This window comes from Tissierella carlieri, assembly GCF_018917285.1.
Taxonomy (GTDB): Bacteria; Bacillota; Clostridia; order Tissierellales; family Tissierellaceae; genus Tissierella; species Tissierella carlieri.
This window is the reverse complement of sequence record NZ_JAHLOH010000048.1, coordinates 57,672-111,480: the sequence shown is the minus strand read 5'-3', so window position 1 is coordinate 111,480 and position 53,809 is coordinate 57,672. Positions and strand designations below refer to the sequence as shown.

Annotated in this window: 65 protein-coding genes and 1 pseudogene; 2 read left to right on the top strand and 64 right to left on the bottom strand. The window is 29.6% G+C overall.

What is annotated here, in order from left to right; all coding sequences use genetic code 11:
• Positions 1-279: 279 nt before the first annotated feature.
• The 5 genes from KQI38_RS17665 to KQI38_RS17645 all read right to left on the bottom strand — a co-directional run bounded on the left by KQI38_RS17665 (position 280) and on the right by KQI38_RS17645 (position 3,960).
• Complete coding sequence (locus tag KQI38_RS17665) at positions 280-786, bottom strand: D-glycero-alpha-D-manno-heptose-1,7-bisphosphate 7-phosphatase (protein WP_216561725.1); 507 nt, start codon at positions 784-786, stop codon at positions 280-282.
• Positions 787-928: 142 nt separating this feature from the next.
• Positions 929-1,399, bottom strand: a complete 471-nt coding sequence (locus KQI38_RS17660) for a GNAT family N-acetyltransferase (RefSeq protein ID WP_216561723.1) — start codon at positions 1,397-1,399, stop codon at positions 929-931.
• 117 nt (positions 1,400-1,516) lie between these two features.
• Positions 1,517-2,557 (bottom strand): serine hydrolase domain-containing protein, encoded by a 1,041-nt coding sequence (locus KQI38_RS17655; RefSeq protein WP_216561721.1) that lies wholly within the window; start codon positions 2,555-2,557, stop codon positions 1,517-1,519.
• A 26-nt stretch (positions 2,558-2,583) separates the two neighbouring features.
• On the bottom strand, positions 2,584-3,126 hold the full coding sequence (locus KQI38_RS17650; RefSeq protein ID WP_216561719.1) for a GNAT family N-acetyltransferase: 543 nt from the start codon (positions 3,124-3,126) through the stop codon (positions 2,584-2,586).
• Between the two features lie 210 nt (positions 3,127-3,336).
• The gene (locus KQI38_RS17645) at positions 3,337-3,960 is read right to left on the bottom strand and encodes a CPBP family intramembrane glutamic endopeptidase (RefSeq protein ID WP_216561717.1); all 624 of its coding nucleotides are present in this window, start codon (positions 3,958-3,960) and stop codon (positions 3,337-3,339) included.
• Positions 3,961-4,235: 275 nt separating this feature from the next.
• Between KQI38_RS17645 and KQI38_RS17640 the strand changes: the two genes are divergently transcribed.
• Positions 4,236-5,876 (top strand): alkaline phosphatase, encoded by a 1,641-nt coding sequence (locus KQI38_RS17640; RefSeq protein WP_216561715.1) that lies wholly within the window; start codon positions 4,236-4,238, stop codon positions 5,874-5,876.
• A gap of 240 nt (positions 5,877-6,116) precedes the next feature.
• Here the strand turns inward: KQI38_RS17640 and KQI38_RS17635 are convergent, their stop codons facing one another.
• The 16 genes from KQI38_RS17635 to KQI38_RS17560 form a co-directional block, all read right to left on the bottom strand.
• Positions 6,117-6,902 carry a class I SAM-dependent methyltransferase gene (locus tag KQI38_RS17635; RefSeq protein ID WP_216561713.1) on the bottom strand — a complete coding sequence of 262 codons (786 nt, stop codon included), beginning with the start codon at positions 6,900-6,902 and terminating at the stop codon, positions 6,117-6,119.
• A 29-nt stretch (positions 6,903-6,931) separates the two neighbouring features.
• Positions 6,932-7,807 carry a hypothetical protein gene (locus KQI38_RS17630; RefSeq protein ID WP_216561711.1) on the bottom strand — a complete coding sequence of 292 codons (876 nt, stop codon included), beginning with the start codon at positions 7,805-7,807 and terminating at the stop codon, positions 6,932-6,934.
• A gap of 110 nt (positions 7,808-7,917) precedes the next feature.
• Positions 7,918-8,628 (bottom strand): flavodoxin family protein, encoded by a 711-nt coding sequence (locus tag KQI38_RS17625; protein ID WP_216561709.1) that lies wholly within the window; start codon positions 8,626-8,628, stop codon positions 7,918-7,920.
• 106 nt (positions 8,629-8,734) lie between these two features.
• Complete coding sequence (locus KQI38_RS17620; RefSeq protein WP_216561707.1) at positions 8,735-9,157, bottom strand: NUDIX hydrolase; 423 nt, start codon at positions 9,155-9,157, stop codon at positions 8,735-8,737.
• 75 nt (positions 9,158-9,232) lie between these two features.
• Positions 9,233-9,703: a GNAT family N-acetyltransferase gene (locus KQI38_RS17615; protein ID WP_216561705.1), complete on the bottom strand. Its 471-nt coding sequence runs from the start codon at positions 9,701-9,703 to the stop codon at positions 9,233-9,235.
• Positions 9,703-10,191 (bottom strand): AAA family ATPase, encoded by a 489-nt coding sequence (locus KQI38_RS17610; RefSeq protein ID WP_216561704.1) that lies wholly within the window; start codon positions 10,189-10,191, stop codon positions 9,703-9,705. Before KQI38_RS17610 ends, KQI38_RS17615 begins: the two co-directional genes overlap by 1 nt.
• 54 nt (positions 10,192-10,245) lie before the next feature.
• Positions 10,246-10,722 (bottom strand): ASCH domain-containing protein, encoded by a 477-nt coding sequence (locus KQI38_RS17605; protein WP_246565909.1) that lies wholly within the window; start codon positions 10,720-10,722, stop codon positions 10,246-10,248.
• 71 nt (positions 10,723-10,793) lie between these two features.
• On the bottom strand, positions 10,794-11,273 hold the full coding sequence (locus KQI38_RS17600) for a tetratricopeptide repeat protein (RefSeq protein ID WP_216561702.1): 480 nt from the start codon (positions 11,271-11,273) through the stop codon (positions 10,794-10,796).
• Between the two features lie 69 nt (positions 11,274-11,342).
• On the bottom strand, positions 11,343-11,630 hold the full coding sequence (locus KQI38_RS17595; RefSeq protein ID WP_216561700.1) for a sodium ion-translocating decarboxylase subunit beta: 288 nt from the start codon (positions 11,628-11,630) through the stop codon (positions 11,343-11,345).
• Positions 11,631-11,704: 74 nt separating this feature from the next.
• Positions 11,705-12,247 (bottom strand): GNAT family N-acetyltransferase, encoded by a 543-nt coding sequence (locus KQI38_RS17590; RefSeq protein WP_216561698.1) that lies wholly within the window; start codon positions 12,245-12,247, stop codon positions 11,705-11,707.
• An 87-nt stretch (positions 12,248-12,334) separates the two neighbouring features.
• Positions 12,335-12,499 (bottom strand): hypothetical protein, encoded by a 165-nt coding sequence (locus tag KQI38_RS17585; RefSeq protein ID WP_216561696.1) that lies wholly within the window; start codon positions 12,497-12,499, stop codon positions 12,335-12,337.
• Positions 12,496-12,678 (bottom strand): class I SAM-dependent methyltransferase, encoded by a 183-nt coding sequence (locus KQI38_RS17580; protein WP_216561694.1) that lies wholly within the window; start codon positions 12,676-12,678, stop codon positions 12,496-12,498. Before KQI38_RS17580 ends, KQI38_RS17585 begins: the two co-directional genes overlap by 4 nt.
• A gap of 36 nt (positions 12,679-12,714) precedes the next feature.
• A complete protein-coding gene (locus KQI38_RS17575) occupies positions 12,715-13,698 on the bottom strand; it encodes a ribose-phosphate diphosphokinase (protein ID WP_216561692.1) in 984 nt (327 codons plus the stop codon).
• Positions 13,699-13,910: 212 nt separating this feature from the next.
• Complete coding sequence (locus tag KQI38_RS17570) at positions 13,911-14,294, bottom strand: iron chaperone (protein ID WP_216561690.1); 384 nt, start codon at positions 14,292-14,294, stop codon at positions 13,911-13,913.
• Between the two features lie 24 nt (positions 14,295-14,318).
• A complete protein-coding gene (locus KQI38_RS17565; protein WP_216561688.1) occupies positions 14,319-15,269 on the bottom strand; it encodes an aminoglycoside phosphotransferase family protein in 951 nt (316 codons plus the stop codon).
• Positions 15,263-16,138 carry a 5'-3' exonuclease gene (locus KQI38_RS17560; protein WP_216561686.1) on the bottom strand — a complete coding sequence of 292 codons (876 nt, stop codon included), beginning with the start codon at positions 16,136-16,138 and terminating at the stop codon, positions 15,263-15,265. The genes KQI38_RS17565 and KQI38_RS17560 overlap by 7 nt, the downstream gene beginning before the upstream one ends.
• Before the next feature lie 250 nt (positions 16,139-16,388).
• On the opposite strand from KQI38_RS17560, the gene KQI38_RS17555 reads away from it, so the two are divergent.
• The gene (locus tag KQI38_RS17555) at positions 16,389-17,312 is read left to right on the top strand and encodes an AEC family transporter (RefSeq protein ID WP_216561684.1); all 924 of its coding nucleotides are present in this window, start codon (positions 16,389-16,391) and stop codon (positions 17,310-17,312) included.
• 32 nt (positions 17,313-17,344) lie between these two features.
• Here KQI38_RS17555 and KQI38_RS17550 read toward each other — a convergent pair whose 3' ends face one another.
• From KQI38_RS17550 to KQI38_RS17340, 43 genes and pseudogenes are all read right to left on the bottom strand, one after another.
• Positions 17,345-18,157: a metallophosphoesterase gene (locus tag KQI38_RS17550; RefSeq protein ID WP_216561682.1), complete on the bottom strand. Its 813-nt coding sequence runs from the start codon at positions 18,155-18,157 to the stop codon at positions 17,345-17,347.
• 17 nt (positions 18,158-18,174) lie between these two features.
• Positions 18,175-19,092 carry an aminoglycoside phosphotransferase family protein gene (locus KQI38_RS17545; protein ID WP_216561680.1) on the bottom strand — a complete coding sequence of 306 codons (918 nt, stop codon included), beginning with the start codon at positions 19,090-19,092 and terminating at the stop codon, positions 18,175-18,177.
• Positions 19,093-19,225: 133 nt separating this feature from the next.
• The gene (locus KQI38_RS17540; protein WP_216561678.1) at positions 19,226-19,984 is read right to left on the bottom strand and encodes an MBL fold metallo-hydrolase; all 759 of its coding nucleotides are present in this window, start codon (positions 19,982-19,984) and stop codon (positions 19,226-19,228) included.
• 83 nt (positions 19,985-20,067) lie between these two features.
• Complete coding sequence (locus KQI38_RS17535) at positions 20,068-20,517, bottom strand: NUDIX domain-containing protein (protein WP_216561676.1); 450 nt, start codon at positions 20,515-20,517, stop codon at positions 20,068-20,070.
• Positions 20,518-20,590: 73 nt separating this feature from the next.
• On the bottom strand, positions 20,591-21,040 hold the full coding sequence (locus KQI38_RS17530; protein ID WP_216561674.1) for a GNAT family N-acetyltransferase: 450 nt from the start codon (positions 21,038-21,040) through the stop codon (positions 20,591-20,593).
• Positions 21,041-21,203: 163 nt separating this feature from the next.
• Positions 21,204-21,860: an HD domain-containing protein gene (locus tag KQI38_RS17525; protein ID WP_216561672.1), complete on the bottom strand. Its 657-nt coding sequence runs from the start codon at positions 21,858-21,860 to the stop codon at positions 21,204-21,206.
• Positions 21,853-22,335, bottom strand: coding sequence for a GNAT family N-acetyltransferase (locus tag KQI38_RS17520; protein ID WP_216561670.1), 483 nt, complete (start codon positions 22,333-22,335; stop codon positions 21,853-21,855). The genes KQI38_RS17525 and KQI38_RS17520 overlap by 8 nt, the downstream gene beginning before the upstream one ends.
• 103 nt (positions 22,336-22,438) lie before the next feature.
• Positions 22,439-23,173: an aminoglycoside phosphotransferase family protein gene (locus tag KQI38_RS17515; RefSeq protein WP_216561668.1), complete on the bottom strand. Its 735-nt coding sequence runs from the start codon at positions 23,171-23,173 to the stop codon at positions 22,439-22,441.
• 27 nt (positions 23,174-23,200) lie between these two features.
• Complete coding sequence (gene elbB, locus KQI38_RS17510; protein ID WP_216561666.1) at positions 23,201-23,860, bottom strand: isoprenoid biosynthesis glyoxalase ElbB; 660 nt, start codon at positions 23,858-23,860, stop codon at positions 23,201-23,203.
• Positions 23,861-24,134: 274 nt separating this feature from the next.
• Positions 24,135-24,941, bottom strand: a complete 807-nt coding sequence (locus KQI38_RS17505) for a nucleotidyltransferase domain-containing protein (RefSeq protein ID WP_216561664.1) — start codon at positions 24,939-24,941, stop codon at positions 24,135-24,137.
• 212 nt (positions 24,942-25,153) lie between these two features.
• Entirely contained in the window at positions 25,154-26,365 is a 1,212-nt protein-coding gene (locus tag KQI38_RS17500) for a S8 family serine peptidase (RefSeq protein WP_216561662.1), read from the bottom strand.
• 109 nt (positions 26,366-26,474) lie between these two features.
• Positions 26,475-27,002, bottom strand: a complete 528-nt coding sequence (locus KQI38_RS17495) for a GNAT family N-acetyltransferase (protein ID WP_216561660.1) — start codon at positions 27,000-27,002, stop codon at positions 26,475-26,477.
• Positions 27,003-27,181: 179 nt separating this feature from the next.
• A complete protein-coding gene (locus KQI38_RS17490; RefSeq protein ID WP_216561658.1) occupies positions 27,182-28,069 on the bottom strand; it encodes an apurinic/apyrimidinic endonuclease family protein in 888 nt (295 codons plus the stop codon).
• A 64-nt stretch (positions 28,070-28,133) separates the two neighbouring features.
• Positions 28,134-28,577: a J domain-containing protein gene (locus tag KQI38_RS22470; RefSeq protein ID WP_276515604.1), complete on the bottom strand. Its 444-nt coding sequence runs from the start codon at positions 28,575-28,577 to the stop codon at positions 28,134-28,136.
• Positions 28,578-28,627: 50 nt separating this feature from the next.
• Complete coding sequence (locus tag KQI38_RS17480) at positions 28,628-29,539, bottom strand: aminoglycoside phosphotransferase family protein (protein ID WP_216561656.1); 912 nt, start codon at positions 29,537-29,539, stop codon at positions 28,628-28,630.
• A gap of 108 nt (positions 29,540-29,647) precedes the next feature.
• Positions 29,648-30,115 (bottom strand): HD domain-containing protein, encoded by a 468-nt coding sequence (locus tag KQI38_RS17475; RefSeq protein ID WP_216561654.1) that lies wholly within the window; start codon positions 30,113-30,115, stop codon positions 29,648-29,650.
• Positions 30,116-30,193: 78 nt separating this feature from the next.
• Positions 30,194-30,850 carry a zinc dependent phospholipase C family protein gene (locus KQI38_RS17470; RefSeq protein ID WP_216561652.1) on the bottom strand — a complete coding sequence of 219 codons (657 nt, stop codon included), beginning with the start codon at positions 30,848-30,850 and terminating at the stop codon, positions 30,194-30,196.
• Positions 30,851-30,998: 148 nt separating this feature from the next.
• The gene (locus KQI38_RS17465) at positions 30,999-31,679 is read right to left on the bottom strand and encodes a class I SAM-dependent methyltransferase (protein ID WP_216561650.1); all 681 of its coding nucleotides are present in this window, start codon (positions 31,677-31,679) and stop codon (positions 30,999-31,001) included.
• Positions 31,680-31,889: 210 nt separating this feature from the next.
• Positions 31,890-32,312: a VOC family protein gene (locus tag KQI38_RS17460; RefSeq protein WP_216561648.1), complete on the bottom strand. Its 423-nt coding sequence runs from the start codon at positions 32,310-32,312 to the stop codon at positions 31,890-31,892.
• 200 nt (positions 32,313-32,512) lie between these two features.
• Positions 32,513-32,860, bottom strand: a complete 348-nt coding sequence (locus KQI38_RS17455) for a VOC family protein (RefSeq protein ID WP_216561646.1) — start codon at positions 32,858-32,860, stop codon at positions 32,513-32,515.
• A 266-nt stretch (positions 32,861-33,126) separates the two neighbouring features.
• Entirely contained in the window at positions 33,127-33,837 is a 711-nt protein-coding gene (locus tag KQI38_RS17450) for a M23 family metallopeptidase (RefSeq protein ID WP_216561644.1), read from the bottom strand.
• Positions 33,838-34,342: 505 nt separating this feature from the next.
• Complete coding sequence (locus tag KQI38_RS17445) at positions 34,343-35,521, bottom strand: ketopantoate reductase family protein (RefSeq protein WP_216561642.1); 1,179 nt, start codon at positions 35,519-35,521, stop codon at positions 34,343-34,345.
• 165 nt (positions 35,522-35,686) lie between these two features.
• Positions 35,687-36,469 (bottom strand): sugar phosphate isomerase/epimerase family protein, encoded by a 783-nt coding sequence (locus KQI38_RS17440; protein WP_216561640.1) that lies wholly within the window; start codon positions 36,467-36,469, stop codon positions 35,687-35,689.
• Between the two features lie 43 nt (positions 36,470-36,512).
• Complete coding sequence (locus KQI38_RS17435) at positions 36,513-36,773, bottom strand: hypothetical protein (protein ID WP_216561638.1); 261 nt, start codon at positions 36,771-36,773, stop codon at positions 36,513-36,515.
• Between the two features lie 329 nt (positions 36,774-37,102).
• A complete protein-coding gene (locus KQI38_RS17430; RefSeq protein WP_216561636.1) occupies positions 37,103-37,576 on the bottom strand; it encodes a GNAT family N-acetyltransferase in 474 nt (157 codons plus the stop codon).
• Positions 37,577-37,845: 269 nt separating this feature from the next.
• The gene (locus KQI38_RS17425) at positions 37,846-38,343 is read right to left on the bottom strand and encodes a hypothetical protein (RefSeq protein WP_216561634.1); all 498 of its coding nucleotides are present in this window, start codon (positions 38,341-38,343) and stop codon (positions 37,846-37,848) included.
• A 482-nt stretch (positions 38,344-38,825) separates the two neighbouring features.
• Positions 38,826-39,857 carry a DUF5700 domain-containing putative Zn-dependent protease gene (locus KQI38_RS17420; protein ID WP_216561632.1) on the bottom strand — a complete coding sequence of 344 codons (1,032 nt, stop codon included), beginning with the start codon at positions 39,855-39,857 and terminating at the stop codon, positions 38,826-38,828.
• Positions 39,858-40,256: 399 nt separating this feature from the next.
• On the bottom strand, positions 40,257-40,442 hold the full coding sequence (locus tag KQI38_RS17415) for a hypothetical protein (protein WP_216561630.1): 186 nt from the start codon (positions 40,440-40,442) through the stop codon (positions 40,257-40,259).
• A 94-nt stretch (positions 40,443-40,536) separates the two neighbouring features.
• Complete coding sequence (locus KQI38_RS17410) at positions 40,537-40,701, bottom strand: hypothetical protein (RefSeq protein WP_201259682.1); 165 nt, start codon at positions 40,699-40,701, stop codon at positions 40,537-40,539.
• 243 nt (positions 40,702-40,944) lie between these two features.
• On the bottom strand, positions 40,945-41,130 hold the full coding sequence (locus tag KQI38_RS17405) for a hypothetical protein (protein WP_216561628.1): 186 nt from the start codon (positions 41,128-41,130) through the stop codon (positions 40,945-40,947).
• A gap of 52 nt (positions 41,131-41,182) precedes the next feature.
• Entirely contained in the window at positions 41,183-41,794 is a 612-nt protein-coding gene (locus tag KQI38_RS17400) for an SGNH/GDSL hydrolase family protein (RefSeq protein WP_216561626.1), read from the bottom strand.
• Positions 41,795-42,316: 522 nt separating this feature from the next.
• A complete protein-coding gene (locus tag KQI38_RS17395; RefSeq protein WP_216561624.1) occupies positions 42,317-43,081 on the bottom strand; it encodes a class I SAM-dependent methyltransferase in 765 nt (254 codons plus the stop codon).
• A 139-nt stretch (positions 43,082-43,220) separates the two neighbouring features.
• A pseudogene (locus tag KQI38_RS22880) lies at positions 43,221-43,436 on the bottom strand (site-specific integrase); the annotation flags it as partial.
• 312 nt (positions 43,437-43,748) lie between these two features.
• Positions 43,749-44,828 carry a hypothetical protein gene (locus KQI38_RS17385; protein WP_216561622.1) on the bottom strand — a complete coding sequence of 360 codons (1,080 nt, stop codon included), beginning with the start codon at positions 44,826-44,828 and terminating at the stop codon, positions 43,749-43,751.
• Positions 44,829-45,209: 381 nt separating this feature from the next.
• Positions 45,210-46,976, bottom strand: a complete 1,767-nt coding sequence (locus tag KQI38_RS17380; RefSeq protein ID WP_216561620.1) for a S41 family peptidase — start codon at positions 46,974-46,976, stop codon at positions 45,210-45,212.
• 405 nt (positions 46,977-47,381) lie between these two features.
• Entirely contained in the window at positions 47,382-48,224 is an 843-nt protein-coding gene (locus KQI38_RS17375; RefSeq protein ID WP_216561619.1) for a M55 family metallopeptidase, read from the bottom strand.
• A gap of 209 nt (positions 48,225-48,433) precedes the next feature.
• Positions 48,434-48,994, bottom strand: coding sequence for a GNAT family N-acetyltransferase (locus KQI38_RS17370; protein ID WP_216561618.1), 561 nt, complete (start codon positions 48,992-48,994; stop codon positions 48,434-48,436).
• A 257-nt stretch (positions 48,995-49,251) separates the two neighbouring features.
• Complete coding sequence (locus KQI38_RS17365) at positions 49,252-49,518, bottom strand: TfoX/Sxy family protein (RefSeq protein WP_216561617.1); 267 nt, start codon at positions 49,516-49,518, stop codon at positions 49,252-49,254.
• 224 nt (positions 49,519-49,742) lie between these two features.
• Positions 49,743-50,435, bottom strand: coding sequence for a hypothetical protein (locus KQI38_RS17360; RefSeq protein WP_216561615.1), 693 nt, complete (start codon positions 50,433-50,435; stop codon positions 49,743-49,745).
• Between the two features lie 120 nt (positions 50,436-50,555).
• Positions 50,556-51,047 carry a GNAT family N-acetyltransferase gene (locus KQI38_RS17355; protein ID WP_216561613.1) on the bottom strand — a complete coding sequence of 164 codons (492 nt, stop codon included), beginning with the start codon at positions 51,045-51,047 and terminating at the stop codon, positions 50,556-50,558.
• Between the two features lie 242 nt (positions 51,048-51,289).
• On the bottom strand, positions 51,290-52,051 hold the full coding sequence (locus tag KQI38_RS17350) for a hypothetical protein (RefSeq protein WP_216561611.1): 762 nt from the start codon (positions 52,049-52,051) through the stop codon (positions 51,290-51,292).
• Positions 52,052-52,176: 125 nt separating this feature from the next.
• A complete protein-coding gene (locus tag KQI38_RS17345; RefSeq protein ID WP_216561609.1) occupies positions 52,177-52,836 on the bottom strand; it encodes a class I SAM-dependent methyltransferase in 660 nt (219 codons plus the stop codon).
• Between the two features lie 210 nt (positions 52,837-53,046).
• Positions 53,047-53,784 (bottom strand): GNAT family N-acetyltransferase, encoded by a 738-nt coding sequence (locus KQI38_RS17340; RefSeq protein ID WP_216561607.1) that lies wholly within the window; start codon positions 53,782-53,784, stop codon positions 53,047-53,049.
• Positions 53,785-53,809: the final 25 nt, after the last annotated feature.

Below are 53,809 nucleotides of genomic sequence, written 5' to 3'. Positions count from 1 at the left end.
TACTTTATGCTTAAAAAATCTCAAGGTAACAGCCATTATGCAGCTCTCGGCCATGTTGCTCATAAGTTGGTTCGTGTAATATTTAAAATACTAAAAGATAATGTTGCCTTTAATTTAGACTAAAATCACCTTATTTTAAATCCTATATCTGATAGGTTTATTTGAGTGCGCCTATTTTAGGAGAATTATTTAATTACATATTGTCAAGAATTTTTGCTTGACAATTCATAGTTGGTCTCCTTTAATCATTTCTCCTAACCACTTTATTGTGAAATCTATTTATAAATATTTAACTATATCTTTTATAGAATCTATTTTTATTGTTTTTCCTTTAGACCTGTCTAATCTTATACCAAATGTTTTTATCCCTAACCTTTCTCCTAATTGAACGTCACACAAGGAATCTCCAACTATAAAAGAATTTTCTAGATCTATTTCTGGATATTTTTCTAATGCCATTTTTATCATTCCCTCTTTGGGTTTCATGCAGTTACAGTTTTCTTCTTTAGAATGTGGACAGTAGAATATGTCCAGTATTTCAATTCCACTATCTAATAATCTTTTTATAAACTTATCTGTAATCTCTTTGTATTGCTGTAAGGTAATGATTTTCTCATTTATTAAATATTGATTTGTTATAATAATAATTTCATATCCCTTTTGCCTTATAGCTTTAAGGGCATCTATTGACCCATTTATAAAAACAGGTTCAGTTATACTACGCCATAAATTATCTTCATAATCTTCTATAATCGTTCCATCTCTATCTAAAAATGCTACCTTCAAAGCCTCACCCCTAGCTTTCTATATATTGGAACTATGATCACCAACAATATATTGATATCTTCTTATCCTTGATTATATTCATCTTCCAAAATAGCATAGAGTAGTGAATCTCTCCAGCTATCTTTACACCACATATTCTTTCTTAAGCATCCTTTTTTTTCATCCCAATTTTTTGTAATACTTTTTCAGAGCCAAGATTATTAGGATGACAAGTGGCATAAATTCTATGTAATTTAAACTCATTAAACCCAATATCTAATAATTTTTCTGCAATTTCTGTTCCATATCCTTTTCTCCAATATAGTTTGTTGATAACATATCCAAGCCAGCCTTCTCTATTTCCTTTGTCTGAAATATGAAGCCCGCAAGCTCCTATTAATTTATTGCTACTTTTTTCTATTACAGCTAATTCAAAATCTACTCTATCTTTTTGATGTTGATATTCTATACAGATTCTCACAAATTCTTCTGTTTGTTTTAATGAATTTGGACCCCATGGCTCGTATTTCGATACATCTGGATCTGATGCATATTGATAAACTCCTTGAATATCAGCTTCTATAAATTCTCTTAATATCAATCTATTAGTTTCTACTTTTTCAAAATTTGACATCCTCAGCCTCCTCTAACACTTTGTTCTTTATTACTTTAAGATATTAATATCAGTTTTCTAAGACATATCCTCAACTACTCTCTATTTAAAATTTACAGTTTTTTCTATACACTACTACTATTTAAAACAATTAATTAACCTATAAATCAGTGGAAAAGGCTGCCTAATCATTTGATTAAATACTCCTGTTATAAACAAATTCTTCTCTGGACAATAAAAAGAAAAAGTGCCTGTAGAACCTGAATGTCCTATTATTTCTGGAGCTGGAATTATTGGAGACATGATTCTTGACATCTTGCATCTCATCAATCCAAGTCCATATTCTAAAGGAAACCATTGTATTCTATTCCAGCTATATAAATTTTCTAGATATTTCTCAGGAAATAACCCCCCTTTAAAAAATGCTTTGATAAACTTCATATTCTCTTCTACATTTGAAATAATTCCTCCTGATGCAGAAAATGAAGCCATTGCAAGTGGTACATGAAGTGGCTTTGATTTATAATAAATAGGTGCAAATTCTTTGTTACAATTTTGCTCATATAAATAAGTATTATTCAATTCTAGAGGTTCAAATATATACTCTAAAAATACATCTTTTAGTTTCTTATTTGTTGTTTTTTCTATTATCATACCGAGGATATCAAAATTAGCATCAGAATAAAATGCTTTTCCTTTCTCTCCTGGTTTAAAATGCGGTTTCAATTTTTTAGTATTGCTAATAATATCATCAATACTAAAAAATTTATCTTCCATGATTATATTATCAACTACAGACTCTCCATTTTCGTCTTTCTCCTCATAGTAATCTGGCAAACCTGATATATGAGATAAAAGGTGTTCTATTGTAATGTCATTGGAATATTCAATTCCCTTATAAACATGTAATTCGGATATAATGTCCATAGGCAGATATTTACCAATTTTATCTTGTAACGCTAATTTTCCCTCTGATACTAATCTTAAAATAGTTGCTGTAGTATACATCTTTGATATACTTGCAATAGCATACTGACTATTTTTTTCTAAGTTGCCAACAGAATTAATCCACGAAAAATCATTGTCACCTGATTCGATATTAACCGCTATTCCAAATATACTTTTATTATCTACAGTATTTTCTAGTATTCGATTAAGTTTATTTTCTTGAACTAACATAGGAATTCCTCCTAAACTTATTTATATTATAAAGCAAATTCTAATTGTATATCTAAGGGTTCTCTTTTATATATTTCCTTATTTACTTCCACTGCAAATGTACATCCTATCGATTTATAAAAAATTTGTGTTTCCTCTGATGGATGAGCTCCAATATATAATTTCTTAGCACCTTTTTCTCTTGCCTTTTCACAGCATAGATGAAATAATTGTCTACCTATCCCATAATTTCGAAATTCATAAGACACATGAATATATGGCAACTCAAGATACTCTCTGTATTTCCCGAAGAATTTATTTTCTACATTTGCAAGTCCAATCAATTTATTATTTTTGAATGCCCCTACAACTATGCCTCCTGTACATATGCATTTAATCAATGATTGAATGACTTGTTCCTTTTTTAGTTCATCCCAATATTCAATAAAATAATTATCTTTATACATATATTCATCATTCTTCTTATACATCACGCGATTTGTTATCTGATATCTATTAAAATCTTGCAAGGCATCTAAATGTAAATCTGTTATCTGTAGTAATCTTATTTCAATATCATTTTTATCCATTTCTTTTTTCCTTCCTTATTAAAAGTAAACTTTATATATTAACTCTAAAGATACCCTTATTCACTTTATAAACAACTACTCCATAAAATTTTTTCATATCAATATTAATATTGAATGCCATGTATTTTTATATTTTTGATATTTTACATTTCTTTAAATAATTAGCTGTACAGCCCTATCTATTTGATTTATAAATTTAAATTGATATATCTATCCCATCACCTTCGATGCAAAGGACATAATGTTCATTATACTGTGTATAGTTATACTAGGTATTAGACTTCCATCAGCTTTCTTTTCATTTAGCCAAAACTGTAGATATCCTACTATTCCAGCAGTTATAATAAGAACTATTCCAACAATGTACTGTTTATAAATAATCATAAATGGCAACCCATGTGGCAGACCAAATATTAAAGATTGAATAATATTTCCTGCTTGATATCCAAACTTGTTAGCAACTCTTTTACCAATAAGGCCTCTAAATAAAATCTCTTCCGATAATGCCGTTTGGATTATAGCTTTTAGAAATATTATGATTAAAATATTTATACTAAAGCCTTGTCCACTTATTGTCTTGTCATAAGTCATTTCTGGGGTAATATATCCTAAATATTGGAATAAAATAAGTGGTCCAACCATTATTAGTAAGGATAATGCAAAAACCATAATACTACTTTTAATCCAATCTTTAGTTTGTGGCATATATAATCCTATCCAATTAAAAAAGTCATTTTTTTCCCTACAAAACACAAAATAATAAATCCACGATAATATAAAAACAAAAGAAATCTGTATTAATGTTGAAGCTAAAACATCATTCATATGCTTCATTTTATCCATCCTTTCTAATCATATAGAACTTTCTCATAACAAAATATATTTATCATAATACTTATTCTACAAAATTTACTAGATTCCTTCTTTTTATAGAATCTTTTCTAATATAAAAACATTCCATTTATAACGTAAAAATATTTATCTATATTTAACACTAGACTAACTCGATTTTTACATTTATAAATTATAATGATACATGTTAGAATCCAAGAGGATAAGGATTAAAATGAATTATCTTTGGTAAATCAAATTTTAGGAGGAGATAATTAATGAAAAAGTTACAAATCAAATTTATTGCAGTATTTATACTAATTGCAATGTTGTTGTCTTTGAACTTATCCAATATAAGTTCAGCAGCTATTAACTCAAGTTCTAGCAATGTTAAGAATGTAATTCTACTTATACCTGACGGCATGAGTGTATCAGCCACGACCATTGCCAGATACATGCTCAACGGAAACGAAGACGGCTCTAATAAATTAGTTATGGATCAATATGCTATGGGACTTATAACTACTACATGGGCTAATGGTCCCATTACTGATTCAGCTCCTGCTGGAACAGCCTACGCAATAGGTCATAAGTCACTCAATGGTTCCTTAGGCATTGATGCAAATAAAACACCAAAGACCACTATCCTTGAAGCAGCACAACTGGAAGGAAAAGCTGTAGGACTCATTGCAACATCTGAGTTTATGCATGCTACTCCAGCAGCATTTAGCTCCCATGAAATGAAACGTAGTAATTACGCTACAATTGCAGAGCAGATTTTAAATCAAGATATTGATGTATTACTAGGTACAGGGGCATCTAAAGTAGATAGTAAAGAATTAGATATTCTAGCAATGGCAAAGTCAAATGCCTTCGAGATAGTAAGTAGTAAAACTGAAATGCAAAAATCAAACGCAAAAAAACTTTGGGGAAATTTTTCTAGTATTACCGGAGGAACAGATAACCTATCTTATGATATTGATAGAAAAACAGATGAAGAACCTTCTCTATCAGAAATGACAGAAAAAGCAATTGATGTTCTTAATAAAAATAAAAGCGGATTCTTTTTAATGGTAGAAGGTAGTAAAATAGACTGGGCAGCTCATGCTAATGATACCATAGGTATTATTTCTGATGTTTTAGCATTTGACGAAGCCTTTAAAGTGGCTTTAGACTTTGCTAAAAAAGATGGAAATACAATAGTTATCGCAGTAACAGATCATGGAAATAGCGGTATTTCTATAGGCAGTTATGACTTAATTGGATATGATTCTGCACCATTTAGTATTTTATCTCCTTTAAAGGGAGCAACAAAAACTGCTGAAGGAGCTATGTCATTACTTAAAGAAGACAAATCTAATATTTCCGAGGTTCTAAAGGCTTATGGAATTAATCACGATGGCTATACGCCAGCTGATATTACTTCAAAAGATAGAGATACTTATAATAACGCAAAGGTAAATGATTTAATTACACAGTTCAAAAATGAGCCAACAGCTTCCAATCTTATAAAAATAATGAATCAAAAAGCTTATATTGGTTATACGACTGGCGGTCATACTGGCGAAGACGTACCTGTATATATCTACGCACCAAAAAAAGTTGATAAAACACCTCTCATTGGAGTCAATGAAAATACAGACGTTGCTAAGTTTATAGCTGATGCTATGAATCTTGATTTAGAAAAGGCTACACAAAAGTTGTTCATAGATGTAACAAATAGAACAGGTGCTAAATTAGATGGTAATGTATTAACTTTAAATGAAAATGGAAAAACTTTAGTTATAAAAGCAAATCAAAGTATAGCAAAATTAAATGATAAAGATGTAAGCCTAAATGGTGAAATAGCTGTTTTAATAGATGGAAAATTCTATATACCACAGTCAGCTTTGAATTTATTAAAAAGCACATCAAAATAAACCAACTTTTTTCTTTATCGGAGAATTAATCATATTGAAAGTCACCCAAGTTTCATGGTGGCTTTCTCATACCCCTTAAACGTGAAAAATTTCATATATATTTAACATTAGAATAACTTTGTTTTTACATTTATGGAATATAATAATCATTGTAAAGAAAAATAAAAAAGGTTCCCCCAACACTTCTCTTTACTTAATAATTCCCATACTTAAAACTACCTACAAAAGGTGGTTTTCTCTTTATCCATTTTTTCTTCCAATATATAAGAAATGTTCACTAGTACCCATAAGATTTTCATCCTGACTTAACTGATAACAAATTTCCAACCACTTTCTATACTCACTTTCTTCTAACATATTAATCTCTTTTTCTTTAGATCCTAGGATATTCTCTACACCAGCAAAAGCTCTTTCTCTTAGTCCAAAGTTATTCATCAAATCCTTCGCCTCTTTATAGTCAGTAAAGTAAGCTATTGTAAACCCTTTATCTCCTTGGTTTTCACCATTATCCAAGTATATCAATATGTCGTCTATATTTTCTATTGGACATAATCCTTTAAGATAATCTTGTATCGGTGCATAATTAGATATAAATGATGCAAATATAATTCCATTTGATTTCAATAATCTTACTGCTTCCTTAACAACAGCCTTTCTATCTGATTCTTCAATCAAATGATATAAAGGTCCCATTAATAGCACAATATCATATGCACCTTCATGCTTATGTAGCTCTAATGCATTTCCATGTATATAAGCTTCTAGTGAAATACCTCTTTCTGCTGATTTTTCTTTCGCAACTTTAATATTGTGCTTTGATAAATCAAGTAATGATACTCTATGTCCTTTTTCTGCCAAATATATAGAATATCTACCAGGACCACCGCCAATATCTAATATATCTAAATTCTCTCCAGTTATATATTCATCCATATATCTTCTAGTAATATCAAATTCAATTTTATGTCGCTCAAGCCTTTCCCATTCATCATACTTTTCGTCATACCAATGTTCAATTTCCTTCATGTAATTCCCTCCCATATTCAATATACTTTTTATCTTCTATAGATTACATAATCTAATGGATTCCACTCTTTTATCAATATATCTATATCTACTAATTTTATGGGATTAAATTTAGATTGACCACTTTTATTAATTGCCAAACTTTCTGATACTATATAAGCAGCGTGAATTATCTTTTCATCATCCTTAAAAACAATTACTGTATTTCTTTCAATTTTGTTATCTCTGGTTTCTTTATATCCCAGTTGTTCTAAAGCTATTAAAAATGTTTTTTCATGAACCCATTGATTTAATATATTTTCTTGATGAGTTAAACAATATAATACAGTGCTTAAACAATTGATTCCTTCTTTAATTGTAAAGGTATTAACTATATTGATTAAATCTATATCCATATCTATTTCATTACTAACTGTTTCGCAATTCCAGTCTTCCCAATCCTGTGCATAATGATATATAAATTGTTCCTTATCTCGATAAGATAAGCTCTCCCATAAATTTCTGTTCATAACTACCTTATTTTTAATTAGATTATTTTCTAAAAGTTTATTATCTATATAAAACCAATCTAAAGAAGCAACTAATCCTCTATTTAGTTCATATTGATTAAGTAACACCTGCTCTTTATTAGCTCTTGATAATTCATCAAACCAATTACCGAAATCTACAATGGCATAATTAGCTTTATTTGATATCCTCCAAAGTTCATAAGCATTTAAATATTCTAATTGAGAATAAACAGGGTGATCAAAATACTCATTCACCGGCATTGGTAAGCATAAATTTAAATCTAAATCACTAGGCAACTCTTCTAAAAAATATATATCATACTCAGGTAATAAATTTAATATCCAATTATCAATAACATATTTTGATGGCTTTAATAAAGAATCATCTTGAAGCATTTTATTCCTCCAGTAAATTATTTTATTCATATCGTATTATCTTACTACTATAAATTCAAATATAACCTATTGAAATCCATAAAAAATATCCTTTATAATACTAACACTAATTACACTGGCCTAACGTTATCAAACCAGCCCATACTTTTCCAATACTCTTTATCAACATTTCCATCTTGATACCCAGATATCATCTTCCTCATTACTGTAAAAGTGAATCTAGTAGATAATCTAGATTTCAGCTTCTTCCTATTAACTAGAGATTGATAGTATTTCTGAGATTTTTTGATAAGCTTTTTTTCAATAATCAGTTTCTTACTTCCTTTTACGTCTTCCCATCTAGATGCAGCAACAGCACTACCAAAGTCATATACACGCTTAAAACCCATGTAATTCAAAGTTAGTTTCATAGTTTTATTTGTCCTTTTCATGCCACTTCCTGCTGCAGTTGAGACTACAAACCCTATCTTTGAAAACATTTCATTATGAGGTCTATGAGGCATCCACATAAAACATAAATGATCTATTAAAGTTTTCATTGCTCCAGATACATCTAGTCCATATGCTGGTGATGCCAGAATAATCCCATCTGCTTCAATGATACAACTAACTATGGGAGATACATACTCACTATGGGGACAGAACCATTCTCCCTTAAGAATGCAATTAAAGCATCCACAACAAAGTTCTGGCAAATCCTTTGGTAGCCATATCTCTTCAAATTTAACATCTTCATATTGCCCTATAGTTCTTTTTATTATCTGAACACAGTTATATGTGCTACCCTTTCTACCATTTCCATATATTATAACAACCTTCATAAATCAACATCCCCTAAATCAATTTTTTCTCTTATTATCTATTAAACCATTATACTTCTTGATTTTTTACCTATTATACAGTTTATAGTTTGGCATTATCTTCTCCCTATTTCTTACAAAACTCCTCTATTCTATTAAATAAATATGGCTGAATCAATGGATAGGTTAAGTCTTGAGGTATGGTATCAAATAACCTAATCTCACCTATTTCAGAATTTGATAATTCATCAAGGCTTTCTACTTCAGAATAAAACAATTGCCCAAAGGATTCAATTTCATCTCTATTTACCGAATATATACAAACTGGAATAATTTTAAATTCCTGTGCTCCAGTTTCTTCCATTAGTTCTCTTGATGCCGTAAAATTAATATCCTCATTTCTTTCTCTGTGTCCACCTGGGATTTCCCAAGTCAGTCTCTCCTTATGCCTTACAAATATCCATTTTCCTTCGTACTTTGCCATAATAACTGCAAATTGCAGTTTAGCATCTTCTACTGTATTTAAATCATGAAAATTCACCTTTATCATACTATAACTCCTTACCTTTTTAAGTTTGTCATATCCTATACCTTCTCAATTTATTAATGAAAGGTATATGTTTTTCTAGTTATCCTTTGATTCCATAAATACTGCCTCATTTGCTACTCTGAGACCACATTTTTCATATAATTTTTGTGCTGACATATTATCTGTATAGAGTCTAACTTTAATAGCTCCTGTTTCATATTGAACTTCAAATGCTTTTTCCATAAGCTTCATCGCAATTCCTTTTCTTCTAAATTCAGGGGCTGTCCACAATTCCTCGACAAAAATTACACCTTTATTCCACTTGCCTAGTTTAGGTATATATATTAGCATTATCCATCCTACGAAACGTCCTTCATAACGAGCAGCAAAAACATAAAACCCCTGATGATCAAGCTCCGAAAATGCATCCTCGAAGATTATATCTTTATTCTTATCTTTTTCCTCCCCAGTCCTTTCACATCCATTTGTCCTCCAATATACCATATCATCAAACATATGATAATTACTTTTAGTAATTCGTTCAATAGCTATATCTAAATTTTCCATTATTTTATCATCTCCAAAATTTTACTGACCACATTTTTTACACTCATGTTTGTTGTATCTATTTTAAACGTATCCATATCTTCATAAAATTTTAGTCTATTAATGCTATTTTCTATTTGTTCTTCCGTTCTTCCATCTTCTAGCATTCTTTCTTTAAGAGTTTTAGGAGAAGATATCAATGATATTTTATAAAGTTGAAACTCTAGATCATCTAATTTACTTAGTATTGTTTCAAATATCTTTTCGTTGCCTATTACCCAATTAAAAATAACATATTTATAAGAGGAATTATTCAAGTAGCTTCTTAATAAGAAGTTAATATTATCCTCAACCATCCTCTTATTCTCTTCATTGACTACAAAAGGGTTCATCATCCAACACCAATCACCATCTAACCATACTGAGTTGGAAATTGATTTATAAAGTTCTCTACACATAGTGGTCTTTCCCACCCCTGGTACCCCATTAATAATAATTAGTTTTTTCATACATAGTTCCTCTTCTTCTTAGTATAATTTTCATTTTTTATACTTACTCTTTAACTAAATATAAACTACCTCAAATTCTTCAAAAATAACTGGCATGTCTTCCGTAAATTCTTTATCAATACTATCACATTCCTCAGTAAAAAACTCTTCATGGACTTTTTTCCAATATTCAAGACTTAAGTCTCCTTCGCCTTCTTTTCTTGCATGCTCTCCTGTAATTAAGTTGAATGGTATTATTTCAACACGTTTTGTCTGAATAATACATACTGCGACACCATCCCAATCCGTTATTATACTGTAATCGCCTTCATTTGGTATAAGTTCTCCCTCATATTCATACACCCATAATGAAGAAGCCGTAGCTTTCTTCTTACCTTCCAAAACTAATTTTGCTAATTTGTTTGCTGCACCTTCTGTTATCTCGAAATGCCATGATACATATTCTTTCTTGGTATTAGAAATAGATTCACCAATTGTTTCTAAATAATTTTCCCACATAATGCCCACTGAATTATGTTCTGTTTTTTTCATATTTAATCTCCCCTACATGATATATCATTTTCTTTTCCTATTTTAAAACTGATTATTTGAAATTATATAAATTACCATGTCTCATCCAGTTTATCAGAATAAAATTCTATTGCTTTTTTATACTTCTTTATATTTCCATCTAAAGATGTTTGTATTAAATTACATAGTAAAATTTCCATTGCTTTAGAGTGTTCCTTTAAGTTATATAAGGTCATTGCATAAAAAACTTTTATAGCTCTATTCTCTGGAAACCTAAATAAAGCTTTTTCAAAAACTTGTTTTGACTTTTCATATTGCCCTAATGTTCTATATGTGCTACCTAACCCTAAAAAAGCACTTTGTAAATCCTCATCATCTAACCCAATTAAAATAGCTTTTTCATAATACGGTACTGCATTTATTTCCAGGCCTAAAACATCAAAACTCCAAGCACATTGATAATTGACCATTGCATCATTTGGATATTCCTTTACAAGATTTATTAAAATTTCATTCGATTCTTTTAATTTTCCTTCTTCTCTCAATCTAATTGCAGTTTCTAGTTTCTTCAAAGTAAATTTCTCCTTAGTATTGCATAGTCTTCGCTTCTATGATTTAAAATAAATGAATTGCATTCATAACTATTTAATTACTTTTCTAATAAAAAACAAATATAAAGCTCCAGCTATTGAAAGCAATAAAAATATAACAGTAAAAAGATATGGATGCGGTTGGCTTGTCAAATAAATAGCTGTTGGTCCATCAGCACCACCTATGATCCCTATGGAGCTTACTTTACCTACTTCATTATTTAATTTATATGATAAATACATAGTTAATAAAGAATTAAAACTTATACTAATGATAGTCATTGCCATAGCAATAACAGTAAATATCGTAACTACTTTCCTTAATCCTTTTATTTTCAATCCTTTTTTCCTCCTTATCATCATTTCTATAACATTTTTATATAGTTCATAAATGGTAAATCCCATTCATTAGTCTATTTTTGTTTCCTATCTAAATACTCTTCTCTCGTTATAGAATAACAAACATCATCATAAATCCTTCCATCATATATTTTACTAGCAAGTCTCAAAGTCCCCTCATATTGAAATCCACTTTTTTCAATTACTCTTTTAGATTGGCTATTGAAAGGGTAATGATAGCAAGAAATTATGTCACAATTCTCTTCATCAAATAAGTGTCTTACTACTTCTTTTACAACTTCACCCATAATTCCCTGCCCCCAGTAATCCTCTGAAAGTACATATCCAATCATCTTCCCATTAACACTTCGTCTTTTTTCATCAATATGAGCTCCTACTGAGCCTATTACCTTATTATTAGCTTTATATTCAATTGCCCATACTTCGTCTTTTTCTATAAATAATTGTAGTATTTTCATTGAGACATCTTGGTTCTCATGGGGCTCCCATCCTGCACTTGGACCTATATTAGGATTTTTTGCATATTCATAAAAATCATCTATATCATCTATTTTCCATGTTCTAAGAATAGTTCTTTCAGTTTCCAACGTTTTCATTATTTATTACCTCCCTATGTAAATATTCATAATAAAATTTAATAGCTCTTGAACTAATTCAAGATATTCCTTGCTTGATATATGATTTTATATCCTCTTGCATACAAAAATTAATTCTCTGCCATTTGTAATATCACTCTTATCATACCAGCAATATTCTTCCTCTATAGAAAATCCAGCATCTGTTAAATATTTAGTAATTTGGTCATAGTAATAATATTTTAATTTTAAATGTTCTTCTAATCTTTTCATATTTCCATTACTCTCTGTAATTTCAAGGCCACCCTTCCAGTACCACATCCTAATTCCAGCACTTCTCCACCTGACTTTAACGCATATTCTTTATAAAAAGATATATCATCTGTCAAATTATCTCTATTGTCATAATCATAAAGCCATGCCGTATTTTCATAGATATTGCCTAATTCCATAGATTATCTCCTTATCAATAGAATAATATTTTCTCTTTATTTCTTTAAATCTAATGCATTAATAACTCTTTCTGGCAATTTTTCAAATAATATACTGAGAGAGTCTCTATTATGAATCCTTATAATAGCCTCTGCAAAAAGAGGTGCAACTGACACAATTTCAACTTTAATAGAATCCTGAATATATGGGTTTACAAGTGTATCTGTACTTATAACCTTTTCTATTGGACTATTTTCAATTTTTTCTACCCCTTTTGAATTGAGCAATATATGGGATAAACATGCAAATATTTTCTTAGCACCTCTTTCTTTAAGAAATCCTGCTAATTCTACTAACGTTCCTCCACTTATGCTAAAATCATCAACTATTATTGCATTTTTATCTTTAACATCTCCAATGAGTTCCAGCACCTTGGCTTTTTCATCATGGGCCTTTCTAGTCTTATCTCCTATTACCGTAGAAACACCAAGATGGCGTGAAAACCCTCTTGCTTGTTTTGCATAACCTGCATCAGGAGAGACTATAACATAATTATCAATATCCATATTCTTTATATATTCACATAATACTGGTAATGCTATTAAGTTATCAACTGGTTTCTTGAAAAAACCCTGTATCTGCGGACTATGTAAATCCATTGCAACTATCCTATCTGCTCCAGCTAATTCTATCGATTCTGCACATACCCTTGCCCTTATGGATACTCTAGGTTCATCTTTTTTATCTCCTTTTCCGTAACTAAAATATGGCATTATAGCTGTTACTGAACTTGCACTTGCTCTTTTAAATGCATCCATCCAAAATAATATCTCAACAAATTCATCATTTGGATTTAATCCTATAGATTGTACAAGATATACATCCTTATCTCTCACAGTTTCTCCAATCCTAACAAATGTATTGCCTTCTGAAAATGTGATTACTTCAGACTTTCCAAGTTCAACTCCTATATAATCACATATACTCTGAGCAAAATTCTTACTTGAACTACCACTGAAAATTTTTATTTCACTACTCATCCCAAGACCTCCTAATTATTTTTCTAAAGATAATGATAGTTTTCCTTATTATATAAAGTCACCTATTTCTCTAGTTTTATCTCCTAACCGCCTTTTTCCATTAAAATAAATATTATAATGGAAAAACCCCTAAGCATTATAGTAATTCAAGTACAATTTTCTAAGGTATTCTATCAATTTTTAAGCTAGATTAATTCCTATCCTATAGTCATTTATATACTAGATTTATACTTTGTTAACGTAAATCTATTTCCTTCAATATTAAACCTTACAATATTTTGAATCAGATCTATATCTAATTCCCTATCATTAGATATTTGGATTGTACCATTGGAAGTCTTATAGCTGTGAAGTATGTTACTAAAGATTTTAACTGTTTCTGCTCCACAATATAGACCAATATGTTTTTTATGTGCTGCAAAATGAATTACATTTCCCTTGAAATAAAAAGTAGGCATATTCCAACTAACCTTCTCTGTCAATTCTGGTGATGCATCTAGAATAATCTGCCTAAGCTTTCTAAGTTTAGGTTGAATTTCTTCCGAACATGTCCTGATATATTCATCAATAGTTTTTAATTTTACGCTCTCTTGCATTGATAACTCTCCTCTTTAGATTATTTATTCACAATCCATCGACCTATTCACAGTTTCTTCTAAGATTTTCATTCCTTCTAAATAATATTCATAATTAACTTCTTTAGCCCATGCACAAATCCCTAACCCCATATGCAAATTATAAAAATCTCTTTTTAAATCTAATTTACTAAGATTAATTCTACCAAATTCCTCATAACCAGATTTAAATCTCTCTGCCAATACTTTATCATTTTCAATAAGTGGTAAATAAACTTGAACTAATTCTTTATCTATATCAATCGGTATACTTTGTTCAAAATCTATTATAGCTTTTAAGTAATACTTATCATCTATTTCGCTGACTAATATATTTCTAGGACTAAAATCATTATGACACAAAGTTGCTTTACTTACTTCATCTAGTATACTATACATTGATTTCAACCGATTCTCTGCTTCTTTTAGCAGTGTTAAATTTTGATGCTCAAAGGAATACAACTCCGGCAATATTCTATTCATTAAGTCTTCAAAGTACTCTCTATATGTAACAAAACCTTGAATACTCATGTCATTCTCATCCATGCTTCCAAAAAAATCAAATTCTCTATGGCAATGAATTATACCTAACTGCCTCCCCATTTCATAATAGATATCCTTTAAATTATCCAATGATAATTTCTCATGCACTTGGGTCAACAACTCCCCTTCAATAAAATCATATACTAACCATTCTAATCCATTGTCAAATATACCATAATCAACAATCTTGGGAACTAAAGCTTCTGTATTTGCAAAAATCTTTAGACTTGCAATCTCTCTATTCCACCTATTCTTTTTGTAATAAAGCTTAATTACATATTTTTTGCTACCAGATGATAGTTTATAAACTAGATGCCTTTGTAGGTTATGGTTGCCAATTGGTTCAATTGAATCAACAGCTCCTATAATTGATTTTAGCCTATCTTTTAATTCATTCACGTCTATGGTTAACATATCTTCCTCCTGAATTCACTAGACTTATCTATCAATAAGCTACTAGACTTTATAACGTTCATTGCATTTAAATTAACATTTATTTTATTTCTCCATTTATTAACTTCAAAATCAATTGGTATATCTCTTTTCATAGCTATAAGATTAATATTTCTATTAATTATAGATTCATTTTCCTTCAAAGCATCATACAATTTACCATCTATCAAACCTTTTTCTAATATCTCACTTATACTTCCAATGCTCAATATTTTTTGTGCTGTTTTGGGACCTATTCCTCTGACACCTGTTATATTATCACTTTTGTCTCCAATTAATGATTTATACTCAACTATTTGTTGTGGATATACTCCAAGTTTCTCATATATTTTCTGAGAAGTATACATCATACCTTGTTTTCCACTTGGGTTAAAAACAGATATATTATCATTGACTAGCTGAAAAAAATCTTGATCTGTGGAAACAATTATAAATCTATATCTATTACTATACTTCTCACAAAAAGAAGCAATATAATCATCTGCTTCGTATTCTTTTATTTCTTTGTAGGGCATCTCTAGGTAGTTTAAAACTTCAAATATATATGGTAGTTGTGTAAATGGATTTTCATTATTTGGTACATCTAGATAGTTTATTCGATTGCTTTTATAGTCACTGTAATCATTGCACTTGTTTATTATGCTTGTATCAGTATCAAACACAATCATTATACTATTGGGGGAAAATTCATTAATATACTTAATAAGTCCACTTATAAATCCAACAACTCCTTTGATTTCATTCCCTCTAGAGTTTTTGATACTTCCTGGTATACCATAAAACATACGAAACAATAAATTATGTCCATCGATTATTAAACAGCTTTCCATACTACTCCTCCTGTAAATTTTTCCGTAGTGAACTCTTCATAAATTGATTATTCTATATTACTTATTCTGCAAATCTCCTCATATTCCTTCTTTTCCGGGAAAATAAATTTGAATAGTTAAAAAATACCTGTATTTTAAATTGAGTGCCATCTATATTAGATATGTCTTCTTCTCCTTAGCAGGTCATTTTGTAACAAAAATATTCATTCAACATAACATGATTAATACCTAAATAAAAGGGGGAATTCCTTTGAAAATATCAGCTATAATAGACAGTGTATTTTCTCTATTTATTATGATTTTAGTCGGTGTTTATGGGAGTAAGAAAAAAATTATCACTTCAGAAATGAATAAAGGATTAACAGATATACTTATACAGATAGCATTACCTTTCATGATCGCTGCATCTTTTATTTTTACATATGACGATACTATTAAATCTAATGTTATAAAGACATTTTATTATAGCCTAATAGCCTATATAATAATGATAGCTATTTCGTACTTACTCCTATTGCCAGTAAAGAATGATAAGAAAACAATATTACATTTTGCTAATGTATTTACTAATACAGGTTACGTTGGTTTCCCAATACTCAATTCTATATATGGTGCAGAAGGTGTTATATATGGATCTATATTTAATATGTTCTTTGTAATATTTGTGTGGACATACGGACTTATATTATTCAAAGGCAATTTTGAAAGGAAGGAATTAAAGGTAGAAATAGAAAAGGTTCTTTTAAACCCATCAATTATAGCAGTCTTTATAGGTATTATAATCATGGTATTTAATATTCAATTGCCTAGTGCCATATCATCCAGTATGAAAAGCATAGGAAATATTACGGGCCCCTTGTCTATGATTATTATTGGGGGTATACTCTCAAATGTTAAAATAAGAAAGCATTTAAGAGATTGGACAATATATTATGGAATAACTACTAAATTAGCAATTATTCCCATAATTATATACTCTATATCACTATTAGTAGGAGACACATCAAAGGCAGTAAATACAGTAATTATTATGACTGCCATGCCTGCTTCTGCTATGACTTCAATATTTGCAGAGAGTTTTGATAAGGAAAAGGAATATGCAGCTGTTCTAGTGTCTGTAACTACATTATTATCCTTAATTACAGTGCCTATATTATTAAAAATAATAACTTAACTTTGATATTGATATAATATTTTACTGCTTACTCAATACTTTTCATTCACTATATCATATATATCTATGGCAGGGAGACTTCTAATTCTTAATGGTATTCTTACAGTTCCTAACCCCCTACTTATGGAAAAATATTGATCATTATTGATTTTCTTGCATCCAATATGAAATCCATCATATAGAGTTTTGTATAAAATTGGTATATTTATTTGTCTTCCATGTGTATGTCCTACAAGAATATGATCATAGCTTACTTCTTTAGACTCTAATGTATTAATTATATTTGGTGAGTGAGCTAGTATTATTTTATAATCGTTATCTATTTTCTCAATCTCAATATCATAGTCTTCGTTTCCATATATAGAATTATCAAAGCCATATATTAAGATTTCTGTTTCTCCTATTGCTAAAGTTGAGTTCTCATTAATCAATAACTTTAGATTATTGTACTTGTTAATTTCATTAATCAATTTGTCTAGGGATATCTTTCTTTTTCTAAGAAAACTCTTTTGCTCTTCTCTTTCATAATTTCCCAGTATCATAAATACAGGATGCTTTATAGCTCCTAATTCTTTTATTACTTTAGGCAACTTTTTTCGAGTATTTGAATAATCTCCTGTAACTACTATAAAATCAGGATTTGTAGAATTTATAATGCTACTAATCCTGCCATTAATAAATTTTACTTTATTATGAATATCAGATATATGAATGAATCTAAAATTAGAAGGTACCTTTTTCTGTATTTCTATATGCTCTATTTTAACTAGATGAGTACTTGAAATAATTATAAATATTGTAGCTATAACGATAATTCCGGTTATATAGTAAAAAATGATTATCACCTCTTTATAGATGTTTTTTAATAATTAATATTACTGTACCACTTTGGAATCATGTCTTGAAAACAATTATGATCTTGAATTAAAATATCACAAAGTCTTTTTCTATGCATATACATTTCTTCTGACCTCATTTTTCCCCATAATAAAGATAAAAAAGAAGTCATAGCTATGTATAGACAATACTTTTGCCAAAATTCTGATGAAGGATTATTATCTGTATATCCATCTATTTGCCCGTTGCAAAAAGGTATACTTATGTTCCGACTAAAAACTGCAAGCTTATAAAAATCTTCTATAGGTGCTTTCCAATCAAATCTATCAAAATCAATTATTATTATTTTTTGTCCTGGTGATAGAATCATATTTCCTACATGGTAATCTCCATGTACAAGGCATACTTGTTCTTCTTTTAGTAAAGAAACATTTCTATTTATGTATTCGCTTATCTCTTTCTCATATTTATAATTAATACCATACTCTTTGTATTGTTTATAGCTTGATAGATATTGTTTCATCCTTATAGAATACCAGTCACTTCTATCTGCTGATTTGATAGAATGAATTTTTTTAAGTATCTTACCTGCTCCTACACCAAGTTTGTATTGCTCATCTTCTGATAATGTTGGTAAAGCAGTTTCAAGGATTTCACCCTTTATCCATGTCTGAAGCATATAAACACTTTTACCCCTATCACAATTACCAAAATCTATTTCTTGTAATGAAGGTACTCCAAGTTTTGTCATAGTATTAATTATTTCATGCTCTTGCTTTTTCCTGTCATATAGTGAAGAATTTGATAATCTAAGAAAAAACTCTCTATTATATTCGTCCCTAATATAATATTTCAAGTCATCTGAAAATCCTTGATTTATTTGTTTAATATATTTCCATGTATTATAAGTAGGTATATCAATAAGCTTGCTATGATCCGCCATCATCATACCTCCGTAGGTATTCTTTAATAAATCGTTATCCCTAAATCTACAAAGTGTCTTACTATAAAATATATCTTAATTTAATTATCTCTTAAGATATCGAAAAGTTCTTTTTACTAAACTCAGCACCTCATTATTTACTATCATAACCATTTAGATATTCAAGATTATATATATGTTTCTTTAACACATCTTCTTTTTTGAAATCCATGTTTTCATTTGCCTTTAATTTTACAATATAACCTATATTGCTTCTTATTATTTCATTGTCCATGATATCTCCATGGCTTTGCACAATTATATCAGCCCCTATAGAAAAATATTTTTCCAATGTATCTTTATATTTATCTAAGTTATTCCAACACATATACGAAGGAATAGGATCATCTACATTGTCCCCAACAAAGAGTACATTGTCAATTAAATCATAACAAGAAGCTGAATCCTGTGAATGACCAGGACTATAGAAAAATTCAATTCCTTCATCATTGAATGTAATCTTACTCTCAAATGTAATATTAGGTAAAACTATATCTATATCTTCTTTTGCGAATTCAATAGCATGCGATACTAATTCTTCTCTCCCATGTTCGGCAATAAAATCTCTACATATTTTATGGGATACTATTATAGAGTCTCTAAATTCACTATTACCCCAAATATGATCCCAATGACTATGTGAATTAAATATTATATAATCCTTCTTTCCATAATTAACCTCAAGATATTCTTTTACCTCCCTTATATAGTAAGATCCTAAGTATGTATCACAAATGATAAAGTTCTTTCTACCATTAATTACATATACATTAGTTACACAATCATAAGAAGATTCTTTAAGCTCCGTAAAAGTAAATAAAATTCCTCTATTCCCTACTTTATTAATTTTCATATTAACCTCCATTCTTTGAAATCTCTTAATTCTTCCATTACTCCAAACACTACACATCTACATATCTCAATTTAGAATCCAGTCTATAATCCAATTGCAGATTTTTCTCCCATATAATTACCTGCATTAGGAAATCCTTTTTTGATAATATCTTGAAACAATTCAGAAAAGCCATAATTAGTCAAATCATCTATATCAATAAACTTCACATCGTGAATAGGATTTTTATCATGCTCATTTGTAGGAAGTTTGATTTCTCCCCAATCTCTTTCAAGCATAAAAGTGATATGTAGTAACGGAGGTGTTGCATCAGTTTTTTCACAAATATATAACAATTTAATTATTCTTACATTTAATCCTGTTTCTTCATATAATTCTCTAACTATACCTTCCTCAATTGTTTCTCCTTGCTCAAGTCTTCCTCCTGGCAAGGACCATGATCTATTGGATGATACTCTTTGATTGACCAATAGTATCTTTCCATCTTCTATTAGCACTCCTGTAACTCTTATCTGAAATAAATTATTAATCATTACATAAACCTCCATGAATAATCTGTTTTAATTTATCATGTAGTACATAATATCCTGTTTTATGTAAAGCTTGCTATGATTCCACTTGCGTACTCATTATATATCTGCTATCAGCGATGTTCTTTACAATTTTATATCCATTTCTATGATATAAATTAATAGCTCCTTGGTTATTTACAAATACATATAAAAATACATCTTTATTCTTTTCTTTTGCAATTAGGCTAATATGTTTTAAAACTTCTGTCCCAATGCCTCTTCCTTGAAATTCATCAAAAATAAAGAAATCATCAAGTTCAAGATTTCCATCTTCATCATGCAAATAATAATAACCTACATTAATGCCTTCAAAGTGAATACATTGATAGTTTTCTATATTATACTCTATCTTTTTCTTAACCCAAATAAAAATTTTTTCAAAATCAAGATTCAAATTAGTTTCATATTTTTCAATAAGATTTTTATTTAACTCAAATACTTTATCAATGTCAATAGCTGTTGCATTTTTAAATGTTATGTTCATCATTGACCTCCATATATAAATATATATTACTTTTTCACTCTTGCTATCCAATATTTACATTTTTGTGCTGAATTTATTTCGCAATCCTTGTCCACCAAATCTGACCAAATAAATTCTTCCAAAAGTTCATATTCTGATTCTTCTAGTAAATATATGTTTTTATTTATCTACTTAATAAGTCCTTATTGAAAATTCCACCTTTTCCCTCTATACTTAGCCTTTGAATAAATTCATGTATAAATTCTGATCTGTCATCAAATATCTTTTTAGATATATCGTAATTCAGTTTTCTTCTGCAATCCTTAAGATAATATTCAAATTCTTTATCATTATAGAATTCAATTGATGCATCAACACTTTTTTCATCATATGCTTGATATATAAAGTTCAACCATACTTCCATAGTCCCCATATGATCTATCATATCTGCATCTTGCACTATTCTTATCTGTTTAGACCAACCTTCATTACTGCTTCTTAAATTATGACATCTAGTTATTTCAGCAATCTCCATTAGTTCTTCATATGAGCATTCGTCTTTCAATACTTGTTGAACTAAGATACTGCCATTTTCATTATGTGGTTCTATTCCTTTAGCTATATCATGAAAAAGTGATGCGACATATATAATATTATCCTTTGAATTATCGATTTCATCTATTATCTTTCTAATTTCTATTGCTAATTTTGCTGTCCTTAAACCATGATAATAGATATATCCATTTTCTCTCTTAGAATGAGATTTTCTTCTTGCCATCGTTTTAAATGCTAATTCTTCTATTCTATTAATGTCTATATCTTTCTTCCTCCTCTTAGTCATTTTGTACTAAGGTTTTAGTCATATACACCATTCCTGGAATGTATCCAAGTTTCTGATTTAGTGCCAACATACTAGTATTGTTATAATGAACCGTTGTTTGTATTGCTTTAATTCCATCAAGTTGGCACCATTCTTCTAATAATGTTTTTAGATTTGTGGCTACTCCATGACTCCTGTAATTTTCTGTAACATACAGCGATAAAATCATAACAGTATCTTGAGGTTCCTCTTGTTTATATGCCCATATAAATCCTTGCATATCCCCCTGATCATCTTCTGCAATTGCAAGAAATAATTCTTCTTTTTTTGTGTTTAAAATTCTTTGCACCGTTTCCTCTATATCTGCTGTTGAAGCTTTATAATCTGGTCTCCATAGCTTTGGTGTTAGATTATGCCATCTTGCAATTTGCATTAAAATTAACTCTAATTTTTCATCAGTATAGCTGCCATCAATCTCAATCTTTCTATATTTCATCGTTAGACCCTCCTGCTAATATTATTTATGCGATTTTATTAGATTATCTACTATCTCAATTGTACAACATTTAATAACTCCTATACTTTTACCCTATATTTAGCTATTCATTAGGGCATTCCCCTGCTCTAGCCATAATAATTACTAATAGATAATCTTGTACCACTTCTCTCGTAACATTCATTTCTATAAGGTATAAATCTGCCAGTGTTTTCTTAAGCTGTAAAAGCATTTCTCTTTCTTTTACTTCTGCTGGCACAGGTGTGTATTCCACAAGAAATACAGTTCTTGCTATATCATATAAGAAGTCTCCATGACATACATTCATGAAGTCTATCACCATTGCTTGTCCATCAGATATAAATATATTACCAGGGTGGAAGTCACCATGACAAAGTATATTACCATCCCGAAGTTTATCTAGCATGTCTAATGCTTTTTTTTGTTTTTCAAAATTCTCTGATAAAGCTTTTACTATATTATATTTTAAAAACTCCTTATAACTTGGTACATTACTAATCCTATTTTGAAGGATTGCCTTATGTAGTTTTGCCATATATACAGCACAACTTTGCACATCACCCGTTCTCATAACCCAATCCAGTAGAGACTCACCTTCTATTTTGTCATAAACAATACCTATTCGATCCTCAGAAAAAATAATCTCATATGCCTTTGGTTTCACAAAATCCATATTGCTTATTGTTCTTGCATTATTAAACTCTTTCTCCACTGATTCTCTTGGATATCCTTGATTGAAAAGCTTAAGTACCTTACCTTCTTCCAATTCATATACGGTTGCTGTATTACCTCTGCCTATTATTTTTCCATATTTCATTTGTCTCTCTCCTACTATTTCTAAATTCTAACCTATTAATTCTATGAACTCCCTTACCATTCTATCTATACCTATCTTTATTTCATATAAGTTTTGTGTTCCTAGAAATGCAGGAGTTGTTACTATTCTATTTTGTATATCTACATATGCTTCTCTAGAATTAACTTCTTTTACAATTACATTATTCATTTCTAATATCTTTCTATGAGCATTATTACTAGTACAAAGCTCTAGTTGTTTAGTTTCATTCCCCAAACTTTTTGCTATTAAGACTGTCGCACCACACATTGCTGCAATGGGCTTTTTTGATAAATACATATCTTTTATTAATTTATCCACATCTTTATCTACTACAAAGTTCTCCTTTTCCAAAATATAGTTTGATAAATTTTTAAATACTCCTACACCTCCTGGTAATACTAATCCATCCAATTCATCTATGCTAATATCATCTAATGTTTTAATTCTTCCTCTTCCAATACGTGCTGACTCTTTTAAAATATTTCTATTTTCACTTTCTTCAACTTTTTCATTGAGATGATTAAAAGTATGATACTGACTTTTATCTTGAGCAAAGCATATATAGTCGACTCCATATTTATCTAAGGCTAGATATGTTAATATTACTTCCTCTATTTGGCTACCATCACCAACTCCACATCCTGATAACAATACCCCGATATTCATTAAATATGTTCCTCCTTTATATTAATTGCGCATAATGTCTGAGTATTTATGACATACTTGAACTAGTATGCAGAAGAATAATCAAACTCTTATATATTCAATAGTCTTTGATTCCACTTGTCCACTCATTATATATCTACTATCAGAGATACTCTTTACAATTTTATATCCATCCCTATCATATAAGTTAATAGCTCCTTGGTTGTTTATAAATACATAAGAAGTTCACATTCTGATTCTTCCAGTAAATTAAGGTTAATGTAATTTATCCTATCTAGATATATTCTTTATCTTTAATCATTGAATATATATGCTCTAAAAACAATGGTGCATTTTTGATTATATAATCTTCATTAACCTGCTTCTTTTCTATTTCATCAAATGGATATCTATATTGAGAAGTATATTTAATAAATGGTATCCATGATGAATCAGGAAACCCTTTCATAAACCAATCACAAGATTTCCCTTTGGATAAAATATCATTATTTATAAATGTATATAGACTTCTTGTCCCTAAATATAGCAAATGTAATGAGAAATAAATATCCTCAATATCTTTTGAATACTTAATATTACTTTCAATTTCTTTAAGTATTTCTTTTTTTAATTCATCATAAGAAGGTCTAAATATTTGTTCATTAATATCTTTTCCATAAACAATTTTGCCATATTTACTTAAAGTAAGATGGTCTACCTTAGACATAACAGATGTTGATATCTTCTTCCATCCATTTCTGCCCGTACCTATATAATAACCCAAACCTATATATTCTTCCGGTTCTTTCAGCATAGGTAAAGGACAATACATTCCCTCTAATTGAATTCCAAATTGTCCAAATTCTCCAGCCCTCAATCTATCATGTAAATTTATTATTTCTTTACAATTATTAGATAATAAATCACGCTCAGTTACTACTAAGAAATCTATATCTCCTTTCCCATAGATATAGTCTCCTAAAGCTACTGATCCAACGATAATTATTGATAATAAATTATCATCTAATATCGCTTTAACTCTATCAATAAGATTATTTATCATAGCAATAAAACTTTTATCGTTAAAAATGTTTTCCTTCATACTATCTCCTTAGTGAACATCCTATTTTATCCCTATTTTGATTTATAGAAAATCAATTCTTCTTCAATATATTCTATAATAAATCCAATATTAAGTTCTCTTCTGCTGTTGCTCGTTTTCTTAACTAAAATTACCTTTCCTTCCCACATTTCATAATTCTCAGTGTTCCATAGTTATCAAAATAGACTTGAATCCGCTGCTAAAAAACTTCACTATTTCTTTGATTTAACCTCTGAAATTAATTTTACTGGATTAACTATTTTCATGTTTTTTTCCTTACTGGCATCATCTCTTTTATCTTCATCAAGACTATCTCCAGTGGATATAGCCATATCCCAAAATTTTTCTGGAGTCATATCCGGATCTACTTCACATGCCAATGTATATAATCCACTGATATATGGTATAACCATACTCCATGCACCATTACTGTACATTACATACTCATCTTTTCCAGTTGGACTAGCTAACCATCTTGCATCCATAGGAGTCAACAGTATATCCTCTGCTGTACCGTCTCCTTCTACATAGTATTTTAAATAATATGATTCTATTTTTTCTGGATCATACATTGGATCTCTATTAACACCATTAAAAAAAAGTTTGTGAGTTTCAAAAAGTCGTGCAGTTATAACAAATATATTTTCTGCCTCAGCTTTTTCGATAGCATTATAAATTGCTTCTGCATTTTTACTCTCTGGATTCCAACCAGATGATATTGACAATACTTTAATTTTATCATCTTCTGGTAAATCTTTATTTATTTCGAGTATTCTTTCTATAGCATTGGCTAAATGTACATATCCCTCTTCATAATCTGTATCTTCTTCCAAATATGCAATATAATATATATTGGCATCTGGTGCTACCCCTACATTTTTTCCGCATAATATTGATGTTATAGGTGTTCCATGATAATGAGCAGGACTATCCATATCAAATATTTCTTCATATACTGCTATATTATCTTTGAATTCTTCATGATCTACTAGTAGACGTCCATCTATTATACCTACATTTACACCTTTTCCAGTAATATTTTCTTTATGCAGATAATCAATACCTAGACCTGGTTGCTTTCCATATTTTATAATAGTTTCTACATCAAAATTTACAGGAAGTTTTTCAGGCCATATGGTTTGACTATCGAATATAAAATTCCTTAATTCTATTTGTGTAAAATCCATATCAAATGCATCATAACTCCTTAAATCATATCTATTTCTCTGTTCATCGAAAATTTCACTTATATCTGTTATTTTTCCTCTGTTATAGTTCAGGGGTTCCGGATATACTTGAATTTTCTGTTCAAAATTGTTTTCTGCTTTTGATAGTGTATCATTGTCTTGTTTGCATCCTGTAACTGCCGTACTAATCAATACAATAGCTAATACCATACCGATTATTTTATTTCTCATAGTCATCCTGATTTATAAAGGGTTTTATATTAAATCAGGATTTTCACCTACCTTTCTTTTTATAATTTTATTAATATCTGTTGTCTTAATATCTTCTAATTAAGTTTTACTTAGCTTATAATTCAATCCAATATCTCTGAATAATTTCAGAAAAAGTTTCACTAAAGATTTCATTTTCCAATATTCCATTGTTATTTTGAATAACTTTAGCCGATGCAAGATTAATTTTATCGCATGTAAGCAGCACTTTATCTAGACTTAACTCTCTACATTTTTGCAAAGCTAATTTTAACATTATAGTTCCATATCCCTTTTTTCTTTCAGTAGGTCTGATAGAATAGCCTATATGACCTCCTTCATTTAAAAGAAACTCATTTAATTTATGTCGTATGTTAATCATTCCAACAACCCTATTATCTGATTGTCTAACAAGAAAGTAGGTGTTTGCAGGTACTCTTCCTTCTGGGATATTTGGTAAATCCAAATCTTTTTCAATCTTTAGTAACCATTCACAATAATCGTCGTACCTATCAAGTCCACCTGTTCCGTTAATTTCTGAATTATACTTTAAAAATTCTTGTATATATTCAAATGCTTCTTTTTCATATTCCTTTGAAGGAGATACCAATTTTACATCATCCATCTTCTCACCTCTCCAATTAAAATAATCTACAATTTAGTAACTTCCTGCTTTCTATCAAATAAACCCCAAGGAACTATTGAAATATTTATTCCTAGGGGTATCTCGTACCTAGTAAAGAGATACCTGCCAATCTTTTATTAGAAGATATCTATAAACATCCCTATACTTATTCTATCTGACTAAAAATAACTCATAACCCAATCATAACATTCTTTTAGCTCATCCTCTGTTAAAATATCTGAGCGATGTTCAAATAATACTTTTACATCCTTATTTTCAGAGGATATAATGTTTAAAAATTCTCCTATATTACTCCATCCATCTTGTTCATTTAATTTTATTAATGCAGGATGATGCCCATTATCTATTACATCTGTAACGTTTATATTAGATATATGAAGTAAATATGTATACTTAGCCATTTCTTTTATAAAAGTTTTATAATCAAAGTTATAATCTATGTTACTTAGAACATGAATCCTCGCACTATCTAAACATAGTTTTAAGTCTGAATACTCTTCTAATAAATCTTTTAATAACTTTCCTCGATACAAATACTTATTGAGCATTTCTATTTCCAATACTATTTGAATTTTATACTTTTTAGACAACTCAGATAATTTTTCAAATGTATATTGGCATTGATTTTTAAACTCTTCAAATTCATATTCTTCTTCTCCAATAGTCTCATCTTTATGAGAAAATTTGCATTTCTCCCAGTTGAGTCTTTCATCTATTACCATAGGTTTTGGAAAATGTAATAATAAATATTCCGCTCCTATCTCTGATGCATATTTAATCTCATTTTCAACTGCTTCAAATGCTTCCAAAATCTCATCTTTATCAAGAGATAATAATAATGGATCCCTGTATTTATAGCTTGCTTTCTTTAGAGGAAAATGTACTCCTATTTTGAAATTATCTTTTTTTGCTATCTCCAACATCCTTTGGATTTCTTTTTGCTCATTAAAATTACAAAACTCTATCCCTGAAATTCTCGATGTGTAATCTCTCTTATACTTTATATCATCAAATCTACAATGCATTCCTATAAAATATTCTGTCATATTCAATCTCCTTTTCCCTATATAAATAATTACATAATAATATACATAGCTAGTCTCATTTAGTTCAATAATCCTTATTCATTAATCTATTATAAGCATCTAATACCTCAATCATTTTCTCACTATTTCCCCCATGGTCTGGATGATATTTTTTGGCTAACTCTCTAAACTTCTTCTTTATATCATCAATAGAAGCCCCTGGAGTTAGTCCAAAATAATCCAAAACACTAGTATCTTGAATTTCATCAAAGTCTAGTCCAATATCTCTGTACTTTTGAAAATATACATTATAAAAGTACTCTTCAAAAACCTCCTTCAATTCCTGCTTATGTAAATTAAGTAGTTTAGAAATAGAATACTTAACTGTCATATCATCAATTAATTTTGTAGAAAAATATTCATCCCATACATATTTTTTAGAAACCCCATCACCAGCGTACTCAAAACGAATTTTATCTTCGGCTTTCTTTAATTGCCTTAGCTTACGTTTTAATTTGCCAACATCCATTAAACCACATCCTTATTTCTAACCTTCAAAATAATACGATCTTCTGTCTATTATACATAACTTAGAATATACCAGTTTGGTATATATGTTTTAAAGCCATCATACCATTTCATAATATTCTCTGCCTGTTTGAGCATTGTATTTACCTCTTCTTCTCCAAAAGGAATAGCCCAAGGTATGGATGAAAGCTGATTAGTTGCAATATATAATGCCATTAATTTAAAAAATAAATCAGGTACGTTATTATCAAAATATCCGTTAATATATCCTGTGGCAAACGCAGGGCTTATACTCACACTAAATGTAATTCGGTTAAATTCTTCCCATGGATCTCCATAATCCATTCTATTAAAATCAATTATACCTAATTCTCCTTTTGGTGTAATAATCATATTTCCAACATGATAATCTCCATGTTGAAAAGACTGTGGCCGATTTACTAAGAGAAAACGATTCTGTTCAATATATTCAATCATTTCTTCAGCACCATAAAACTGAATATCACAAGCTTTATAATTAGATATCTTTATATCTATTTTACGATTAAATCTTTCTGCCCAGCTAGGTAATTTTTCAGGAGCAAGAATTGTATGTATTTGTTTAAGAAACATTCCGGCCTTAATTCCTAGATAATACTGTTCCTTATCATCAAGTTGAGGAAGCATGATTTCAGCATCTTCTCCATTAATCCAAGTAAGTAAAGAATAAACCGATTTGCTTCCATTGCAAACACCAAAATCAATAGGATGAGACATTAAGATATTTCTACTAATAAGTAACTTTAGGATTTCAAATTCTTTCTTCTTATTTTCATATTGAGCTATGTCCGATATTCTAAGTAATAGCTCTTTTCCATCTACTGTTTTTATATAATATTTTTTATCATTTGACCATCCTTTATCAACTGGTCTTATTATATCCCAACTATCAAATCCAGATATTTCATTAAAAGATTCCGTCAATTTTTCATCTCCCTTCATAAATTGATAACATATTAACTTGTGTAAAATATACAGCTCATATTTATTCAATTTACCTACTTTAATATCTCAAGATACTAATAATAAAAACTATAAATTAAGTCCTAATTCTTTAAATAACATATTCAATCTATCCTTCTCATTTTCATTAATAGGAAGATTGGTATTATATAAATAGTGCTGAAGTACATCAGCATCTTTAAGTATTTCGCAATAAGCATTATCTATATTTTGTTTGTTACTATGGCTAAATATTGAACTACAAATAATATCAATATCTTCTTCACTAAAACAATTAATCTCATTTAGGATTTTTCTCGCTTCAATAGATCCTAATTTTCCGTGGTCTACACTATAACCTGCCTTATAGCTCCAAATATCATGGAGCATCCCTGCAACTGAACATATCTCAACATCTAATCCACGTTTCAATGCAAGAAGACCACAAATAGTAGATACACCATATAAATGAACATACCCACAACGTCTTTCTTCTAAATCTGGTTGTTCCATTAAAATTTTATCAACAATATTACGAATACCTTCTAATCTATTCATAAATTTCTCCTTTCAACTATTTACTTTACACCAAATGCTCACATAGACAAAAACTCAAAACATGTTCGGCACTTGCACTTAATCGTTTTGGTACAAAAGCTTTCTAATATACTGAGATTCCACAGAAATAAACTTTTGCATATTGGAAAGCGTAACATACTTATTTGAAGACATGCCCACATATTCTCTATTTCTAAATTGCCTGTGCAAAATAGAGTGTTTCATTTCATTAATTTCATTGAGTCCTACAACATTTGGTATATCATATCCAATGGCTCCTTCAAGCATCTCCCATATTATTTTTTGCTGCGGCTGTAATAAATATAGTGCATAATCCACGTCATTTGATTCTTGATGATAGATACTTCCCATACCTTTTTCTAAATCTTCTTTATTTTCTAATCGAAATGGTATCCAGATTTTTATATTATTTTGTATATCAGCAAGTATATGAGAGCAGTATCCATATATAAAATCAGCTTTCTCTGTATCCTTATTTTCTTCCAGAAAAGAAAGTACATTTTCTAACCATTCTTGATTATTTGTAACTCTTCCCCATTTCTGGCTTCCAACGCACAAATGACTTATCTTTTTCATATCACTTATATAATTCTCACGTAAGTGAACAGAATCGGGGGCAATGGCACCCAGCATAAAGTCACAAGGTTTCTTAATTTGTGGTATGTTATTTAATATGTTATATGCAATGTGTAAGTGAGTCATTGCAAAAGGCATTTTTTTCACTCCTTAATCTTTCATAATCTTAATAGCATTATATAATAAATTTCCATCTTTCAAAATCCAGCTTTGCTCCTAGTAATAAAGTAACTGGACATATAACCCCTAAGAATATACTTACATTTCCAGGGAAAATTCATATTCTCTATTTAAATGCAATAACGTCAAATACTTTTGAACAATATGTCTTACCATTTAAGCCACTAATAATATACTCATTTGTATAAATATTAACTTCATAAAATTTTTCCAATAATTTTTTTAATTCTTTTATATCAGTATAATGATGAAGAATTCCTTCTTCTCCTTCTCTAGATCCAATAAAAGTATTTTCTTCAATAGCTTTCCCTAAACCATATGACAAATCATCTTTTGATAACATATCACAAATTAGACATCCTTTTGGTTTTAATACTCTATATATTTCTCTTATTCCCCTTTCAATATCCTTAAGCTTTGCATGATGTAATACTGATGTGCAAACAACAGCATCTAAGAAATTATTTTCAAATAAAATATCTTGAAAACTAAAATTATATATGTCTATATTGGATATATTTTTTCTATTTACTTTATCTCTCAATATACCTATTGGTTTCTCAGAAATGTCTGAAGCAAAGACTTCAAATCCATGCTGAGCAAAAAACAAAGAGTTTCTTCCAGTTCCACAACCCAAATCAAGTATTTTCTTATAGTTCTTATCATTAAATATATTTATAGAGTTTTTAATTATATCAGATAAAGAAATTTGGTATTCTCCATCTACATTTTCTATAATAAGTCTTTGACTATTCCAGTCATTTTTTATAGTATTTAAAATAATCACCTCAAATCATATTTTTATCTAATGCAAAATTAAATCATAACCTATCATAATTACAGAATCCCCAAATAATACTAAGACATTACTCAACAAGCTATTATCTTTTACTGACAATCCTTCCTACCAATATCTAAGTATTTATTTTGTCTTAGATTTAGTTGTGATATAATTCTAAAATCCAATAAACCTTAAAGATATTTAAAGTTTTAATTTTTACTTCATTCGTTTAGCAATTGGATGATCTTCGTTTAACTCTAATAAATCCCATAAGTTACCGTATAAGTCTTTAAAAACAGCAACAGTTCCATATGGAGCTTCTTTAGGTTCTCTTACAAATTCAATTCCTCTTGCGATCATTTCATTATAATCTCTCCAAAAATCATCAGTATTTAAAAATAAAAATACTCTTCCTCCCGTTTGATTTCCAATAAATGGTTCCTGCTCAGTATTTGATGCTTTCGCAAGTAATATTGTGGTTCCAATGGAACCTGGGGGAGATACAACTACCCATCTCTTGTCTTGTTCTGGCTGATAAGTATCTTCAACTAATGTAAAGTTTAGCTTCTCAGTATAAAACTCTATTGCCTCATCATAATCTCTAACTACTAAAGCTATATGTACTATTGTTTGAATCATGTTATTAACTCCTCCTATTTGTTTTAATTTAGTAAAATATTAGTTTTCTAGAATCTTGTGCTTGTACAATTTTAAATCCTATGCTTTTATATAACTCTAGTGTTCCCCCATTACTTGATAATGCATTTAAAAATTCACACCTAATGGATTTTGTTTTAAGTCTTTGTTTACTGTAGATTTAATATTTCTTCACAATACAATTATTTTGGTATACTTCTAAAATATACATGATTACCATCTGGATCACAAAAATGCATATTCTTTGCTCCCCATGGCTGTATTTTAGGAGCATCAATTATATCTATCCCTAAATGTAATAATCTTTTATATTCTTCTTCTACATCATCAACAGTAAAAGCTAAGCTTATATTATGATTTTGGTTACTCTTTACTTCTCCATTGTTATAAACAGTTAGTGTTGTGCCTTCAGTTATAATGAACTGATGCTCTTCATCTTTACAGTCTGAAGAAATATTTAATATCTTTCTATAAAAGTCAGCCATTTTAATTACATCATTCGTTTCTAAACAAACCTCTCCTAATTTCATTCTTTTTCTCCTTTCCTATGTTTTCATAAAATATCATACCTGCATTTTATTGAACTATAAAGTCTCATCCTATTCTCTTTGGCTTATAATCCTTTAAATTTAGTAAACCACTATTTTTCGCCCAGTTATTAAGATATATTAATTTAGGTCAGTACTTAAATTTCTAATTCTGTTGTTTAATGCTCCTGTATCTGCAACATTTACTGTCATTAGATAACTCCTGCCTTAGATCCATGGACGAGGACAAGAACTCCTTTAATAAGATTCTAAGCATTAATTAAACAATTCTTCACAGGGTACCTATTATTAAATATTATTGGAATACCTTTTCCTAACCAATAATTATTATCTTCAGAATATACAACCTGAATATGAAAGTGAGGTCTTGACGAATACCCTGAATTGCCAACTTGCCCAAGGTAATCTCCTACCTTCAGCTTTTCTCCAAGGTTCACTACAATAGTGTCCTTTTTAAAATGATATAAAGATATATAATAATTACCATTCTTGATAGTAATTTGATTGCCACTTTTATTGGGTAATTTCCCATATGGAATATTATCATCTTCATTTAAGATTACTTCTACTACCTCACCTTCTACAGGACTATATACTCTTTCTCCATAAATATTGTAGTCCTCATTAGAGGATGATAGTATTTTACTTTTTGCAAAACCATATTTATTCAATTTTATTATATCTGTAGCAAAGCGCATAGAATAGTAATTTTTTATATTTTCTCTTTTCCATCCATAGTAATGATAATTGCTAAAATAAGACTTTTTGCCATCTCCACCATCAATAACTAAAAATTGACCATTTTTAAAGGGAAAGGCTAAGCTAAAGCAGTTCTTTTTTTTGATTTTACTTAAGATAATACTAGTATCAATTATAATAAAAACTATAATCCAAATAAATGTTTCAGATCGATTAGTTAGGTTGCTTAATTCACCAAACGCAAGGTTTGGAGTAAACATGATTCTATAAATAATCAAAAGAATGCCAATTATTATTAAGAAGTAATATATATATCTAAGATAAAAATTCGTATATTCCCAATAGCAAAAAGAAAAAAGAAAAAAGAATATCACGAGTACATATATTGCTAATAAAACATATTCATTTATGGTATCACATCTTCGAATAAAGATTTTATATATTAACTCAAATGGCAATATTATCTGCAAATACAAATTTCCCAAAAAAACAGCTGGCTTACTTGATGCCATATTATCACCCCACAGTTTATCTATTTTTCTCTCCTTACTTTCATACTATATTACTTATTCGCCACCCCTCTACATATTCCTCTATTTTTTTAAAAATTGTCATAATACAAATTTCGACAAAAGAAAAAAGGCTTATATAAAAGCAAAATGTATCCTATAGAGTAGATATTAAAAAAGTCTCTTCTATAGGATACACTTTAACTTATTAAATACCTTTTGATAACTATAATCTCTTACAAGATATAAGCGTTTATCATAAGTTACACATATTATGTTCATTTTGTTTGTATAAATTAATTCGCAATTTATCGATATTCGGAGTACTTATCATACTCTTCTTAATCAGCTCATCAAACTCATTTTGGAGGTATATCATTTCTTCCTGTGCAACTGATGTATGCTTTGCCATAGTAACTTCTGCAAGCTGTGTTCCCATAACAATTTTAAAAATCCTAGCAAGCAAGAAAGTGGGAAGTGTAAAATAGTTTAACTTTGACGGAGTAATCTTAATTTTTAATGCCTTCAGTACCGAAAAACCCTCTTTGATGCCTTTTACCATTATGGCAACATCAAAGTATGCTCTTGACAATTCATAATTGCTGCAATTATAACCATATAATGAGTTTCCTATGCTTGTTACTATTGCCACATGTGTCTTCTGCCAAGCATCCATGTTATTACAATACACAGATGGAATCCCTGCTTGATTGAACATTTTAATGATTTGGTTTACACGCTCTGTTTTATGACAATGATACTCTCCAAATTTAGTTGTTTGAAAAGCACGCATCAAACCTCTGCCAATAAAATAGTGAACTTCTCCGTTTTTTCGTTCCCCTCCTGCAGAAGGAAATCCTATTATAATTCGCTTTTCATCAATCTTATCTGCATAGTCAGCATAGCCTAAAGCTGTATTAACCATAAAGACAATATTGGATGATTTGTTTTGCGATAAAATCGGCAAAACATCTTCAACTTGTGTTCTCTGCATAACTACAAATATATAGTCGTAAACGTTATTAGGCTCAAGTGTTTCAGTCACACTCACTTTGGCAACTTCTCTTTTCCCAGTTTTAGGATTTATAAGAACAACGCCATTACTTTTTATTTCACTATACCGGTCTCCTCTGGCAAGTATAGTGACGTTTTCCCCTGACAAAGACAGTTTGTTTGCAAAAATACTTCCAATTACACCAGCACCATAAATCAGTATATTCAAAATATCACCTTCTTCACAAATATAGAATAAGTTTTCTTTAGTACTCATAATACTATTACTATATATGATTTTATCTTCTAAAATAATCCCTAAGAAATACCCCTGATTATATCTAACTTCTCTCCATATGGTGGAATGTGCGTTATCCATATTGCATCTGCGACGTCTCTTATGATCACAGGTGGGATACACTTTACCTCGAAGACTTTCCATCCCCACCCCTACAGAAATATTCGTGTTATAGGAAGTAGTGACATCTTTCATTCCAATAATCCCTCAAAAGGTCCTAAAGAATGCGAATTAGGTGAAACTAATGATTATGCTTAAAATCCGAATCTATAATTTTTTTGGTGCTAATTAACAGTTAAATTTTAACATCTATTGGAAATCTATTTGATAATCACAGCCTCCAAGGAATCCATGTGCTAAAAGCCATTCCAACGATAGGGAATAATCAGCTTCAATAGTATAAGTTGTATTCAGTGTTTTTGCCTCAAGAAGATGGAGAATTTGCTCCATATCAATAATACCCTCGCCAAGGGGCCAGTGATAATCCCAATTTCCATCATTGTTATGTATGTGTGTATGTCCGATAAAGCTACCAAGGATGCTTATCCAATCGGCAACATCCACATTTGAATTAGAACAAGCATGACCTGTATCCAAACAGAGCATTACCCGTTTATCGTTGATTTTCTCACAAAGCTCTGCCATTATATAAGGATCATTGTCCACAAAATTTTCTATGTAAATATGTAAATTTTCTGGCTTGTCCGACATATATTCTTGCCATAAAGCAATAGATCTATGAAGCCATTCTCGCATATTACTATGCCCGGGGATATAATCCGAATGAAATACAATATGATTGATACCCAGAGTCTCTGCAGTGGCAAAAGATTGGTTGTATAATGCTATAATATCTGATGTAGATGCCTCTGCAAGCATCTTTAAATCCGTTCCAAGAATAGCTCCATGAAAAATAAGCTTGTTACATCCCTGAATCAATCCAACGCATCGGTCAAATAACGTTTTACCTTCATCTAAATCTATGTTAGCATTAAAGTACGCATAGTCATCTAACTCAATGCCGAACCCAAATTTTTTTGCAACTGCCGCCGCATTTGGATTGTGAGTGTTTAAATAAAGTCTATCCTTCATAATTTTCACTCCTATACAATTTATTCTGATTCTTAGTGCATCCTTATGCAAACATATTTTTAATAATTTCATTTAGCGTACTAACAATTCCTTCATTTTCTTCCCACTTATCTTTTGTCACATCTAAGTCTGAAAGGTTGAATTCTCTTTCTAGAACATCTTCATAACTTATCCAGTTTAGCTTAAGCAACTTAATTCTTACCAAAATATTATCTGGATATCTGCATCCATTTTGTTTTCTTTTTTCTAATTTTGACATAATAATATCTTTTAAAATTGAATTAGTATTTGTATACTTATTCATCTTGTATCCGTATAATCTCGACTGAGGATTTTGTTGAAAAATCCTATTCTTTTAATAAATTATTTACTCTTCTACACACTTTTCCAGCATTGGAAGATTCAATCTTTTTATCCATAACTATTCATCTCTTGATTATATCTTACGTATTAAACCATCATGGCATAGTCTGTCGTATAACGCCCCAAAGCTTAGTTGCGTCGGACTTTCCCCAAAAAATCCTTATACACTGTTTCGCAACCACAAATTCTATATTTAGCCAATTTTAATACTCTAACTAAATTAGTATCTTTGTATAACTCAATTGCTTTTTATAAATAATATAATATTTCTTACCCTATATATTCCATATAATAAAATTCATCTTCTGAATTATTAAAGGTCCTCTTCATATATTTATCTTTAATTTCAAAGCCAACGTTGTTATAGCAATTAATAGCTCTTTTATTAAAACTTCTTACTTCAAGTGCTATCGTATTATTAGGAAATCTCCTTTTGCATTCTTTAATTAATAATTTCATAATATTTTTTCCGTAGCCTTTTCCACAAAAAGATGGCTTTAGTCCAATTCCTATATATACTTTATCTGCCTTTAAACTTATCCTGCCATAAGAAATCAATTCATTATTTAAATGTATTGAAATAAATTCCAATTTCCTTTTCTTTTCGATTGATAAACCCCATCCGTTCTCCACTACAGCATCCCAGTTCGAAAAATTATATATCGAATATTCTCCTTCATATCTCCAGCTACAAATCTCTTTAGCATATTCTTCTGATAACTCCATGAGAATATAATTCTCCATAAATATCTCTCCTTAGTAAAAATATAAAATAAATAACAATATTCCAAGGCAACCAAAAATTCACTTTGGAATGGCCTGTAACATACCAGTATTTGCACCCTCCATGAACCAGACCCGAAATCTTACGCCTTAGTGAAGCTTTGCTCCCGGTGAAGGAATGTGGTGCACAACTCCCTAAGATTACACCTCGTGCATCTTTACGTGAATATCTTGTTAGACGTTGTATTTACTATAAATCTTTAAAGTCGCTATACAATTTTATAATTTATTTAATAAAATTTTCTTTCTATTTTAAATGTGGGTGAAGTAATAAATCCTACTGTAAAAACAATAAACATCATCAAATATGCCACTATTACTACTACGGTTCCATCTATTGTATTTGTAAATAAATTTACAACCTTACTTCCCCAACTTACGAAACCAAGCACATAATGTTGTGATATTCCGGCAACAAAAAAATTCCTATTTATATCATCTACGAAAATAAACTGCCAGATATATAAAGCTAATGAAATCGCCCATATAACATTGCCTAAAATAAAACTCTTTATTTTTTCTATTGTTAAACTTCCAAACTGTCTTCCTACCCAAAACCATAAAACCACAGAACTAAATGTCCATAAAGATAAAAGTACACTTGAAATAGTTAATAATAATGAGGAATTCAAGCTAATTCCATAACCCATTAAGCGATTAATTATTTCACTAGCTAAATAAGGCACTATTAATAACAAAATCAACTTATAGTTAATATTTTTTTTCATTCTATCCCCTCCATCCCGCACCCTTGTGCAGAAACATTATTGTATAATGGACCGAGCCCCCGTGCAAAGCTAAGGACAATAAGGATACTGCAGCCTCATATTTCTCTTTATTAGCATATAAAGGATGTGTTTTAACTTTATAATTTTTACTAAGATAATGTCAACTTCTTTACTTGTAACATTAAATTTTATTACATTTGAGAAATTTTCTCAGATATAAAACTAAATAAATATCCTAGCACTATACATAACAATGCAAATATTGCTATTTTAAACGCATTGAATCCTGGCAAAAGAATTAATCCTAGAAAGCCACCTATTGCTATTGCAAGTACTCCTAATACAGTTCCTATAACGTTCTAGGGCTTATTGACGTCGAACTTTCCATATACTATCTAATTCCCGATGTGGATAAGCCTCTCTTATAAGAAGTAGCCACACCTTTCCACCTATAATACTTCACATAATAAGAATGTTAAGAATTAAATTTTGAATTGTCTGTACCCCATTTTATCTAATGCTTTATTGAACATCATAGGAAATTCTTCTGGATTTTTAAGTGTTTCAAAAACTGCACTTTTGCCAAAGCAATCATGTATTATTCCCCAAATATCATTTCCAAAACTGTATAATCTAAAATGTTTCAATTTAGGAATTTCTTCTTTACTTTGTTCTTCAGTATAAGTGTTCATCCAATATTCTGATATGAGTTTTTCCAATTCATCTACCGATTTAATATTATTATTTCTTATATCACTTATGTCTTTTCTGAAATGAGTCATTGTATTATAGAAATCATCATTTAAGTATTTCCAAGTAAAAGTATCCAATCCTTTGTTTTTAACTCCACTGTAAATACTTTTTGACAATATCCCTTCAGCATTGTTACAATATTTTACCGCCAATCCTTCTCCTGAAAAATATAGATAAAATAATGACTCAAGAGATATATTATTTAAATCCATTTGTTCATATATTGCATTTATTCCAACATGATGTACTTCGTGAGCAATAGTAGAACAAAATTCACTAATTGTTTTATCTTTGGCTAATTGCAAGAAATCGAAATGCATACCATTCTGATGAACGTATCCAAAGCTCTGCCCTATACCAATTGTAAAAATAAAGTTTGAATCTGGAAGTTTTATATCCTCTGGCAATCCCTTTAAAGCAATTGAAATCTGTTCGTTAAACAAACTCGTTGTTAGTAAACTCTTTAACTCGATTAATTTTTCTCTATAAAAATCCAAATTAGTTAATAAGTCTTTATAGTAACTATGATGAGTTTTTAAATCTATATTTGTAATATCATTTTCATTTAAATTACTTAAATCTAGTAAATAGTCAGTGTACTCATCTTCAGATACCCTGCCCTTATAACGCCCGAATTCAAACTTATAATCTTCATGTTTTAATATGTTCTCTATATCCTTTTTTTCAACGTTTCCTGTAGTCAGTTTTTTACATAGTTCAAGCATATTTTTAATACTTGAGAAACGAACGGAAAAATCCATAATAGCCCTCCTTATTGCTTCATATTTTCCTACAATTATGTAACATCTCAATTTTATCAATCCATATCCCAACAAGCAACATCGATATCTTCATTTTTTATAACGTCTGAGTATTTTCGATGTCCCTGAACCGGACCCTAGACCCTTGTATAAATGCGTTGTTAGACTGAGCTACTTACCTCAAACTTATTTATCACTAGTCTTAATCTCTCAATCATTTCCTTAGTGTCTCAATCACTTAATAAAACATCTTTATCAAAAGATAAAAAATGTACACTAATTAATTTTATAGCATTTGACTTCTTATTTCTTCTTCATTCTCAATCATAAATTGATAACTCTTATCCATAAATTTATCTATGAAATTATTTTTATATATTTCATCTAGATAATCATATATTAGACATACATTAACATCATATATATTGGAATAACTATTAGCATTAAACTAATACAACATGCTGCTGTATATTTTTCGGTCTGTCGTCCTTCTTTAATAGCTTTTATCGCCCCAATCAGATTAGTAACAAATATGATTGGAGTGAACCAAATTGTGTAAAATCCAACCCCCACTAAAAATTGCATTTTTTCATCCTCCTATCTTTTACAGTAATGTAAATAATGCAAGACAATTGTTAGCTTTTGATTCTTCACAATTATAGATAGATGGTTTAATATATTATTTTAGATTTTTATTAATATATATATTCAATGCTTGTAGCGCTTTGAATGATACAAAGATTAGTGATGTATAAAGTAAAATTTCCAATATCGATTTAATAAAACCTAGAATAATACTTAAATAACCAAACCCACCTATAAAACCTCCCATATTTTGCATCATAACAATCCTCCTTATTATTTAAGAATTAAGTATCACTTTGTATTCTAACCCTCCTCCGGGACATGTCCATTCAGCATGGACTATCAGGCTTTGTCAAACACTATATCTTTTATTTATTGCATATAGTATAAAGGGAAAGTCTTAAATTCTATTTATAATCAGATATAGTTATTCTAAGTTTAGATTTTGCGGCATCTAAATTTGAAAAATTATATATTCCAAATTCTCTAAATGCATTTTCAATTATTGAATCAAGATTAATTTCATAATTTTTATCTCTCTTGAAATCATTCCCAGTAGTTTAAATATTTCTTCCTGACTTAAATCTATCTTATTTTCAGAGGACAAGCTATTAATTCGGTTAGTTGAGCCATGTGCTTTAGCTCTTCGAATACTTGACACCATTTCTGCCAAAGCAGACTTGGACATTTTGTTAGCAGAAGTGTTTTAATAGTGTCTTTCCTCTATCTTTTAAACTTTTTTAAATACAATTTAAATACCCTGCAATAAATGCTGCTTGTAATTTTTTAACTTCCTCTTTAAAATGAACATGATCTGAATAAATATCCGTACCTAAATTTTTAGTAAAATTATATATGTCTATGCATGGTATGTTGTATTCTTTCATTATTTGTTTAGCAGCATTATCATAATTATCTACATCTTTACTATATCTTAAAAACCCTTCTTTTCTTAAATTATGAATTGCATCTATGATAGGTGTCAATCCAATCCATATAATTTTATTTGCCATCATTTTTGATATTTTAATTATCTTGATTAAATTTAACTTGTATTCTTCTAAGTCAACTTGAATCTTATTTGAATATCTATCAACTCGAATATCATGTAACCCACAATTGATAACCAAAATATCATATCTAGCATTTTTTTGATACTCTTCTATTAAATACTCTAGAACCATTCTACTATCGCCTGCATTACCTCCAATTGGTTTATCCGAATCCGTTAACGCCTCTTCTATACCTCTTTTTCTATCATAATCAAATTTATCTTTTATCATTTCTCTAAGGTATGGTCCATAGTGCATTGATACACTATCACCTATAACAAATATTTTTTGCCTTTCCATCTATACTTCTCCTTGCTTACTTTTTAAAATTTATAATGTATTAATTTAAAAATATATTTCTGTACTGATGTTTTGGACTTTAGCGCATCTTAGCCTAGTTGCTTGGGGAAAAGATGTGTTGTGGCTCATCTTCGGAGGCTTGACTCTACCACAACTAACTCAAATCCATTGTTATGTGTATTATTTAAACTTTCTTTTTTTCAAAAGGTATTCTTTAAAATTATTCATTATTTCACCATTACTCCAGTAGGACATAACCTCTTCATAAGGTATATCTTAAACAGGCACATCATAACCTTCAGAAATAAAAAGTTGTTCAATTGAAGTACTGCCTTTGGCACTAAGTTTGTAGGCTAATTTTCCTTGATATGATCCAGTGAAGAGATGTCTCTAAATCTTATGTTATGTGATCGTGACTATGACTTTCATTATCATGCCTGTAAGGCAAGTAATATTAGCTAACTATTATCTTAAATGGGGATGAAAGTTCTCCTTTCACATACTCACAACTTGTACTATTCCTTATTTTAATTTACTGTAATAAAGGTAGCTTTCATATTCTAAAATTACACTTCCATTACTACTATATTGGTTAAATAAATCTTGTAACTCTGATATCATAGACTGAAAATGATGATCTTCTTCATTTGGCATATATGAAAAAGAGGCTAATTCTCCTTTTAATCTCTCAAAATCAGCTTTTTGATGATTAGGAAAAACTTTTGTATGTATAGTTCTATCATCAAAGAACTGTGACATAATGTCATCATCATTTGACTCGTTGGTATAGCTTGCTGCATATCTTCTAATAAGTTCTAGATATTCATGCATAAATCCATATGACTTTCTATTTCTGAAATTCCATAGTAAAACAACCATCCCATTAGGCTTAAGTATTCTAAAAAATTCTTCTTTTGTAGGTTGCGGGGAGAACCAGTGAAATGCTTGTGCTACTGTAATAATATCAATTGATTCAGATTGTAACTTAGTGCTCTCAGCAGACCCATCAATAGAATAAAAATTCTCATAGTCTTCAAGCAAATATTCTGCTACTTTCCTCATCTCTGGATTTGGTTCTACAGCATATACTGTATTCCCATTATCCAAGAACATTTTAGTACAAATTCCTGTGCCTGAACCTATATCAGCTATTATTGAATTTTTATTAAGATCAGCAACTTCATGTAGATAACCAATTATTTCATTAGAATACCCTGGTCTATACTTGGCATAATTATGAACTCTATCACTAAATCTTTTCGTCGGGTTTAACTCTTCTGAACTCATGTTTAATACCTCCATATTAATTAATTACACATAACTATTGTTTTTACGACATATGTCATCTAATATACCCTTTAGATTAAGCTCCTCAATCTATTCTAACAATTGTATTAAGCAAACTTACAATAGTTCATATGCTTTTTTAAGCTACATTAGTATGTATTTCTATAGTCTTTGAAATAGAATAACCTAATGATTCTTGCATATATCTTAAATCAATATATCCTTCCAATAGATGTGTTGGAAAAGAATGTACTAGAGTATAAATCAATACATATTTCTTTATTCCTAATTTTATTTTAGCATTCTCTAATAATCTTTGTACTGTCCTTTCAGCTATAAATTCCTTTGGATTTTGTCTAGCAAATAGTCATATTCCACTTCTTATCTTTACTTTTATGCATAAAACTTCATATTATATTACTAATTCGACAATCTTTTCTATATTCCTTTATTTTTTGTAATGCAAATTTCGACAAAATAAAAAAGACTTCTATAAAAGTCTAAATAAATTATAGGAGTTTTTTTGAAATTCATTTTACGTAAGGTTTAAGTTAAAATAGAATTTTTCTATAGATTATAAATAAAGCATCTAATCTTTCAATTAAATGCTTCAGATATTGTGATCTCCCCTATAGTATGTATAATTTTCTGTGTAAACATATATACTCTATTTTTTCAGACCTAATTTAACTAATTTTATATAATGTTGGATATCTTTTATAGTTGGACTAAAATAAAAGGACGCATTGCAACACCCACATCTCCAATAGGTATTCCCATCTATTGCATACTTTTGTCCATGTATACATGTGCCTTTTATACGATTCGAGCACCCTATGTCACTCCATAAAAAAATTTGTTTAACAGAATCTGGACACTCTTTTAAATAATCTAAGCATTTCGATACATTTCTAATGCGAAGATATAAAACAAGTTTTGTTTTATTAGATGACATTAAGTAATGGTAGGGTCCTTTTTTTCTCACTTCACTTTCCTTACTATAGTAAGCATAACCAGGACCCTCGTTTGATTCTCTATGCCCTGCATAATAACCCATTTCACTAAGCACTGCATCCATGGCATAAACAAATTCTTTCTCCTGCTTTGTATGCATTTTATCAGCGATTATATCTGCATCATTTCCATAATTCACAGTATTCATATCATCTTGAAACAATTTATAATGACAACTAAGAAAATCATTAATTCGGTTTGTTATATGAGCCTTATCCGCCATTAGTTTCAATATAGTTAAAACCTGTACATTATCAGGATATAATATATAGATGCTTTCACTTGCAATTTTATAATTTTTTAAACCATCAAAGCAAAAACCATGATCACTCAGTCTTTCAAAAATTATGGGAATATTTCTAATGTCATTTATTGCTTTAAATTTATTTGAATCTACAATAATAGTTCCGCTATGCAAATCTCCAGTAATCAAAAGATAATATAGGAGCCTAAGCGGACGATATGCCGCACTTCTCGACTCTCTCGCCTCTTTAGTAGAATACTTATACTCCAGTAATCTATGCAGAGGCATCCCATAGGTCTCTGGAAATTCAGCAATATTACCATATATATTGGTAAACATATTCCATACTTCTTGAAATGCAGAATTAAATTCTTCCTTTGACATATTCTTTAAAAAGCTATCATGAATCTCAAGGCTATTAGGTAATCGGACAACTTCGTCCTGCCTTACTTTTGCCCATTCCTGTATCCAATAAATATTCTCCATCATCATACCCCTCCTTTTTCACAGGTTTTTATTATTATTTCTGCTCAATATCCGTATATATGAAATACCTCGTCTTTTCAAACCAAAATTCAATATCGTCAGCTACTAAAATTTATTATCTATGTTCCATAATAACATATTAAATATGACACCTGTATGTCATATAATTTTTCAATTATATCTTCATATATCTAAATTTAAAGAAAATATCATTGGATCTCTCTTTTTCACTAAAATTACGCCTACCGTTCTATAGCTTATCAACGTCAAACTCCCTAATATTATTTCTTTCTCATATCAATAAGCCTCTGTTATAAGAAGTGATGAGATCTCTTCTTATATAATTCTTCACATAATATAATAATGAGTCTTATTAAAACTTTATTAAAAACTTTCTTTAATTATTTCGATAGCTCTCTCAATAAACTCGTCTCTACCTTCCCTAATTCCCTCTATAGTAGGATTCATATAAATATCTGGTTGTATTCCTATTCTTTGAGTAGGTTTTTTATCTGGATAGTACATACCAAATCCACTTATAGTAGACTTTATGTTTCCTGGAAGAGTAAAGGAACGCACATCACCATTAGCTCCTGCTGAAGGTCTTCCAAGAACAATTGAGTTTGGTGTATTCCTAAGAGACATAGTTGTAGTCTCTCCTTGGCTAATAGTATGTTCATTTATTAGAATCACTAATTTACCCTTATAGACCTCGTTATCTAAAATCTCATTGTTAGATTCCTTTGGTTTCCCTGACACAAATGGATCAAAATAATAAAATTCACCTGGTACTGAACGATTAGGAAATGACATCCTAACAAACTCTTTTTTAGCTGACATTAGGTATTCTGCTAATTTATAAGCAATTGGGTTAGAAGGGTAGTTTCTAAGATCTACAATTAAGCCTTTAGTATTCCACCACTTCTTCATAATTTCTTCAATCTCGCCATTTTTCAATAGCCCAGCATTTATATAGTAGATCTTGCCATCTTCCATCTCCTGCGATTTAGTATCCACATGGACATTAATATCCTTTTGACTACCTTTTACATTTACATCAATTGTCTTTCCCTTTCGAATCACAGTAACATCAGTATTCTTCTCGTGAATTCGAAATAAGTCAAGAAAAAACAAGCTTCCAGTATCCTCTCTTGACTGAGATATGTATTTTCTTCTATTCTCTAATATTTCATCTATATCTTTATCTCCAACTTTTAATACAATATCTCCAAGCTCAAGTCCACATTTATGAATTATTTTACTTATAACAATCTGATTGCCAACTTCAATAAAGTTTATAGGAATCCTATACTTTCCAAAATATTTAGAAATGTAATCTCCATCTTTATCTACTACATAAGCATGAGAATCATGTATTCTAGTTGTCAATTCTGCTATTGTCAGTAGATAGGATTCATAATCTGATCCATGTATAAATTTGGGGATAAATTCCAGAAGTACTTGATCCCAGTCTTCTCCAATAACATCTTTATATGGATAATAATATTCTATAATATTCCAGTAACGAAATAAACCAAGTAGCCTGTAGCCAGTGTCATCAAATTTTATACTAGGATATGAGTTTTCATTTTCCATAAACGGATAGAGTGAATCATCCTTAAAACTAACATATGCATTTTCTCGATCTGAGATATTAGTATCTAAAAGACTCGATAATTCAAGACTCAAATTCTTTCCTAGATATTTCTCGTCTTTGCACCAGCCTATAGATGGACTGAGCTGAATGGAATCTTCAGAAAATTGGTATTGCTGATCTATATCTCCAAAATCATTTTTACTATCTAAAAAATGAATCCACTCATAGAGAATTGAATTAACATCTGAATTTTCTTCTAAGATATAGGGCATAACACGAAAAAGTTCATAATCCCAATTAACTTCTCCAGATATAACCTCAGGATGATAATATTTCACAACTCCCCATACCTTACAGAGTTTAGCAAGATCCATTATCTCTTTTTCAGTAATACTAGAAAGATATATTCCACTTCCATTGTCAAATTCTTGGTCCTTATTTCTTTCAATTTGATGAATATCTTTTGTTGAAGAACATCCCCAAATGATAAAGCAAATAAAAAACAAACTAAATAACACTATTGATTTCCAATACTTCTTTTTTTCTTCTTTCAATTTTACTATCCTCCTCCCTATGTATCCAATAATAATCTCTAAAATCAGGCGATTATCCATTTAATGATGTATAATTTCTGCCAGCACGAAAGACATCTAGTTCAACTTTAATATTTCTCTCATTATTGGATCTATACCATTGATAAAATCTGCAAATATATATTCAACTTTAATATTAGGATAAACTGAATCATCGTCCATTTCACTATGCCTAAAGTATTTAGTTGAATATGATACTTTTTAATCCCTATGAGTTTACCTGCATCACATCATCCTAAGCCTATACCCTAAAAGTGAACCTTTACGCAAATACCCTGTTATAAGAAGTACAAAGCTTTTCCCCTATACCAGCTTCACAAATATACCTAATTATTCATTTTACACCTTATTTATAAGGTATTCTTTTTATTTTGATTTTTTCTTAATAAAACTCCTGACATAATTAAATAGCTCAATCCCAATTTTAATATCTGGTGACTCCCATGTAGCCGTAGTTTCAGTAAAGTTACCTTTCCATGGGAATACTTCCGATGGAGCGAAATAGTAACCTTCTGTCAGTTCCATATAAAAATCACAAGGCTCACCAATTGAAATTACATCTCTTTTATCTATAGTTCTTATAGCTTCCATCACTCCACTTTTTATAATCTGATAAGTCTCAATTGGTGATGGTTCCCATCCCATTGCCTTATTCTTTACTGTGATACAAGTAACATTCTCAGAAATTTCTTTCGCCTCTTTATGTGATGCATGACATCCAATATTGGCAAGATATTTAGTGCCACAAAAACTTAGTGTCCCCTGTCCAATTTCAGCTATATGCATTTTATTAACAAGTAATGATTTAATTGGTGGAGTTTGAATAGTATGTGGAAAATACGCCCAGGGTTCTCCGTTTCTAGCATGTTGTCCTACTGTAATTAATCCAAATGGATTAGATTCAGCTTGACCTCTAATTCTTCGCCAATCAAAACATCGATTTGGAGTGTCAAATATCCTTACATTATTAGGAAGTTGTTCAATAATTACATTAAATTCTGCATCTCCTGCATAATGCCCATCATATAGTAAAATCTCATCAATTCCACACTCTGTTGCTGCTTCGCATACTGCTAATACATCGCTAGTTAAATATTGCCTGCCCATATTTCTCCAAAGATTTGAACCATGATATATCGCCTCAACATTACTTTCAAAAATTCCACTTGCCCCTTCCATATCTGCTATTAAAATAAGTTGTTTTTTCATTATACCACCTCATATAGTATGAATTTTCTTTAATATACTTTTCTAATATATATTGTAACTTACTTTTCAAACCATTTCTCGGAAATAGCTCCGAAATCACTATTCCTTATAACATCTCAGTATTTGCGACAGCCCTAAGTCTGCCTCTATAGTCCTTCTTCGTATATTTTCTATCTTTAACTATATATTTTCGTCTTTGATTTATCATACTACTTATACGTATTTTCTCTTATGAAATAATAGTCATATGTAACAAACTTTTTATTTAGTGGTAAATAACCTTTTCGTACTAGTGATGCAATACGTTCAATTGCATTTGGAATAGCTTTCGTAAGAATAAATTTGACATTAAAAGCTTTGAAGAAATTTTCACTAACAATTTCTAAAATATCATCGATATATTTTTGCTTTTCATAGTTGCTCTGTAAATCTATTCTTAAAACTCCATAATGATTAAATTCATCATCTGCAATCCTATGAAACATTTCAATAGTACCAATTTTTTCTTGTGTATCATTTAGAAAAATTGTCCATCTTACAAAGTATTTATTCTTATAAGAATAATCCCAAAAGTCGATTGCCTGTTTCATTCTTTCTATTGATATGTAATGAAAATCATCGCCATTACAATTATCAGAGTTAAAGAAAGGCACCGATCTTTCATCGGAATAGCATATAAGCAATTCTTCTGCATCATCTAATATTGTCTGTCTTAATGTAATAATGCCATTTGTATATGTTGGACATTGCTCATAAATATCATCTATCATTGCTAGTATCCTCCTAAAACAATCATTTTTATATAAACAATCTTTGACTTAACGTTCTGATGATTCTTCACCGCACTCTGACCACATGCATCATCCTCCAAATAATGAGAACATACCTTTCTACTATTTTAGATAAGGAATTACAGCTTTATAGCCTTACTATATTACTTAATGTTTTATATGGAAATATATTACATACTCAATAATGGTTGTCTTCACAACTATTACAGCAGATGCACATCTTGATTTGAACATCATTACTTGTTCAACTTTTTGTAGGTATTATAAAACTCCCTTAACTCTTCTCTGACAATCTCCGAAAGATCATGCCATCGAATTCCCTGTATTGCGCCTTCTAAAGCATATAACCTATTTATACATGCAGAATCATCAATTTCCTTTATTCTCAGCCAAGCTTGCTTACTACCAGTTTCAAACAATTGATTAATTGTTCTTATACCAACCTCATTTAATTGTTGCTCAACTTTGTTACCGATGTTTTGTAATGTTGATAATTCTCCCATGGATAATTCCTCCTCTTTACATTTGATAATTTCCTATATAAAAGGAATGTAACAATTTCTTGCTTCACATCAAGGATGGCGTTGCCTTTGCATGATATATCGTAGAATGTTCTCAAATAATCAATTGTTCTAGATCGGACCTATAAAATTTTTCTTCATAGATGATTCACTCTCAGTAAAGAAATGTCCGCTAATCTTTTTGTTAAATGATATATCCTCTTTAGCTAGTTTTTTATATCATAGCTTATAATTGCATTGTTTCTATATATCAAGATTACAGAAATTCCTGATGAATTATACGCTCTTACTACCGTATCTTTACCTCTTAAATTTCTATTAAAATAATCAACATAAATGTCTAATCCATATAGACCTAATTCTTCTTCTAAAAATTTTTGTGCTACTATTTCTTGTTTAACCATTATTCTAGTTCCAAAGTCAGATGGTTTATAATAAAATAAGATTATCGCTATTCCAATTGCGATCCCTATTAAAAATGAGATATTTTGTCTCATGTCATGCTTATTCTTATTTTTATATGGATAAGCAAATATTGATTTTATTAAAAATAAAAGCAAAATAATAATTTTAAAATCAATAAGTATGTTCTGAATAATACTAAGCAATAAGTATACAAATAAAGGTATATCTACTATAGATAAAAAATTCTTAATCCAATTTTGATGACATCTTCTATTAATTATTGCTAGTAAAAGATAAATACACATGGTAAAAAAAACATAAAGTAGACCACTAGTAGTATCTGTTGAAAAATAGGATATTAAAAATAATGTGATAATAATTAATACTCCAATAAATAATCTTATAATATCCCAATCCTTACCCTTTTTTATATGTATAACCCTCTCTAATATTGATAAACCTACTAATATTAAAGACAATACTAAAATAACCACGCTATCTCACCCCTTCGAATTAAAAAATTAAGGCATATCATTTAGGTATATACATTCAAGAATCATAAAACCCTTGACAAACTTGGCTTAAGGCTTTAGATGTACTAAAGTAAAAGAAAGTTAGTTAGTTGTTAATATAATACTAAATTTGTACATATATTCATTTTCCTCTTCATCAAAAATAGTTCCTAATAATTTACCCTTGTTCTTTTCTATAATTTTCTTTGAGGCTATATTGTCTATATTACAAGTTAAAATTACCTCTTCTATTCCTATCTTTATGGCCTTTTCCAATGCCAATTTTAAAATTTGAAAACCATAGCCTCTATTTCTACAATCTGGTGATATATCATAGCCTATATGACCAGCGCATTCTATCTCTTGATGTCTAATTCTCACTACTCCTACAACTTCTTTTTTATCAATTAACCAAAATGTTGAGGTTATAACCTCTCCTTGAGGCAAGTCCTTTAAATAATCTTGGAAATTTTCTAATGCTCTTTTATATTTATTAAAATAATGTTCATCATTTATTTTTCTGTATGCTAGAGCATAATTTTCAAAGCTCTTTTGATATTCTTTATTAGGTTCAATTAAAAATAAATCTTTCATAAATTATCCTCCGTCTTATATAAAGTTCTCAAAGTCTTACATATACGAAATAAAAAGGCAATATAGTTTATCTCTATCAAGTTGGCATATAAACGGGCAGAAATGTGCCATCTCTACTCTAACGTTTTTGAATAGACGATACGTCGCCCCAATATTTATCGTCTATTCCTACTCTGGAACTTGTCCCACTAACAGAAACTATTACGCTGTATTAAGTGATGACCTAACACTATAAATTTATTTTATAACATTTGTCTTCTTATTTCTTTTTCATTTTCAACCATAAATTGATAGCTCTCATCCATAAATTTATCCATGGAATTATTTTTATATATTTCATTTAGATAATCATATAGTGATCTTCCAGTAACAATCATATTGTAAAAGTAAGGATAGGCATTTCCGCTTTCATGGTAAGGGTTAATTTTATTAAACTCTTCATCACTTAGAATCTGTTCCACTACTGCTTCACTTAAAATCCAAATTAGACTAGGAGCTTCATATTGTTCATATGAATCCTTATACTTTTTATTCCATAGATAAAACCATAGATAATGAACAATCTCGTGTAATGCAGAACCCATAGAACCTTCATCACTATTCATGTAAAACACATCAAAAACATGCTCCCTTAAGTATCTAGGACTTATTGGATTCAATGTTATATTACATACTAGATCATTGAAAATATCACTCGTATCAAATTGAAATATTGAAGAGAAACGCTCATTAATTAATCTTTCGTAACGATTCCAATTTTCTTGATATGATATAACTTTACTTTGTATTTCTTTTTCTCTTGACTTATACAATTCAAAAACTGTTCCTGATATCTCTTTAACAATATCCTTATTATCACTACTCTCATCAAAGGAACCTTTGAATTTTAGCAATTCGGGAAAGAAATGAAAAATTGGTTCACTCCAAAACTCATCCTGTTTTATAAACTCTGAAATTGATTCCACAGAATATTTATATCCTGGGTCTTTATATAGCAACTTCATTCTGATGCCCTCCTTCAAGTCTGATCTATCTAATCGAGATAAATACTTGTTATTTCACACAACTCTACTAATTGTTTAACTAAAACAAATCAAAATTAATTCTCTCCAAAGTCCTGATTTGATATTTAGGTGTCACTTTTCTTGCGGGCCATGAATTCTATAATGCCATGATAATGTGGATCTCCATCATTAGAATCATATTCTAATCCTTCACAGCAGCATATTAATTCAAAATCTAAAAAATATTTATTTAACTCTTGTTGTGTAAAAAAGTGTACATAGGAATCCTTTTCATCTATATAGAAAGTATTTTCTTCCACCTGTTTATTACTTTCTTTTAGAGAATCATACCGTTGCTCTAGTGTTGAAAATACACTTAAATATACAATTCCCTCTTCTTTTAAACCTTCTTTTATTTTTCTTATTATTATATCAATCTCTGACTTTTTAAAAAAATTCAATACATTAGCTGCTATTATTATTGTGTAATTATCTTTCTTTATGTCATATTTTCTTAAATCTGAAATAATCAAATCAATAGTATAATCTTTTTTGGCAAACTTTTCTTCACATCGTTTTATTGCTGTTTCAGAAATATCCACTCCATCAATATTGAAACCTGAGAAAATAAATGGCAAAGCATTTCTCCCCTCTCCAATTCCCAAATCAAGTAAATTTCCCCTTTTAATCAAATCAAAATATTGCATTAATTTTGCATCTGGGTTTGAACTCCATAATTGGTTTGTTTTTTGATAGCTTTTTTCCCATATATTATTATTTCCCAAGGTAGATCATCCTTTCTTTTTATTAAATAGCGTATAATATGCGAATATTTGCAGTGCCCCTAAATCAGATCTGAAAAATCCCCCCTGGCAGAACTCTACTTTCAGCTAAGGGATATGGTGCACATTACCTAAGATTATGCCCTAGTGCATCTTTGCATGAATACATTGTTATCTAGTTATGCAACATACCTTCAAGAAATACCTCAATATCTATAATGTTATCGAGACAACGATTTCTTCAGATCTAATTTCAAATCCTAAGCTATTAGATAAACTAATCGAAGCAGTATTTTCAAAATCCACCCAATATACAGGGAGAATGTTATTATTTATGCACCATTTAACTGCCTCAGCTACAACCTGTTTGCCAAAACCTTTATTTCTATAATTCAAATCAGTCCATACTGCAATATTTCCTCCACAAAAATCTATATCAGAAATTTTACATGCAGACACAATTTTCTTATCCTCAAGTACAACAAATTTTCTACCTTCTATAATTTCATCTTTTTTTCTTTCCCAGATTTCCATTTTCTCTGCTTCATCTATATTTTCTAAATTATCCATGAAAATTTCCTTTGTTAACTTTATTGCAGATGAATTCAATGAATTGTATATATCATAATCTTCATTAGGAATCAATCTATACATCTTTCTCAAGCTAAAATTCCCTAATTTATTACTAAAAAAAGTATTAAGTATTTCAATAATCTCATCTACATTTCCAATAGCTTGTCCTTTAATAAGAACAAATAAGTCATCATAATATTGAGGTGCTACTGAAAGAATTAGTTTTCCATCTATATGTGTTGATATCAAGTATTGTACAAATTGACCATTTAAAGGTTTATTTCTTTGATTAGAACTAAATATCCTTTTATTAATTTCAAGTTCACCTTTATCTATGCCTAAGTACTTATAGTAATAATCTTGAAATGTTAAGTTCAATTCAATTTTTCTCTTCTCATCATGT

What these genes read in the sequence shown, in the direction of transcription:
- KQI38_RS17660 (WP_216561723.1), bottom strand. Translation starts at nt 1,399, where the DNA reads ATGTCAAATTTTGAAAAAGTAGAAACTAATAGATTGATATTAAGAGAA.
- KQI38_RS17655 (WP_216561721.1), bottom strand. Translation starts at nt 2,557, where the DNA reads ATGTTAGTTCAAGAAAATAAACTTAATCGAATACTAGAAAATACTGTA.
- KQI38_RS17650 (WP_216561719.1), bottom strand. Translation starts at nt 3,126, where the DNA reads ATGGATAAAAATGATATTGAAATAAGATTACTACAGATAACAGATTTA.
- KQI38_RS17645 (WP_216561717.1), bottom strand. Translation starts at nt 3,960, where the DNA reads ATGAAGCATATGAATGATGTTTTAGCTTCAACATTAATACAGATTTCT.
- KQI38_RS17640 (WP_216561715.1), top strand. Translation starts at nt 4,236, where the DNA reads ATGAAAAAGTTACAAATCAAATTTATTGCAGTATTTATACTAATTGCA.
- KQI38_RS17635 (WP_216561713.1), bottom strand. Translation starts at nt 6,902, where the DNA reads ATGAAGGAAATTGAACATTGGTATGACGAAAAGTATGATGAATGGGAA.
- KQI38_RS17630 (WP_216561711.1), bottom strand. Translation starts at nt 7,807, where the DNA reads ATGCTTCAAGATGATTCTTTATTAAAGCCATCAAAATATGTTATTGAT.
- KQI38_RS17625 (WP_216561709.1), bottom strand. Translation starts at nt 8,628, where the DNA reads ATGAAGGTTGTTATAATATATGGAAATGGTAGAAAGGGTAGCACATAT.
- KQI38_RS17620 (WP_216561707.1), bottom strand. Translation starts at nt 9,157, where the DNA reads ATGATAAAGGTGAATTTTCATGATTTAAATACAGTAGAAGATGCTAAA.
- KQI38_RS17615 (WP_216561705.1), bottom strand. Translation starts at nt 9,703, where the DNA reads ATGGAAAATTTAGATATAGCTATTGAACGAATTACTAAAAGTAATTAT.
- KQI38_RS17610 (WP_216561704.1), bottom strand. Translation starts at nt 10,191, where the DNA reads ATGAAAAAACTAATTATTATTAATGGGGTACCAGGGGTGGGAAAGACC.
- KQI38_RS17605 (WP_246565909.1), bottom strand. Translation starts at nt 10,722, where the DNA reads ATGAAAAAAACAGAACATAATTCAGTGGGCATTATGTGGGAAAATTAT.
- KQI38_RS17590 (WP_216561698.1), bottom strand. Translation starts at nt 12,247, where the DNA reads ATGAAAACGTTGGAAACTGAAAGAACTATTCTTAGAACATGGAAAATA.
- KQI38_RS17585 (WP_216561696.1), bottom strand. Translation starts at nt 12,499, where the DNA reads ATGAAAAGATTAGAAGAACATTTAAAATTAAAATATTATTACTATGAC.
- KQI38_RS17580 (WP_216561694.1), bottom strand. Translation starts at nt 12,678, where the DNA reads ATGGAATTAGGCAATATCTATGAAAATACGGCATGGCTTTATGATTAT.
- KQI38_RS17575 (WP_216561692.1), bottom strand. Translation starts at nt 13,698, where the DNA reads ATGAGTAGTGAAATAAAAATTTTCAGTGGTAGTTCAAGTAAGAATTTT.
- KQI38_RS17570 (WP_216561690.1), bottom strand. Translation starts at nt 14,294, where the DNA reads ATGCAAGAGAGCGTAAAATTAAAAACTATTGATGAATATATCAGGACA.
- KQI38_RS17565 (WP_216561688.1), bottom strand. Translation starts at nt 15,269, where the DNA reads ATGTTAACCATAGACGTGAATGAATTAAAAGATAGGCTAAAATCAATT.
- KQI38_RS17560 (WP_216561686.1), bottom strand. Translation starts at nt 16,138, where the DNA reads ATGGAAAGCTGTTTAATAATCGATGGACATAATTTATTGTTTCGTATG.
- KQI38_RS17545 (WP_216561680.1), bottom strand. Translation starts at nt 19,092, where the DNA reads ATGGCGGATCATAGCAAGCTTATTGATATACCTACTTATAATACATGG.
- KQI38_RS17540 (WP_216561678.1), bottom strand. Translation starts at nt 19,984, where the DNA reads ATGAAAATTAATAAAGTAGGGAATAGAGGAATTTTATTTACTTTTACG.
- KQI38_RS17535 (WP_216561676.1), bottom strand. Translation starts at nt 20,517, where the DNA reads ATGATTAATAATTTATTTCAGATAAGAGTTACAGGAGTGCTAATAGAA.
- KQI38_RS17530 (WP_216561674.1), bottom strand. Translation starts at nt 21,040, where the DNA reads ATGAACATAACATTTAAAAATGCAACAGCTATTGACATTGATAAAGTA.
- KQI38_RS17525 (WP_216561672.1), bottom strand. Translation starts at nt 21,860, where the DNA reads ATGACTAAGAGGAGGAAGAAAGATATAGACATTAATAGAATAGAAGAA.
- KQI38_RS17520 (WP_216561670.1), bottom strand. Translation starts at nt 22,335, where the DNA reads ATGAAATATAGAAAGATTGAGATTGATGGCAGCTATACTGATGAAAAA.
- KQI38_RS17515 (WP_216561668.1), bottom strand. Translation starts at nt 23,173, where the DNA reads ATGAAATATGGAAAAATAATAGGCAGAGGTAATACAGCAACCGTATAT.
- elbB (WP_216561666.1), bottom strand. Translation starts at nt 23,860, where the DNA reads ATGAATATCGGGGTATTGTTATCAGGATGTGGAGTTGGTGATGGTAGC.
- KQI38_RS17505 (WP_216561664.1), bottom strand. Translation starts at nt 24,941, where the DNA reads ATGAAGGAAAACATTTTTAACGATAAAAGTTTTATTGCTATGATAAAT.
- KQI38_RS17500 (WP_216561662.1), bottom strand. Translation starts at nt 26,365, where the DNA reads ATGACTATGAGAAATAAAATAATCGGTATGGTATTAGCTATTGTATTG.
- KQI38_RS17495 (WP_216561660.1), bottom strand. Translation starts at nt 27,002, where the DNA reads ATGGATGATGTAAAATTGGTATCTCCTTCAAAGGAATATGAAAAAGAA.
- KQI38_RS17490 (WP_216561658.1), bottom strand. Translation starts at nt 28,069, where the DNA reads ATGACAGAATATTTTATAGGAATGCATTGTAGATTTGATGATATAAAG.
- KQI38_RS22470 (WP_276515604.1), bottom strand. Translation starts at nt 28,577, where the DNA reads ATGGATGTTGGCAAATTAAAACGTAAGCTAAGGCAATTAAAGAAAGCC.
- KQI38_RS17475 (WP_216561654.1), bottom strand. Translation starts at nt 30,115, where the DNA reads ATGAATAGATTAGAAGGTATTCGTAATATTGTTGATAAAATTTTAATG.
- KQI38_RS17470 (WP_216561652.1), bottom strand. Translation starts at nt 30,850, where the DNA reads ATGCCTTTTGCAATGACTCACTTACACATTGCATATAACATATTAAAT.
- KQI38_RS17460 (WP_216561648.1), bottom strand. Translation starts at nt 32,312, where the DNA reads ATGATTCAAACAATAGTACATATAGCTTTAGTAGTTAGAGATTATGAT.
- KQI38_RS17455 (WP_216561646.1), bottom strand. Translation starts at nt 32,860, where the DNA reads ATGAAATTAGGAGAGGTTTGTTTAGAAACGAATGATGTAATTAAAATG.
- KQI38_RS17450 (WP_216561644.1), bottom strand. Translation starts at nt 33,837, where the DNA reads ATGTTTACTCCAAACCTTGCGTTTGGTGAATTAAGCAACCTAACTAAT.
- KQI38_RS17445 (WP_216561642.1), bottom strand. Translation starts at nt 35,521, where the DNA reads ATGGAAAGTCTTCGAGGTAAAGTGTATCCCACCTGTGATCATAAGAGA.
- KQI38_RS17440 (WP_216561640.1), bottom strand. Translation starts at nt 36,469, where the DNA reads ATGAAGGATAGACTTTATTTAAACACTCACAATCCAAATGCGGCGGCA.
- KQI38_RS17435 (WP_216561638.1), bottom strand. Translation starts at nt 36,773, where the DNA reads ATGAATAAGTATACAAATACTAATTCAATTTTAAAAGATATTATTATG.
- KQI38_RS17430 (WP_216561636.1), bottom strand. Translation starts at nt 37,576, where the DNA reads ATGGAGAATTATATTCTCATGGAGTTATCAGAAGAATATGCTAAAGAG.
- KQI38_RS17425 (WP_216561634.1), bottom strand. Translation starts at nt 38,343, where the DNA reads ATGAAAAAAAATATTAACTATAAGTTGATTTTGTTATTAATAGTGCCT.
- KQI38_RS17420 (WP_216561632.1), bottom strand. Translation starts at nt 39,857, where the DNA reads ATGGATTTTTCCGTTCGTTTCTCAAGTATTAAAAATATGCTTGAACTA.
- KQI38_RS17415 (WP_216561630.1), bottom strand. Translation starts at nt 40,442, where the DNA reads ATGCAATTTTTAGTGGGGGTTGGATTTTACACAATTTGGTTCACTCCA.
- KQI38_RS17410 (WP_201259682.1), bottom strand. Translation starts at nt 40,701, where the DNA reads ATGATGCAAAATATGGGAGGTTTTATAGGTGGGTTTGGTTATTTAAGT.
- KQI38_RS17405 (WP_216561628.1), bottom strand. Translation starts at nt 41,130, where the DNA reads ATGTCCAAGTCTGCTTTGGCAGAAATGGTGTCAAGTATTCGAAGAGCT.
- KQI38_RS17400 (WP_216561626.1), bottom strand. Translation starts at nt 41,794, where the DNA reads ATGGAAAGGCAAAAAATATTTGTTATAGGTGATAGTGTATCAATGCAC.
- KQI38_RS17395 (WP_216561624.1), bottom strand. Translation starts at nt 43,081, where the DNA reads ATGAGTTCAGAAGAGTTAAACCCGACGAAAAGATTTAGTGATAGAGTT.
- KQI38_RS17385 (WP_216561622.1), bottom strand. Translation starts at nt 44,828, where the DNA reads ATGATGGAGAATATTTATTGGATACAGGAATGGGCAAAAGTAAGGCAG.
- KQI38_RS17375 (WP_216561619.1), bottom strand. Translation starts at nt 48,224, where the DNA reads ATGAAAAAACAACTTATTTTAATAGCAGATATGGAAGGGGCAAGTGGA.
- KQI38_RS17370 (WP_216561618.1), bottom strand. Translation starts at nt 48,994, where the DNA reads ATGATAGATGATATTTATGAGCAATGTCCAACATATACAAATGGCATT.
- KQI38_RS17365 (WP_216561617.1), bottom strand. Translation starts at nt 49,518, where the DNA reads ATGGGAGAATTATCAACATTACAAAACATCGGTAACAAAGTTGAGCAA.
- KQI38_RS17355 (WP_216561613.1), bottom strand. Translation starts at nt 51,047, where the DNA reads ATGAAAGATTTATTTTTAATTGAACCTAATAAAGAATATCAAAAGAGC.
- KQI38_RS17350 (WP_216561611.1), bottom strand. Translation starts at nt 52,051, where the DNA reads ATGAAGTTGCTATATAAAGACCCAGGATATAAATATTCTGTGGAATCA.